This window comes from Streptomyces zhaozhouensis, assembly GCF_900230195.1.
Taxonomy (GTDB): Bacteria; Actinomycetota; Actinomycetes; order Streptomycetales; family Streptomycetaceae; genus Streptomyces; species Streptomyces zhaozhouensis.
Map to the genome: position 1 here is coordinate 229,460 of NZ_OCNE01000005.1, position 56,964 is coordinate 286,423.

The 56,964-nt window shown below is 73.4% G+C and carries 52 protein-coding genes (2 of these 52 only partly in view); 22 read left to right on the plus strand and 30 right to left on the minus strand.

Annotated elements, in window-relative coordinates; genetic code table 11:
* From CRP51_RS10680 to CRP51_RS10690, 3 genes are all read right to left on the minus strand, one after another.
* Positions 1–701, minus strand: the 5' portion of a protein-coding gene (locus tag CRP51_RS10680) for an SAM-dependent methyltransferase (protein WP_097230910.1). Its footprint begins 112 nt before the window's first position; 701 of the gene's 813 nt are visible here — the first part of the coding sequence; it begins with the start codon at positions 699–701; its stop codon lies beyond the left edge, outside the window.
* Positions 702–935: 234 nt separating this feature from the next.
* A complete protein-coding gene (locus tag CRP51_RS10685) occupies positions 936–2,006 on the minus strand; it encodes an ATP-dependent DNA ligase (protein WP_097230839.1) in 1,071 nt (356 codons plus the stop codon).
* Positions 2,007–2,093: 87 nt separating this feature from the next.
* Positions 2,094–2,456, minus strand: coding sequence for a PH domain-containing protein (locus CRP51_RS10690; RefSeq protein ID WP_097230840.1), 363 nt, complete (start codon positions 2,454–2,456; stop codon positions 2,094–2,096).
* 127 nt (positions 2,457–2,583) lie between these two features.
* Here CRP51_RS10690 and ligD point away from each other — a divergent pair, with 127 nt between their 5' ends.
* Entirely contained in the window at positions 2,584–3,603 is a 1,020-nt protein-coding gene (ligD, locus tag CRP51_RS10695; RefSeq protein ID WP_097230841.1) for a non-homologous end-joining DNA ligase, read from the plus strand.
* Positions 3,604–3,613: 10 nt separating this feature from the next.
* On the opposite strand, the gene CRP51_RS10700 is transcribed toward ligD, so the two are convergent.
* The 3 genes from CRP51_RS10700 to CRP51_RS10710 all read right to left on the minus strand — a co-directional run bounded on the left by CRP51_RS10700 (position 3,614) and on the right by CRP51_RS10710 (position 7,070).
* Positions 3,614–4,429, minus strand: a complete 816-nt coding sequence (locus CRP51_RS10700; RefSeq protein WP_097230842.1) for an SAM-dependent methyltransferase — start codon at positions 4,427–4,429, stop codon at positions 3,614–3,616.
* A gap of 129 nt (positions 4,430–4,558) precedes the next feature.
* Positions 4,559–5,539 (minus strand): hydroxyacid dehydrogenase, encoded by a 981-nt coding sequence (locus CRP51_RS10705; protein WP_097230843.1) that lies wholly within the window; start codon positions 5,537–5,539, stop codon positions 4,559–4,561.
* A gap of 379 nt (positions 5,540–5,918) precedes the next feature.
* On the minus strand, positions 5,919–7,070 hold the full coding sequence (locus CRP51_RS10710) for an 8-amino-7-oxononanoate synthase (RefSeq protein WP_170970507.1): 1,152 nt from the start codon (positions 7,068–7,070) through the stop codon (positions 5,919–5,921).
* A 215-nt stretch (positions 7,071–7,285) separates the two neighbouring features.
* On the opposite strand from CRP51_RS10710, the gene bioB reads away from it, so the two are divergent.
* The 4 genes from bioB to CRP51_RS10730 are packed head-to-tail and all read left to right on the plus strand — an operon-like array spanning position 7,286 to position 11,398.
* A complete protein-coding gene (gene bioB / locus CRP51_RS10715; RefSeq protein ID WP_097230844.1) occupies positions 7,286–8,347 on the plus strand; it encodes a biotin synthase BioB in 1,062 nt (353 codons plus the stop codon).
* A gap of 12 nt (positions 8,348–8,359) precedes the next feature.
* The gene (locus CRP51_RS10720; protein ID WP_245880499.1) at positions 8,360–9,676 is read left to right on the plus strand and encodes an adenosylmethionine--8-amino-7-oxononanoate transaminase; all 1,317 of its coding nucleotides are present in this window, start codon (positions 8,360–8,362) and stop codon (positions 9,674–9,676) included.
* A gap of 4 nt (positions 9,677–9,680) precedes the next feature.
* A complete protein-coding gene (gene bioD / locus CRP51_RS10725) occupies positions 9,681–10,421 on the plus strand; it encodes a dethiobiotin synthase (RefSeq protein WP_245880500.1) in 741 nt (246 codons plus the stop codon).
* Positions 10,421–11,398 carry a phosphotransferase gene (locus tag CRP51_RS10730; protein WP_097230845.1) on the plus strand — a complete coding sequence of 326 codons (978 nt, stop codon included), beginning with the start codon at positions 10,421–10,423 and terminating at the stop codon, positions 11,396–11,398. Before bioD ends, CRP51_RS10730 begins: the two co-directional genes overlap by 1 nt.
* Before the next feature lie 55 nt (positions 11,399–11,453).
* Here CRP51_RS10730 and CRP51_RS10735 read toward each other — a convergent pair whose 3' ends face one another.
* Positions 11,454–12,413 carry an extracellular catalytic domain type 1 short-chain-length polyhydroxyalkanoate depolymerase gene (locus CRP51_RS10735; RefSeq protein WP_097230846.1) on the minus strand — a complete coding sequence of 320 codons (960 nt, stop codon included), beginning with the start codon at positions 12,411–12,413 and terminating at the stop codon, positions 11,454–11,456.
* Positions 12,414–12,440: 27 nt separating this feature from the next.
* Between CRP51_RS10735 and CRP51_RS10740 the strand changes: the two genes are divergently transcribed.
* On the plus strand, positions 12,441–13,574 hold the full coding sequence (locus CRP51_RS10740) for a PucR family transcriptional regulator (RefSeq protein WP_097230847.1): 1,134 nt from the start codon (positions 12,441–12,443) through the stop codon (positions 13,572–13,574).
* A 7-nt stretch (positions 13,575–13,581) separates the two neighbouring features.
* On the opposite strand, the gene CRP51_RS10745 is transcribed toward CRP51_RS10740, so the two are convergent.
* A complete protein-coding gene (locus CRP51_RS10745; RefSeq protein WP_097230848.1) occupies positions 13,582–14,529 on the minus strand; it encodes an alpha/beta hydrolase in 948 nt (315 codons plus the stop codon).
* A gap of 536 nt (positions 14,530–15,065) precedes the next feature.
* Between CRP51_RS10745 and CRP51_RS10750 the strand changes: the two genes are divergently transcribed.
* The 9 genes from CRP51_RS10750 to CRP51_RS10785 all read left to right on the plus strand — a co-directional run bounded on the left by CRP51_RS10750 (position 15,066) and on the right by CRP51_RS10785 (position 24,697).
* Positions 15,066–16,082 (plus strand): LacI family DNA-binding transcriptional regulator, encoded by a 1,017-nt coding sequence (locus CRP51_RS10750; protein WP_097230849.1) that lies wholly within the window; start codon positions 15,066–15,068, stop codon positions 16,080–16,082.
* 82 nt (positions 16,083–16,164) lie between these two features.
* Entirely contained in the window at positions 16,165–17,403 is a 1,239-nt protein-coding gene (locus tag CRP51_RS10755; RefSeq protein WP_097230850.1) for a sugar ABC transporter substrate-binding protein, read from the plus strand.
* Positions 17,400–18,323 (plus strand): carbohydrate ABC transporter permease, encoded by a 924-nt coding sequence (locus tag CRP51_RS10760; RefSeq protein ID WP_097230851.1) that lies wholly within the window; start codon positions 17,400–17,402, stop codon positions 18,321–18,323. Before CRP51_RS10755 ends, CRP51_RS10760 begins: the two co-directional genes overlap by 4 nt.
* Positions 18,324–18,330: 7 nt before the next feature.
* Entirely contained in the window at positions 18,331–19,158 is an 828-nt protein-coding gene (locus tag CRP51_RS10765; protein ID WP_097230914.1) for a carbohydrate ABC transporter permease, read from the plus strand.
* Positions 19,159–19,258: 100 nt separating this feature from the next.
* Positions 19,259–20,710, plus strand: a complete 1,452-nt coding sequence (locus CRP51_RS10770; protein ID WP_097230852.1) for a GH1 family beta-glucosidase — start codon at positions 19,259–19,261, stop codon at positions 20,708–20,710.
* A 15-nt stretch (positions 20,711–20,725) separates the two neighbouring features.
* Positions 20,726–23,005 carry an alpha-xylosidase gene (gene yicI / locus CRP51_RS10775; RefSeq protein WP_097230853.1) on the plus strand — a complete coding sequence of 760 codons (2,280 nt, stop codon included), beginning with the start codon at positions 20,726–20,728 and terminating at the stop codon, positions 23,003–23,005.
* A gap of 467 nt (positions 23,006–23,472) precedes the next feature.
* Positions 23,473–23,640 carry a hypothetical protein gene (locus tag CRP51_RS28795; RefSeq protein ID WP_170970508.1) on the plus strand — a complete coding sequence of 56 codons (168 nt, stop codon included), beginning with the start codon at positions 23,473–23,475 and terminating at the stop codon, positions 23,638–23,640.
* Positions 23,641–23,692: 52 nt separating this feature from the next.
* Positions 23,693–24,325 carry an HhH-GDP family DNA glycosylase gene (locus tag CRP51_RS10780; protein WP_097230854.1) on the plus strand — a complete coding sequence of 211 codons (633 nt, stop codon included), beginning with the start codon at positions 23,693–23,695 and terminating at the stop codon, positions 24,323–24,325.
* Positions 24,326–24,355: 30 nt separating this feature from the next.
* Positions 24,356–24,697, plus strand: a complete 342-nt coding sequence (locus CRP51_RS10785; protein ID WP_097230855.1) for a DUF3140 domain-containing protein — start codon at positions 24,356–24,358, stop codon at positions 24,695–24,697.
* A gap of 47 nt (positions 24,698–24,744) precedes the next feature.
* Here CRP51_RS10785 and CRP51_RS10790 read toward each other — a convergent pair whose 3' ends face one another.
* Positions 24,745–25,932, minus strand: coding sequence for an MBL fold metallo-hydrolase (locus CRP51_RS10790; protein ID WP_439333146.1), 1,188 nt, complete (start codon positions 25,930–25,932; stop codon positions 24,745–24,747).
* Positions 25,933–26,074: 142 nt separating this feature from the next.
* On the opposite strand from CRP51_RS10790, the gene CRP51_RS10795 reads away from it, so the two are divergent.
* Positions 26,075–26,587 (plus strand): gluconokinase, encoded by a 513-nt coding sequence (locus tag CRP51_RS10795; protein ID WP_097230857.1) that lies wholly within the window; start codon positions 26,075–26,077, stop codon positions 26,585–26,587.
* A gap of 80 nt (positions 26,588–26,667) precedes the next feature.
* Here CRP51_RS10795 and CRP51_RS10800 read toward each other — a convergent pair whose 3' ends face one another.
* The 6 genes from CRP51_RS10800 to CRP51_RS10825 all read right to left on the minus strand — a co-directional run bounded on the left by CRP51_RS10800 (position 26,668) and on the right by CRP51_RS10825 (position 33,889).
* Positions 26,668–27,672, minus strand: coding sequence for a sugar phosphate isomerase/epimerase family protein (locus tag CRP51_RS10800; protein WP_097230858.1), 1,005 nt, complete (start codon positions 27,670–27,672; stop codon positions 26,668–26,670).
* 32 nt (positions 27,673–27,704) lie between these two features.
* Positions 27,705–28,868 carry a Gfo/Idh/MocA family protein gene (locus CRP51_RS10805; protein WP_097230859.1) on the minus strand — a complete coding sequence of 388 codons (1,164 nt, stop codon included), beginning with the start codon at positions 28,866–28,868 and terminating at the stop codon, positions 27,705–27,707.
* Positions 28,869–28,881: 13 nt separating this feature from the next.
* The gene (locus CRP51_RS10810) at positions 28,882–29,928 is read right to left on the minus strand and encodes a substrate-binding domain-containing protein (RefSeq protein ID WP_439333148.1); all 1,047 of its coding nucleotides are present in this window, start codon (positions 29,926–29,928) and stop codon (positions 28,882–28,884) included.
* Positions 29,929–29,988: 60 nt separating this feature from the next.
* A complete protein-coding gene (locus tag CRP51_RS10815; protein ID WP_439333149.1) occupies positions 29,989–30,939 on the minus strand; it encodes an ABC transporter permease in 951 nt (316 codons plus the stop codon).
* A 113-nt stretch (positions 30,940–31,052) separates the two neighbouring features.
* The gene (locus CRP51_RS10820) at positions 31,053–32,573 is read right to left on the minus strand and encodes a sugar ABC transporter ATP-binding protein (RefSeq protein ID WP_097230862.1); all 1,521 of its coding nucleotides are present in this window, start codon (positions 32,571–32,573) and stop codon (positions 31,053–31,055) included.
* A 128-nt stretch (positions 32,574–32,701) separates the two neighbouring features.
* Positions 32,702–33,889, minus strand: coding sequence for an ROK family transcriptional regulator (locus CRP51_RS10825; protein WP_097230863.1), 1,188 nt, complete (start codon positions 33,887–33,889; stop codon positions 32,702–32,704).
* A gap of 627 nt (positions 33,890–34,516) precedes the next feature.
* On the opposite strand from CRP51_RS10825, the gene CRP51_RS10830 reads away from it, so the two are divergent.
* From CRP51_RS10830 to CRP51_RS10845, 4 genes are all read left to right on the plus strand, one after another.
* A complete protein-coding gene (locus CRP51_RS10830) occupies positions 34,517–35,419 on the plus strand; it encodes a phosphatase PAP2 family protein (RefSeq protein ID WP_097230864.1) in 903 nt (300 codons plus the stop codon).
* 352 nt (positions 35,420–35,771) lie between these two features.
* Positions 35,772–36,983: a transglycosylase family protein gene (locus CRP51_RS10835; protein WP_097230865.1), complete on the plus strand. Its 1,212-nt coding sequence runs from the start codon at positions 35,772–35,774 to the stop codon at positions 36,981–36,983.
* A 324-nt stretch (positions 36,984–37,307) separates the two neighbouring features.
* Positions 37,308–38,120 (plus strand): SAM-dependent methyltransferase, encoded by an 813-nt coding sequence (locus CRP51_RS10840; RefSeq protein ID WP_097230866.1) that lies wholly within the window; start codon positions 37,308–37,310, stop codon positions 38,118–38,120.
* Positions 38,117–40,252, plus strand: a complete 2,136-nt coding sequence (locus tag CRP51_RS10845; RefSeq protein WP_245880501.1) for a putative bifunctional diguanylate cyclase/phosphodiesterase — start codon at positions 38,117–38,119, stop codon at positions 40,250–40,252. Before CRP51_RS10840 ends, CRP51_RS10845 begins: the two co-directional genes overlap by 4 nt.
* Here CRP51_RS10845 and CRP51_RS10850 read toward each other — a convergent pair.
* Positions 40,207–41,466 (minus strand): anhydro-N-acetylmuramic acid kinase, encoded by a 1,260-nt coding sequence (locus CRP51_RS10850; protein WP_245880502.1) that lies wholly within the window; start codon positions 41,464–41,466, stop codon positions 40,207–40,209. The two genes, CRP51_RS10845 and CRP51_RS10850, sit on opposite strands and share 46 nt — an antisense overlap.
* A 151-nt stretch (positions 41,467–41,617) precedes the next feature.
* Between CRP51_RS10850 and metG the strand changes: the two genes are divergently transcribed.
* Positions 41,618–43,357 carry a methionine--tRNA ligase gene (gene metG, locus CRP51_RS10855; protein ID WP_097230868.1) on the plus strand — a complete coding sequence of 580 codons (1,740 nt, stop codon included), beginning with the start codon at positions 41,618–41,620 and terminating at the stop codon, positions 43,355–43,357.
* Positions 43,358–43,385: 28 nt separating this feature from the next.
* Here the strand turns inward: metG and CRP51_RS10860 are convergent, their stop codons facing one another.
* From CRP51_RS10860 to CRP51_RS10880, 5 genes are all read right to left on the minus strand, one after another.
* The gene (locus CRP51_RS10860; protein ID WP_245880518.1) at positions 43,386–43,952 is read right to left on the minus strand and encodes a GTP-binding protein; all 567 of its coding nucleotides are present in this window, start codon (positions 43,950–43,952) and stop codon (positions 43,386–43,388) included.
* A 94-nt stretch (positions 43,953–44,046) separates the two neighbouring features.
* Complete coding sequence (locus CRP51_RS10865) at positions 44,047–44,433, minus strand: DUF742 domain-containing protein (protein WP_097230870.1); 387 nt, start codon at positions 44,431–44,433, stop codon at positions 44,047–44,049.
* Between the two features lie 9 nt (positions 44,434–44,442).
* Positions 44,443–44,871, minus strand: coding sequence for a roadblock/LC7 domain-containing protein (locus CRP51_RS10870; protein WP_097230871.1), 429 nt, complete (start codon positions 44,869–44,871; stop codon positions 44,443–44,445).
* A gap of 47 nt (positions 44,872–44,918) precedes the next feature.
* Positions 44,919–46,451, minus strand: a complete 1,533-nt coding sequence (locus CRP51_RS10875; RefSeq protein ID WP_097230872.1) for a sensor histidine kinase — start codon at positions 46,449–46,451, stop codon at positions 44,919–44,921.
* 149 nt (positions 46,452–46,600) lie between these two features.
* Entirely contained in the window at positions 46,601–47,281 is a 681-nt protein-coding gene (locus CRP51_RS10880; protein ID WP_097230873.1) for an alpha-ketoglutarate-dependent dioxygenase AlkB family protein, read from the minus strand.
* A gap of 99 nt (positions 47,282–47,380) precedes the next feature.
* Here CRP51_RS10880 and CRP51_RS10885 point away from each other — a divergent pair, with 99 nt between their 5' ends.
* A complete protein-coding gene (locus tag CRP51_RS10885) occupies positions 47,381–48,172 on the plus strand; it encodes a tyrosine-protein phosphatase (protein WP_245880503.1) in 792 nt (263 codons plus the stop codon).
* Between the two features lie 32 nt (positions 48,173–48,204).
* Here CRP51_RS10885 and CRP51_RS10890 read toward each other — a convergent pair whose 3' ends face one another.
* The 9 genes from CRP51_RS10890 to CRP51_RS10930 all read right to left on the minus strand — a co-directional run.
* Complete coding sequence (locus CRP51_RS10890) at positions 48,205–49,263, minus strand: polyprenyl synthetase family protein (protein ID WP_097230875.1); 1,059 nt, start codon at positions 49,261–49,263, stop codon at positions 48,205–48,207.
* Entirely contained in the window at positions 49,260–50,681 is a 1,422-nt protein-coding gene (hpnE, locus tag CRP51_RS10895) for a hydroxysqualene dehydroxylase HpnE (protein WP_097230876.1), read from the minus strand. Before hpnE ends, CRP51_RS10890 begins: the two co-directional genes overlap by 4 nt.
* A complete protein-coding gene (gene hpnD, locus CRP51_RS10900; protein WP_245880504.1) occupies positions 50,678–51,607 on the minus strand; it encodes a presqualene diphosphate synthase HpnD in 930 nt (309 codons plus the stop codon). The genes hpnE and hpnD overlap by 4 nt, the downstream gene beginning before the upstream one ends.
* Positions 51,608–51,618: 11 nt before the next feature.
* Positions 51,619–52,524, minus strand: a complete 906-nt coding sequence (hpnC, locus tag CRP51_RS10905; RefSeq protein WP_097230877.1) for a squalene synthase HpnC — start codon at positions 52,522–52,524, stop codon at positions 51,619–51,621.
* Positions 52,525–52,688: 164 nt separating this feature from the next.
* Entirely contained in the window at positions 52,689–53,489 is an 801-nt protein-coding gene (locus tag CRP51_RS10910; protein ID WP_245880505.1) for an ABC transporter ATP-binding protein, read from the minus strand.
* Positions 53,482–54,396: an ABC transporter permease gene (locus CRP51_RS10915; protein WP_097230878.1), complete on the minus strand. Its 915-nt coding sequence runs from the start codon at positions 54,394–54,396 to the stop codon at positions 53,482–53,484. Before CRP51_RS10915 ends, CRP51_RS10910 begins: the two co-directional genes overlap by 8 nt.
* An 87-nt stretch (positions 54,397–54,483) precedes the next feature.
* Positions 54,484–55,329 carry a glycosyltransferase family 2 protein gene (locus CRP51_RS10920; protein ID WP_097230918.1) on the minus strand — a complete coding sequence of 282 codons (846 nt, stop codon included), beginning with the start codon at positions 55,327–55,329 and terminating at the stop codon, positions 54,484–54,486.
* A gap of 53 nt (positions 55,330–55,382) precedes the next feature.
* A complete protein-coding gene (locus tag CRP51_RS10925; protein WP_097230879.1) occupies positions 55,383–56,168 on the minus strand; it encodes a CDP-alcohol phosphatidyltransferase family protein in 786 nt (261 codons plus the stop codon).
* Positions 56,146–56,964: the 3' portion of an iron-containing alcohol dehydrogenase family protein gene (locus tag CRP51_RS10930; protein ID WP_097230880.1), read on the minus strand. Its footprint extends 243 nt past the window's final position; only the last 819 of its 1,062 coding nucleotides appear in the window; its start codon lies beyond the right edge, outside the window — the gene reads right to left on this strand; the stop codon is at positions 56,146–56,148. The genes CRP51_RS10925 and CRP51_RS10930 overlap by 23 nt, the downstream gene beginning before the upstream one ends.

Genomic DNA, 56,964 nt, shown 5'->3' on the forward strand with positions numbered 1-56,964 from the left:
CAGAGGGGGCAGGAGACCAGGCCGGGATCGATCAGCTCCAGCCCGTCGAAGAAGCCCACGATCTGCTCGTGGCCGCGCAGGTGGTAGGGGACGGCGCCGGTCCTGTTGTAGCGGCTCTGCGCCTCGGCGAAGGCGGGGCGGCCCGTGACGGCGTCGTTGAGCGACAGCCGGCTGCCGGGGGCCAGCGCGTCCAACAGCGTGCGGACGATGGCGCGGGCCCGCGCGTAGTCGTCGACATGGCCGAGGACGCCGCTGAGAATCAGCCCCACGGGACGTCCCAGGTCCAGCCGTTGGTTGACGGCGGCCAGCACGGTGTCGGGTTCGCGCAGGTCGGCGTGGACGTAGTCGGTGGCTCCCCCGGGGCCGCTGGCCATCAGGGCGCGGGCGTGGGCCAGGACCAGCGGGTCGTTGTCGACATAGACGATCCGCGCGTCGGGGCGGCAGCGCTGGGCGATCTGGTGGGTGTTCTCCGCCGTGGGCAAGCCGGTGCCGATGTCGACGAACTGCCGGATGCCCCCCTCGACGGCGAGGTGGTGGACGGTGCGGCCGAGGAACTGCCGGGAGGCGCGGGCGACCTGGCGCACCTCGGGGAAGGTCCGGCAGTAGTCCTCCCCCGCGCTCCGGTCCACGGCGTAGTGGTCGCGGCCGCCCAGCCAGTAGTTCCAGATCCGCGCGGAGTGCGGCACCGTCGTGTCGATCATGGTCGCCTCTTCGGTCACGGCGCGGTTCTCCTGGTGGTGCACGGTGCTGGTGAGCGGGCGGGGACGGAGGGGGAAACGGGCCCGCGACCGAGCGGGGGCGCGGGGCGGACGACGGGGGACGACAGCACCGCATCATAGAGGCGCTGTGTCGACGCGTCGACAAATAGGCCCCGCCGGCGCGCTGTTGGGCGCGCGGGCGGCCGGCCGCGCGCCCGGGTCGGCGCCCCTGGGCCGTCAGTCGTCCCGCGTGGTCAGCACCCGCTCCAGGTCGTAGCCGACGGGCTCCTCCAACTGCGCGTAGGTGCACTCCTCGGGGAGCCGGTCGGGGCGCCAGCGGCGGAACCTGGTGGTGTGCCGGAACCGGTCACCCTGCATGTGGTCGTAGGCGACCTCGCAGACGCGCTCGGGGCGCAGCGGCAGCCAGCTGAGGTCCTTCCCCGCGCTCCACCTGCTGGGTCCGCCCGGCATCCGGTCCCGCTCGTGCGCCGCCTCCCGGGCCCAGTCGGCCCAGGGATGGCCCTCGGCGGAGTCCATCAGCAGCGGCGTCAGCTCCTCCATCAGCTCGGCGCGCCGCCTGGCGGTGAACGAGGCGCTGACGCCGACGTGTTGCAGCCGGCCCTCGGCGTCGTAGAGGCCCAGCAGCAGCGAGCCGACGACCGGGCCGCTCTTGTGGTGGCGCAGTCCCGCCAGCACGCAGTCGGCGGTCCGCTCGTGCTTGACCTTGACCATGGTCCGCTCGTTGGGCGTGTAGGGCTGGTCGAGGCGCTTGGCGACGACCCCGTCGAGGCCGGCGCCCTCGTACCGCTCGTACCACTCCCTGGCGACGGCGAGGTCGGTGGTGGCGGGGGCGAGGAAGAGCGGCGGGCCGGCGCCGGCCACGGTCTCCACCAGCAGCCGGCGGCGCTCGGCCAGCGGCTCCCGCAGCAGCGACCGCTCTCCCAGGGCCAGCAGGTCGAACGCGACGAACCCCGAGGGGTGCCGCTCCGCGAGCGTCCGCACCCGGGAGTCGGCCGGGTGGATGCGCTCCAGCAGGGCGTCGAAGTCCAGCCGGCCGTCGCGGGCGATCACGATCTCGCCGTCCAGCACGCAGCGCGGCGGCAGCCGCTCCGGCAGCCCCTCGGCCAGCTCGGGGAAGTACCGGGTGAGCGGCTTGGTGGAACGACTGTGGATCTCGATCTCGGGGCCGTCCCTGAAGACGAGGGCCCGGAAGCCGTCCCACTTCGCCTCGTAGTGCAGTCCGGAGGGGATGCGCGCGGCCGGCTTGGCGAGCATGGGCTTGACGGGGGGCATCACGGGCAGCTCCATGCTGCCGATGCTCCCCGCCCACCGGCGCGCGCCGCCCGCGATGCGCCGCCGTTCGGGGACGCGGGCGCCCCGGGCAGGACAGGACCCTCAGGACACGTACTGCGTGAGTATCGCCTGCACCTCGTAGATGTCGACGCCCTTGGTGAAGGTCTTCTCCAGCGGCGTCGGGTTGCTGGAGATCCAGATCTTCAGCTCGGCGTCCAGGTCGAAGTGGCCCGCCGTCTCGACCGCGAAGTGCGAGATGCTGCGGTACGGGATCGAGTGGTACTCGACCTTCTTGCCCGTCAGCCCCTGCTTGTCGATCATGATCAGGCGGCGGTCGGTGAAGAGCATCGTGTCGCGGATCAACAGGAACGCCGCCTGCACCCGCTCCCCCTGCCCGAGCAGCCGACCGTACTCCTGGTGCGCCTGCCCCGGGTCGATCGCGTGCGCGTTGCCGAACAGTGCCATAAGTGGCCCCCCACCGTGCGAAGTTACCTGCTTGGCACTGTACCCCGCCGCACTGACGGGCAGCAGGGGGCGCCGGACGGCCCCGCCCGGACTGCGCTTCCGGGCCCCGGCCCCTACCGTGGGAACCATGGCTGAGGCGACGGAGGTCACGGTCGGCGGACGCGCGGTGCGCGTGTCGAACCCGGGGAAGGTGTACTTCCCGGAGCGCGGCTTCACCAAGCTGGACGTGGTGGAGTACTACCGCTCCGTCGCCGAGGGCGCCCTCCGCGCGCTGCGGGACCGGCCCACCACGCTCCAGCGCTTCCCCGACGGGATCGACGGCGAGTCGTTCTTCCAGAAGCGGGCCCCCCGCAACATCCCCGACTGGATCCCCACCGGCCGCATCTCGTTCCCCAGCGGCCGGCACGCCGACGAGATCGCGCCGAGCGAGCCGGCGGCCGTGGTGTGGGCGGCCAACCTGGGCTGTCTGACCTTCCACCCCTGGCCGGTGCGCAGAGCCGACACCGAGCACCCCGACGAACTGCGGATCGACCTCGACCCGCAGCCCGGCACCGACTACGCCGACGCGGCCCGGGTCGCCCTGGAACTGCGGGAGCTGCTGGACGAGTTGGGGCTGACCGGCTGGCCGAAGACCTCCGGCGGGCGGGGAATCCACGTCTTCGTGCCGCTCGTTCCCGAGTGGTCCTTCCCGCAGGCGCGCCGGGCCGCGATCGCGCTCGGCCGGGAGCTGGAGCGGCGGGCGCCCGGCCGGGTCACCACCGCGTGGTGGAAGGAGGAGCGCGGCGAACGGATCTTCGTCGACTACAACCAGATGGCCAGGGACCGCACCGTCGCCAGCGCCTACTCGGTCAGGCCGCGCCGCGAGGCCACGGTCTCGGCGCCGCTGACCTGGGACGAGGTGCCCCACGCCCGCCCCGAGGACTTCGACCTGGTCTCCATGCCGGGGCGGTTCGAGGAGGTCGGCGACCTGCACGCGGAGATGGCCGACCGGCCGTGCCGGCTGGAGCGGGTGCTGGAGCTGGCCGAACGCGACGAGCGCGACCACGGCCTGGGCGACCTGCCCTACCCGCCCGACCACCCCAAGGCCGAGGGCGAGCCCACCCGCGTCCAGCCGAGCCGCGCCCGCGGAAAGCCCAGGCGCTCCTGACGGGCCCGGCTCACGGCTTGCGCGCGACCCCGCCGGCCTGGCCGACGTCCTGGGGCCCCTGGCCCGCCGCCGGGTCGGGCCGCCAGCGCGGCACCGGGACCACACCGGGCTCGGCCAGTTCCAGGCCGTCGAAGTAGGCCCGGATCTCGTCCATGGTCCGCAGCCGGTACGGGACGGCGCCCGAGGCGTTGTACTCGGCCTGGGCCGAGCAGTAGGTGGGGTCGGTGTCGGTGCCCTCGTTGATCGACACGTGGCTGCCGGGCGCGAGCGGGGCCGTCAGCCGGCGCACGAGCGCACACGCCTCCTCGTGGGTGGCGACGTGCCCGAGGATGCCGCTGAGGATGAGGCCGACCGGCTGCCCGAGGTCGAGGTGCGCGGCGGCGGCCTCGACGATGCGCTCGGGGTCGTGCAGGTCGGCCTCCAGATAGGCGGTGTGCCCCTCGGGGGTCGAGGTCAGCAGCGCGTTGGCGTGCATCAGGATCAACGGGTCGTTGTCGACGTAGGCGATCCTGGCCTCGGGATTGACCCGTTGGGCGACCTGGTGGGTGTTGTCGACCGTGGGCAGCCCGGTGCCGATGTCGAGGAACTGCGCGACCTCGGCGTCGCGGACCATGTACCGGATCGACCGGACGAGGAACTGCCGGGAGCCGCGTGCGATGTCCACGATGCCGGGGAACGCCTCCCGGTACTGGTCGCCGGCGATCCGGTCCACCTCGTAGTTGTCGCTGCCGCCCAGCCAGTAGTTCCAGATCCGCGCCGAGTGCGGCACGGAGGTGTCGATCTTGGAAACCGGCACGGGACGGGGGGTCGAGCCGTCGTCAGTCACGGGCGCCTCTCCTGCGGTGCGGCGGGTCTGCCACGCCCCAACGTAACCGTCCGGGCGGGCCGACCGGGCCAGGCTCACCACACGCGTGGGCTCCCCCGGGCCGGCCGGCCGTGGCGCACGGGTACCGGTTCAGGCGATGCGGCCCAGCTCCTCGGCGTGCACCGGATGGGCCAGCGGCTCCCCGGCCACGTGGCGGGCCAGCTCCTCCAGCACCACGTCGGCCAGCCGGTGCAGCTCGGTGCCCTGGGCGCCGGCCAGGTGCGGGGTGAGCCAGACGTTCTCCAGCGACCACAGCGGCGAGTCGGCGGCCGGCGGCTCGGGCTCGGTCACGTCGAGCACGGCGGTGAGCCGGCCGCTGACCAGCTCCGGCTCCAGCGCGGCATGGTCGATCAGCGCGCCCCGCGCGGTGTTCACGAGCACCGCGCCGTCGCGCATCAGGGACAGCCGGGAGGCGTCCAGCATGTGGCGGGTCTCGGCGATCGAGGGGGCGTGCAGGCTGACGAGGTCACTGGTGGCCAGCAACTCGTCGAGCGGCAACGGGACGGCGCCCAGCGCGGCGGCGTCCGCCGGGTCGAGATAGGGGTCGGCGATGACGACCTCCAGGTCGAAGGGGCGCAGCGCCTCGGCGACCAGCCGGCCGATGCGCGAGGCGCCGACCAGGCCGACGCGGCGCCGGTGGTTGCCGACCCCGGGGAACCGGCGCAGCAGGTCGACGCGGCCCCGCTCCTCGCGGAACGTGGTCATGGCGGCCGGCACGCCCTTCAGGGTCAGCAGGATCATCGCCAGCGTGTACTCGGCGACGGGCTGCGCGTTGGCCTGCGCGGCGGTGGAGACCTTCACCCCGCGGTCCCAGCAGGCGGGCGACAGATGGCCCTTGACCGTTCCCGCGGAGTGCAGCACGGCACGCAGCCCGGGGGCGGCGGCCAGCGCCTCCTCGTCGACGACGGGGCTGCCCCAGCCGGTGATCAGCACCTCGATCTCGGCGAGCCGCGCGCGGGCGTCCGGCGAGGTGAACTCGGTGAGCACCCGGCCGTCCCCGAGGTCGGCCAGCTCCCGCAGTCGGGACCACTGGGACGGGGTGAAGAGGCGGTCCGGGAGATCGGGGATCATGGCAAGGGCGACCTGGGGCAGTCGGGACTGCACTAGCTCCTCCGGAGGTGGGGCTGCTGTTGCGGGGCGGAGGTAAGCGATTACCGAGCCCCGTGCATGGTATGCGAAGGCCCCCGCGGGGCTTTCGGGGAGGCGACCACGTCCGCCGGCCCCCGGTGGACGGTCGCCCGCGAACGACCACCGCCCGGGGCCACACCCCGACACCGTCGACCACCCCCCGGCGGACGGTTGCCCGCGCAGTTCCCCGCGCCCCTTCTCGCCCGGTGGGCGGCTTGGGGGCGCGGGGAACTGCGCGAACACCCCGTGGCGGGCCGCGGACGACCACCCACTCGCCAGACGCGGGACCGCCGTCGCCCCACGGCGCCGGGGACCCGCCCCGTCAGGGGCGCGTCGCGGTCACCGTAGTCACGGCGTGGTCGAGCTCGGCCGGGGTGAGGTCGGCGCGGGCGGTGAGGCGGAGGCGGGAGACGCCGTCGGGGACGGACGGCGGGCGGAAGCAGCCGACGCGCAGGCCCCGTTCCCGGCAGTCCTCGGCCCACGCGACGGCCGTCTCCGGCGAGGGGGCGCGGACGGAGAGCACGGCGGCGTCCGGAGCGGGGGCGGTCAGCCCGGCCGTGGTGAGCCGGTCGTGCAGGGTCCGTGCCGTGGCCAGGGCGCGCGCCGCCAGGGCGGGCTCGGCACGCAGCAGCCGCAGCGCGGCGAGGGCGGCGGCGACGGCGGGCGGGGCCAGGCCGGTGTCGAAAATCATCGTCCGCGCGGTCTCCACCAGCTGCCGGATCACCCGCGCCGGTCCGAGCACCGCGCCGCCCTGGCTGCCGAGCGCCTTGGACAGGGTCACGGTCGCCACCACGTCCGGCGCCCCGGCGAGCCCGGCGGCGGCGACGGCGCCCCGCCCGCCGGGTCCGACGACGCCCAGCCCGTGCGCGTCGTCGACCAGCAGCGCCGCCCCGTGGGCGCGGCAGGTCTCGGCCCACGCGGCCAGCGGCGCCGCGTCACCGTCGACGGAGAACACCCCGTCGGTCACGCCCCACGCCGGCCCCCGGTGGCCGGCGAGTACCTCGGCGACGGCCTCGGGCGCCGCGTGCGGCACCACGGTCGTGGCGGCGCGGGAGAGCCGGCAGCCGTCGATCAACGAGGCGTGGTTGCCGGCGTCCGAGACCAGCAGGGTGCCGGCGGGGGCGAGCGCGGTGAGGGCGGCCAGGTTGGCGGCGTAGCCGGAGGAGAAGACGAGCGCCGCCTCGAAGCCGCAGAACGCGGCCAGTTCGGCCTCCAGCAGGGCGTGCGCCTCGGTGGTCCCGGTGACCAGTCGGGAGCCGGTGGCGCCGGCGCCCCAGCGGCGGGCCGCCTCGGCGGCCGCGCCGGTCACCTCGGGGTGGCGGGTCAGGCCGAGGTAGTCGTTGCCGGCCAGGTCCAGTGCGCGCGCGTCGGCGGGGCGGGGGCGCAGCCGACGGGTGAGGCCCGCCTTGGCGCGCCGCCTCGCGGCCTCGTCGAGCCAGTCCAGCACCCGCTCCGGGCGCGGGTGCGCGCTCACGCCGGCCGCGTCATGTCGCGCGTCCGGTCGGCGCGTCCCACCGTTCCCCGCAACGCCGTCCCCCCTCGTTCGCGTTGTTGAGTCCACATAACTCCGGTCCACGTTAGTGTCCCGGCGGGGTCGCGCAACATGGAGAGATGGACAGACGGGGGCCAAGTCCTCTTGTGGGGTTCCGCCTTGGACCTGGGGCTCCGGGTGCGTCAGGATCGAGAGCCATGGACCTCTTGGACCGGCTGGTCGACAAGGGGCTGCGCGGCGCGCGGCCCACCCGCGAGGAGGCGCTGGCCGTGTTGGCCACCTCCGACGACGAGCTGCTGGACGTGGTGGCCGCCGCCGGCCGGGTGCGCCGGCACTGGTTCGGCCGGCGGGTGAAGCTCAACTACCTGGTGAACCTCAAGTCCGGCCGCTGTCCCGAGGACTGCTTCTACTGCTCGCAGCGGCTGGGTTCGAAGGCCGAGGTGCTGAAGTACACCTGGCTGCGCCCCGAGGAGGCGGCCGAGGCGGCCAGCGCCGGGGTGGCGGGCGGCGCCAAGCGGGTCTGCCTGGTCGCCAGCGGCCGAGGGCCGACCGACCGGGACGTGGACCGGGTGTCGCGGACCATCGAGGCGGTGCGCGACAAGCATCCCGAGGTGGAGGTCTGCGCCTGTCTTGGACTGCTCTCCGACGGGCAGGCCGCGCGGCTGCGCGAGGCCGGGGCGGACGCCTACAACCACAATCTCAACACCTCCGAGGCCACCTACGGCGACATCTGCACCACCCACGGGTACGAGGACCGGGTGGCCACGGTGCGGGAGGCGCGGTCGGCGGGGCTGTCGGCGTGCTCCGGGCTGATCGCGGGGATGGGCGAGAGCGACGGCGACCTGGTGGACGTGGTCTTCGCGCTGCGCGACCTGGACCCGGACTCGGTGCCGGTCAACTTCCTGATGCCGTTCGACGGCACCCCGTTGGAGGGGACGTGGGAACTGACGCCGGCGCGGGCGCTGCGCATCCTGGCGATGGTGCGGTTCGTCTGTCCGGACGTGGAGGTGCGGCTGGCCGGCGGACGGGAGACGCATCTGCGGTCGCTCCAGCCGTTGGCGCTGCACGTGGCCAACTCGATCTTCCTCGGCGACTATCTGACCAGTGAGGGGCAGGCCGGCCAGGAGGACCTGGCGATGATCGCCGACGCCGGGTTCGAGGTGGAGGGCGCGGAGACCGACACGTTGCCCGACCACCGCGACGGGCTGGTGACGGTGCGCCGACGCGGTGTCGGCACGGACCTGCCGCCCAACGCCTGAGGAGTTCACGCTGTGTTGACGCCTGGCCACCTGGTGTGTACCCCCGCCGATCTGCTGGCGCTGGACCGGGAGCACGTGTGGCACCCCTACGGGCCGATGCCGGCCGCCAGCAGTCCGCTGCTGGTCGAGTCGGCGCGTGGGGTGCGGCTGCGGCTTGCGGAACCCGCCTTCGGCCAGCGGGAGTTGGTCGACGGGATGGCGTCGTGGTGGTCGGCGGTGCACGGGTACCGGCACCCGGTGCTGGACGCGGCGGCCAACGAGCAGCTGGGGCGGATGAGTCATGTGATGTTCGGGGGGCTGACCCATCGGCCCGCAGTCGAACTCGCCACCCGGCTCGCCGAGGTGACGCCCGGTCAGCTCCGTCACGTCTTTCTGGCCGACTCGGGTTCCGTGGCCGTCGAGGTGGCGCTCAAGATGTGCCTCCAGTACTGGGCCTCGCTCGGCAGGCCCGCGAAGCGGCGGGTGTTGACCTGGCGCGGCGGCTACCACGGCGACACCTGGCACGCCATGTCGGTGTGCGATCCGGAGGGCGGGATGCACCGGCTGTGGTCGGGGGCGCTGCCCCGGCAGGTCTTCGCCGACGCGCCGCCACCCGGCTTCGACGCCGCGCCGGACGCGGCCTATGTCGAGGGGCTGCGGACGCTGGTCGCCGCGCACGCGGGGGAGTTGGCGGCCGTGGTGGTGGAGCCCGTGGTGCAGGGGGCGGGCGGGATGGCCTTCCACTCCCCCGCCTATCTGCGGGCGCTGCGCGAGGTCTGCGACGAGCACGGCGTGCTGCTGGTCTTCGACGAGATCGCCACCGGTTTCGGCCGCACCGGACGGCTCTTCGCCGCCGAGCACGCGGGCGTGGTGCCCGATGTGCTGTGTCTCGGCAAGGCGTTGACGGGCGGGTACCTGACGTTGGCGGCGACGCTGTGCACGCCCCGGGTGGCCGAGGGCATCTCCCGGGGCGAGGTGCCGGTGCTCGCCCACGGTCCGACCTACATGGGCAACCCGTTGGCCTGCGCCGTCGCGCTGGCCTCCGTCGACCTGCTGCTGGCGGGCGACTGGGCGGGCGACGTGGCGCGGATCGAGCGCGGGCTGCGCGAGGGGCTCGCGCCGGCGGCCGGGCTGCCGGGGGTGCGCGAGGTGCGGGTGCTGGGCGCGATCGGCGTGGTGCAGTTGGACCACGGGGTCGACATGGCGGCCGCCACGGAGGCGGCGGTGCGCGCGGGGGTGTGGCTGCGCCCGTTCCGCGACCTGATATACACCATGCCGCCCTACGTGACCGAGGACGCCGACGTGGCGCGGATCTGCGCCGCCGCGGTGGCCGCCGCGCGGGCCGGGTGAGACCGTGGCGATACGCGGCGAACGGCCCTCCTCCGGGCGGGTGCTGGTGGTCAGCGGCACCGGGACCGAGGTGGGCAAGACGGTGGTGACGGCGGCCGTGGCGGCGGCGGCGCTGGGCGCGGGGCGACGGGTCGCCGTGCTCAAGCCGGCGCAGACCGGGCTGGCGCCCGACGAGCCCGGCGACGCGGCCGAAGCGGCCCGGCTCGCGGGCCCGTTGACCGCGCGGGAGTTGGCGCGCTTCCCCGAGCCGTTGGCCCCGGCGACGGCCGCCGCCAGGTGCGGGCTGCCTCCGGTGGGGCCGGCGGAGGTGGCCAAGGCCGCCGACGAGCTGGCCGAGGAGCACGACCTGGTGCTGGTCGAGGGCGCCGGCGGGCTGCTGGTCAGGTTCGACGAGACGGGCTCCACGCTGGCCGAGGCGGCCGAGCTGCTGGGCGCGCCGGTGCTGGTGGTGGCGGCCGCCGGCCTGGGCACCCTCAACGTGACGGCGCTGACCACCGAGGCGCTGGCCGCCCGGGGCCTCACGCTGGCCGGGGTGGTGATCGGCAGCTGGCCGGCCGCGCCCGACCTCGCGGCCCGCTGCAACGTGGCCGACCTGCCGAGGGTGGCCGGCGGCCCGCTGCTCGGCGCGGTCCCGGCCGGCGCCGGCGCGCTGCCGCCGGCCGACTTCCGCCGGCGGGCGGCCGACTGGCTGGCCCCGGTGTTAAACGGTCGCTGGCGGCCCGCCTCGCTGGCTACCGTGCCCTGATGCACGAACCACCACCAGAACTGGACACCTCCGCGCTGACCGCCCTGCTGCGGGAGCGCTGGGGTCTGGCGCCGGCCTCCCTGGAGCACGCGCCGGTCGGCTTCGGCGGCTACCACTGGACGGCCGTCGAGGAGAGCGGACGGCGGTGGTTCGTCACCGCCTGGGATCTCGCCGCCGGGCAGGCGCGGCTGCCGACGCTGACGGCGGCCCTGGACGCCACGGCCACGCTGGCCGCCCGGATCGACGGCGTCGTGGGGCCGGCCCCCGACCGCGAGGGGGTGACGACGCGCACGCTCGGCACCCGCTACGCGGTCGCCGTCTTCCCCTGGGCGACGGGCGCGGGCGGCGCCCACGGCGAGAGGTACTCACCGGCTCAACGCCGGGCGCTGCTGGGCCTGTTGGCCTCGGTTCACGGTTCGTCCCGGCTCGTTCCCGACGCCCCGTGCCTCGCCCCAGAACTGCCAGGACGCGCGGCGCTCGAACGGGCGTTGGACGAGCTGTCGACGCCCTGGACCGGGGGACCCTACGCCGAACCGGCGCGCGCGGCGCTGAGGGAACGTCATCCCGACGCCGTGCGCGCGACGTTGGCCCACTTCGACGCGTTGCTCGCCCGCACGCGGGCGGAGGGCGTGCCGTCGGTGCTCACCCACGGGGAGCCGCACCCCGGCAACGTGCTGTGGACCGAGGGGCGCCCCGCGCTGATCGACTGGGACACGGTCAGACTCGCCCCGGCCGAGCGGGACCTGTGGCAGGTCACGGAGGACCCCGCCGAGCTGGCCGCCTACACCGAGGCCGGCGGCGGCCCGGTCTCCCCCACGGCGCTGCGGCTCTACCGGCTGCGCTGGGACCTGGACGAGATCACCCTCTACCTGGCCCAGTTCCGCGCCCCGCACGACGGGGGCAGGGACAGCGCGGTGGCGTTCGACGGGCTCGTCGAGTCCCTGGACCGGGCGCTGGCGGAACGGGAACACGGCTGACCGGTACCCCCGGGCGGGGCGCGACGTGCCGCTCGCCCGGGGGAGCGTTCCGGGGCTACCCGTCGAGCCCGAAGAAGCGGATGGTCTCGGCGGCCATCCCGGACGCCGGCAGGTCGTGGCCGACGCCGGCGAGGCTGACCGCCTCCACCGGCGCGCGTTCACCCGCGTCGCCGTAGCGGGTCCTGGTCCAGTTCGGCTGCGGGCTGTCGGTGAGGGCCGGCGTCTGGCCCACGCCCAGCACGTCGGTCCACTGCTTGACCTCCTCGGCGAGGTTGTTGTGGTGCAGTATCGCGTCCTCCGTGCCGTGCCATAGCTGCATCCGGGGGCGTTCCCCGGCGTACCCCGGGTGGGCGGCGCGCGCGAGGTCGCCCCACTCCCCCGGGCTGCGGCTGATCTGTCCGTTGGCGCACTGGCTGTTCCACTCCGAGCCGTCGGTGGTCGCGAAGCAGCCGAACGGCACCCCCATGTAGGCCGCGCCGGCCCGGAACACGTCCGGGTAGTTGCCGAGCAGCACGTTGGTCATCATCGCCCCGGACGAGGCACCGGCGACGAACACCCGTTGGGGATCCGCCCCGTGATGCGACGTCACATACTCGACCATGGACCGGATGCCGACCGGGTCGCTGCCGCCTCCCCTGGTCAGTGCCTGCGGCGAGGAGACGTCGAAGCACTGACCGGAGCGGGTCGCGGACGGGTAGACGACGAGGAAGCCGTGCCGGTCGGCGAGCGAGGCGAACTCGGTGCCGGCGTGGAAGGCGGGCCCCGAGCCCGTGCAGTAGTGCACGGCCACCAACACCGCCGGGTTCGCCGGGGCGTTGTCCGGGACGTAGAGATGCATCCGCAGCCCGCTCGGGTTCTCCCCGAAGTCCGCGATCTCGGTCAGCTCGGCCGCCCGCGCCGGTGGCGCCGCGACCAACAACGTGGCCAGCAGAGGGAGTACGGCCGTCAGCAGCGCCCGCACGACGGCGCGCCGCCGACGGGTTCCGGTGGGGGGTGACGCGACTCTGGTGAACATGATTCCGCCCTTTCTAGACTGCGGATCGTGAAGGGTCTGTTACAGCGGTTGAGCGCACTCGACGCCGACGCGGCCGCCGCCGTCCGGGTCATCGCCCACTACCAGGCGCTGTTACACGCCGGCCCGGTCGATCCGGCGGTGCTGACACGTGCGACGGCGGGGCTGCTGGGCTGCCCGGCCGGGATGGAGCCGGCCGACGGCGGGCGGCTGCGGTTCGGCCCCGACGGCAGGGCGCTGCCAGGGGCGGCCGGGCGGGCGTCGGGGCAGATGGAGCTGCGCCCCTCCGGGCGGGTCTGGCTCGAACGGGCGGGCGGCGCGGGCCCGTTGGACGCGTTGGCGCTGGAGTGGATGGCCCTCGCCGCACGGGTGTCGGGCCCTTCCGAAACTCTCGCCTCGCCGAGGGCCGCCGATCCGGCCCTGGTGGAACGGGTACTTTCGACGCGGGACGACGCACGTGAACGCGCCCACGCCATGCGGCGGTTGGGGCTGCGACCCGATGTTCCGCTGCGAGCGCTGGCCCTGGCCGCGGGCCCCGGCGACGACCCCGGGGTCGTGGCGGTGACGCTGCTGGCCCGCTGCGGCCTGGCGACACCGGCGCGGGTGGCCACGGTCGGAGCGTTGGCCGCCGCGCTCCTCCAGCCGGGGGCGTCGGACCACGGGGGGTCACCGGCCCCCGCGCTACGCGCGGCCCTGACCGGGCGCGGCGGGGAGGGGGCCGTCCGCTGCGGCGTGGGCGACGCGGTGCCGCCGGAGTCGGCCGCCGAGTCCTGGGCGCGGGCCACCACGGCGCTGCGCTTCGCCGATGCCGGGGGCCCGGACGAACAGGTCGTCGACCACACCACGCTGGGCCCGTTGACGCTGCTGGCCGAGGTCCCGTGGGAACGGCTGCGCGCCGAGCCCGGGGTGCGCGCGCTGACCGCACTGGCCGAACGGGACGGCGGGCGTGGGGCGTTGGCGGCGCTCTCCGCGTACTGCCGCACCGGCTCGCTGCGCCGGGCCGCCGCTTCCCTCCATCTGCACCACAGCTCGGTGGCCGGCCGGCTTGCCGCGGCCGAGGCGGCCCTGGGCTGGCGGCTGCACCAGCCGGACGGGTTACTCAGGGCCCAACTCGCTTTGTGGGCCTGGCGCTTGCACAACCGGGGACCGTTCGCCCCGGGGTGAGGCGCCGTCATGTCGCCAGCCCCGCGCGGAGGGCGGCCAGCGCGTCCGCGTTGATCCGCCGCGCCACGCCCGAGTGGGCGACGGCGGCGCAGCCGTGGAACGTGCCCGGGTAGAGCCGCACCTCGGTCGGGACCCCCGCCGCGCGCAGCGCCTCGGCGAACGCCACCCCCTCGTCGCGCAGCGGGTCGAACTCCATCACGGCGACGAACGTCGGCGGCAGCCCCGCGAGTCGGCGGGCCCGCGCGGGCGCCGCGTACCCGGGCACGTGCGCCCCGCCGCGCACGCCAGGCCCCAGGTACGCCTCCCAACTCAGGTGCGCGTTACGGCGGTTCCACACCGGTGTGTCGGTGAAGACCCGTGCGCTGCCGGTGGCGAGCCGGTCGTCCAACGCCGGGCTGTGCAGGTGGAGATGGCACGGCATCGGCTCGCCGAGATCGCGCAGGAGCAACGCCGCCCCGGCGGCCAGCCCCGCCCCCGCGCTGTCCCCCCACAGCGCGATCCGCCCCGGGTCGACGCCCAGCGCGGCGGCGTGCTCCCCCAGCCAGAGAAACCCGGCGTACACGTCGTCAAGCGGCGCGGGATAGCGGTGCTCGGGCGCCAGCCGGTAGTCGACGGCGACGACCACGGCCGCCAGCTCCCGGGCGAGGCGGAGACTGAACTCGTGGTCCACGTCCGGCGAACCGAGGACGAAGCCCCCGCCGTGCACGCCGTACACGGCCGGCAGCGGACCCCGTCGGCCCTCCGGGGTGTAGACGCGCAGCGGCACCTTCGGATCGCCCGCCGCGCGGCCCGGGGCCAGCACCTCGCGCACCGCGACGCCCCGGGTGTCGACGCCCGCCGTCGCCGCCGCCAGCTCGGCTGCCTGGGCGGCTCGCGCGGCGGCCAGATCCGAGAGGTCCACGTCGGCCAACAGCGCGAGTGCGGCGGCCAGTTCGGGGTCGAGGGGGTAACCCACGCGGCACGCTCCTCCGCTCTCACCGGCGGCGCCGTGCCGCCACCCCGGGAACATCCCACGCCGGCGCGTCACCCCGAAAGCAGACGGGCGTCGGAGAAACCGCGCCCAGGGGCCAGACAAACGTGCGCACCGCAGGTCAGGCAGGGTGCCGGTGGGGTGAGACGAGGCCGGGCCGACCCGGCGACCGAAACGGTCCACCGGAAATTCTCGGATGGCTACCGGAAGCCTTGACGCCCCCGGAGACGGTTCCTACGTTCACCGCAGTCGCACCGGCACCGAGCCCGAGGGGAGGACACACCGCCGTCGAGAGCCGGCCGGGCCGGCCCCGCGTGGGACGGAGCGCGCACCGCGCCCCACAGCCCCCTCCACGCGCTCGGGCCGGCCCGGCCCACCCGGGTGGATCCGATCGCTCCGATCCCTTGTGCGAGGCCCGACGGATGTCTACGATTCCGGACGAACGTCAGTCGAATCGATTCGACTGGGTTCGATCCGCATCGATCGCGACGTCGCGATCCAGCCGTTCGAGAGGGGCGCCGATGGTCACCATCAAGGACGTCGCCCGGCACGCCGGAGTGGCGCCCAGCACCGTCTCCTACGTGCTCAGCGGCTCCCGCAAGATCTCCGACGAGACCCGCGCCGCCGTGCGCGCCGCCATCGACGAGCTGGGTTACCACCCCCGCGCCTCGGCGCGCACGCTGCGGCGCGCGCGGAGCGAGGTGCTGGTGCTGGCGGTGCCCCGTGAGCCGGGGAAGTACCGGGCGGTCGACGGCCGGTTCGCCATCGACATCGGCGACACCGCCCGGGAGCTCGGCTACGACCTGCTGCTGATGACCGACCCCGACGGGGTGCGCGGGCTGACCCGGGTGGCCCGCAGCGGGCTGGCCGACGGCGCGGTGCTGATGGCGGTGCGCGAGCGTGACCCGCGCGTCGCCGCGCTGCGGAAGCACGGCTTCCCCGCGGCGCTGGTCGGGCACGGCGACGAGAGCGAGGGGGACGACCCCCCGTGGGTCGACCTGGACTGGGCGGCCGCGGCCGGCCTCGCGGTGCGGGAGGCGGTGGCGGTCGGCCACCGCAGGATCGCCTACTGGGCCTCGGCCGACCACGAGTTCGCGGCGCGGAACGGCTACGCGCTGCGCGGCCTGGCCGGCGCGGAGGCCGCGGCCCGCGCGTCGGGCGCCGAGCTGGTGGTGCGGCGTTCGACGGTCGACCCGGAGGCGCTGCGCGCGCGGCTGGCCGAGGTGCTCACCGCGCGCCCCCGCCCGACCGCGCTGCTGGTCCAGCACCTGATCCCGCTGCCACTGCTGCTTGAGGAGATCGCCGCGCTGGGGCTGCGGGTGCCGGACGACCTCGCCGTGGTGCTGGTCGGCAGCCTGCCGGACGAGGCGGTGCCCCGGATGCTGCCGCGCATCGAGCTGCCGGTGGGGCGGATGGCCCAGGCCGCCGTGCGGCTGGTGGTGGACGCCGTCGAGGGCGCCGAACGGACGGCCGGCGACCACGAGTTGATCGCGCCCCGGATGGCGGACGGACCACCGGTCGCGGCACCGGACGGGTGAGATGACCCCCACGAACCCCCACGAAGGGGCGCGCCGGGAACGACGCGTCCGAGGAGCGAACGGACCTGCGAACGAGAGACTGATGCCAGCTAGCAACGCATGGACCCGCCGGTCGGCGGCGGCCGTCGGGCTGACGGCGGCCACCCTCGCCGCCGGGCTCACCGGCTGCGCCGCCGAACCCGACCCGGACACGGTGACGGTGCTCAACTCGGCGACCGACACGGCCGAACACGAGGCCAACCAGGACTTCTTCGACCGCTGCGCCGAGCCCCTGGGGCTGCGGGTGGAGCAGATCAGCGTGCCGGCCGACCAGGTGGCGTCCAAGGCGCTGCGGATGGCGTCGTCCGACTCGCTGACCGACATCCTGGAGTTGGACGGCTCCGAGCTGCCGCAGTTCGCCGAGACGGACGGCCTGCGGCCGATCGGGGAAGTAGGCGTGGAGACGGAGGGGCTCTCGGACAGCTCGGTCTCGCTGGGCTCTTTCGAGGACACCCAGTACGGGGTGGCTCGCTCGGTCAACTCCCTGGCGCTGATCTACAACACCGAGCTGCTGGCCGAGGCCGGCCTTGAGCCGCCCACGACCTGGGACGAACTCCGTACTGCTGCTGCGGAGTTGACGCGGGGCGACACCTACGGGATGGCGTTCAGCGCCAGCCCGGACGCGGACGGTGTCTACCAGTTCCTGCCGTTCTTCTGGTCGGCGGGCGGCGACGAGTCGCGACTGGCCGAGGGCGAGGGCGGCGCGTCGGCGCTGGCGCTCTGGAAGGAGCTGGTCGACTCCGGCTCCGCCTCGCGCTCGGTGGTCAACTGGAACCAGCAGGATGTCAACGACCAGTTTGTCTCGGGCCGCGCGGCGATGATGATCAACGGCCCCTGGCAGGTCCCGGTCCTGGACGCACAGGACGACGTGGACTGGGCGGTGGCGTCGATCCCGGTGCCCGAGGCGGGCGTCGACCCGCTGCCGCCGATCGGCGGCACGGTGATGACCGTGCCGAAGAACGACGACCGGGAACGGGAGCGCAACGCGGGCCGGGTGCTCAACTGCCTCAACTCGCGGGAGAACCAGCTGGCCTGGGGCGAGCGGGTGAACAACGTGCCGACCCGGGCCGAGGCCGCGGCCGCCTACCGGGAGCAGAACCCGAAGCTGGCGCCGTTCGCCGACCTGGTGGAGACCGCGCGCTCGCGCACGGCGGTGGTCGGCACTCGGTGGCCGGTGGTCGGCGACGCGCTGGCCGGCGCGTTCCAGTCCGTGTTGACCGGACGCTCCTCCCCCGAGGACGCGCTGCGGAACGCCCAGCGGCAGGCGGGTGAGGACGGATGAGCGCGACGACCGAGCGGACCCGGGCGCGGAGCCCGCGCGTGCGGGCGCTGTACCGCTGGCTGTTCGTGCTGCCGGCCGTGCTCTACATGCTGGCGTTCTTCGGCTATCCGCTGGTTCGGAACGTGCTGATGAGCTTCCAGGAGTTCACTCCGCGCACGTACTTCACCGGTGAGTCCCCGTTCAACGGACTGGACAACTGGCGGGCGGTCTTCGAAGACCCGCTGTTGAAGGACGCGTTCTGGCAGACGATGGTCTTCACCGTCGGCTCGCTGGTCGGCCAGTTCACCCTCGGGATGGCGCTCGCGGTCTTCTTCTCCCGGCGGTTCCGGCTCTCCGGCCTGGTAAGGGCGGTGCTGCTGCTGCCGTGGCTGGTCCCGATGGTGGTCTCGGCGGTGGTCTGGCGACGGATCATGGACGAGGACCACGGGGTGCTCAACAGCTTCCTTGAGACGGTGGGCCTGAGCTCCGACGGGGTGCCGTGGCTGTCCAGTCCGAGCGTCGCGCTGCTCTCGGTGATCCTGGTCAACATCTGGATCGGCATCCCGTTCAACATGGTGATCCTGTACGGCGGTCTCCAGGAGATCCCCGAGGAGCTGTACGAGGCGGCGGCGCTGGACGGCGCGGGACCGTGGCGGACGTTCTGGCGGATCACGCTGCCGATGCTGCGCCCGGTGGTCACCGTGGTACTGGTTCTGGGCTTCATGTCCACCGTGAAGATCCTGGACCTGGTGCTGGCGCTGACCGGCGGCGGGCCGGCCGACTCGACCCAGACCCTGGGCACGCTCACCTACCAGCTCTCCTTCCTGCGCCTGGACTTCGGTCAGGGCGCGGTGGTGGGCAACATCCTGATCGTGATCAGCGCGGTCTTTGCCGTGCTCTATCTGCGCGCCAACCGGGCCGACCAGGGCTCGGGGAGGTGAGGTGACGATGCGACAGCGGACAAGCCGTTCCCCGGTGGCCCGTTGGGGCAGCACGGTGGTGGCACTGCTGGTACTGGCCGTGATGCTCTTCCCCGTGTACTGGATGGTCTCGACGGCCCTCCAGCCGCACTCCTCGATCGCCTCGGCCGACCTGATCCCGACCTCGCCGAGCCTGGACAACTTCCGCACCGCGCTGGACAGCCAGGGTGGTTCGCTGGTCACCAGCCTGGTGGTCGCGCTGGGCGCCGTGGTGGTCTGTCTGGCGCTGGCGGCGCCGGCGGCCTACGGACTGGCGCAGTTCGGGCTGCGCGGCGGGCGGTCGATCGTCTTCGGCACGCTGATCACCCAGATGGTGCCGGGGATCGTGGTGGCCAACGCGCTCTACAGCGCCTACGCGGAGCTTGGACTGGTCAACTCCTATCTGGGGCTGATCCTGGCGGACGCCTCGCTGGGGCTGCCGTTCGCGATCGTGCTGCTGCGGGCGTTCATGGTCTCCATCCCCTCGGAGGTGGTGGAGGCGGCGATGGTGGACGGCGCCAACCGGTTCACCGCGTTCGTGCGGATCGTGCTCCCGATGAGCCGGAACGCGTTGATCACCTCGGGGCTCTTCGCCTTCCTCTTCGCGTGGGCGGACTTCGTCTTCGCGCTGACCCTCAACACGACGGACGACGTCCAGCCGGTCACCCTCGGGCTTTACCAGTTCATCGGGGCCCATGTGAGCGACTGGGGAGCGGTGATGGCCACCGCGGTGCTGTCCGCCATCCCGGCGGCGATCCTGCTGGTCGTCGCGCAGAGGTACATCGCCGCCGGGATCGCCGGCGGCTCCATCAAGTAGACGGGCCCCCCGGGGCCGATCAGCCCACCGGGGCGGGCGCTTGGCCCGCCCCGGTGCGACCACGAGTGGAACCACGATCCTGACGAGGGCCGAGAGCACTATGAGCACGACTGGTTCATCCGATTCCTCCCCCCGCCCCACCGACGACTTCCCCGAGTTCCCCGCCGGCTTCGCCTTCGGGGCCGCCACGGCGAGCTACCAGGTCGAGGGCGCCCACGACGTCGGCGGGCGGGGCCCTTCGATCTGGGACACGTACTGCCGCACCCCCGGCAAGGTCGCCGGCGGGGCGACCGGCGACGTGGCCTGCGACCACTACCACCGCTACCGGGAGGACGTGGCGCTGCTGCGCGACCTGGGCGTGGACGACTACCGGTTCTCGATCGCCTGGCCGCGGGTGCAGCCCACGGGCTCGGGCCCGGCCAACGCGGAGGGGCTGGCGTTCTACGACCGGCTCGTCGACGAGCTGCTGGAGGCGGGGGTGCGCCCGGCGGCCACGCTCTACCACTGGGACCTGCCGCAGGCGCTGGAGGACCTGGGCGGCTGGCGGGTGCGGGAGACCGCGGAGCGGTTCGCCGAGTACACGGCGCTGGTCGCCGACCGGCTGGGCGACCGGGTCACGCGCTGGATCACCCTCAACGAGCCGTTCTGCGCCTCGTTCGTCGGCTACGCGATCGGCCGGCACGCCCCCGGGGCCAAAGAGGGCAGGGGCGCGCTCGCCGCGGCCCACCACCTGCTGGTCGGCCACGGGCTCGCGGTGCGGGCGCTGCGCGCGGCCGGCGAGAGCGAGGTGGGGATCACCCTCAACCCGGACCGGCTGCTGCCGGCCACCGACTCGGCGGCCGACCTGGCGGCGGCGTGCCGGGCCGACACCCTGCACAACGCGGTCTGGTTCGACCCGATCTTCGCCGGGCGCTACCCGGAGCACGAGCGGGAGACCTGGGGTGAGCTGGCCGACGGCTCCTACCGGCGGGAGGGCGATCTGGAACTGATCGGCGCCCCGCTGGACTTCGTCGGCGTCAACTACTACCGACCGATCACCGTGGCCGACGCCCCGCGCCGCGAGGCCGACCCGGCGCTTCGGACGGCGGTGGACATCGGCGTCCAGGAGAGCTGGCGGGAGGACGTCCGGCACACCACCATGGGCTGGCCCGTGGTGCCCGAGGCGTTCACCGAGCTGCTGGTGGAACTCGACCGGCGGTATCCGGACCTGCCGCCGCTGTACATCACCGAGAACGGCTCGGCCGAGGCGGACACCGTCGCGGAGGACGGGCAGGTGCACGACGCCGACCGGGTCGCCTATCTGCGGGACCACCTGGGGGCGTTGGCCGAGGCGGTGCGCGCGGGCGTGGACGTCCGCGGCTACTACGTCTGGTCGCTCCTGGACAACTTCGAGTGGGCGTTCGGCTACGACAAGCGCTTCGGCATCGTGCGGGTGGACTACGACACCCTCGAACGCCTGCCCAAGGACAGCTACCACTGGTACCGGTCCATGATCGGTCACCACCGGCAGCGGCACGACCGGCCCTCGACGGCCGACCGACGACAGGACTAGGGAGAACCGAGCACCGTGAAGTTCACCGACGGCTACTGGCTGATGAGAGAAGGGGTGGCGGCCTCCTTTGCCACCTGGGTCGCCGACGCCCGGGTGGAGAAGGACCGGCTCACCCTGTGGGGCGCCACCGACCGGCGGAGGGGACGCGGCGCGACGCTGAACAGTCCCCTGATGACGGTGGAGTGCTTCTCCCCCGCCGAGGGGGTGATCGGCGTGCGTTCCACCCACCACGGCGGGCTGCGCGACCGGGGACCGCACTTCGGTCTGAACCCCGAGGAGGGCCACGCGGCGAAGACCCGCGCCGACGGCTCCACGCTGGAGTTGACCAGTGGTCCGCTGTCCCTGCGGGTGGACACCGAGGAGCCGTGGCGGCTCGACTTCCTGGCCGAGGGGCGCGTGCTCACCTCGGCCGGCAAGCGCGGCACCGGCTTCGCCACCTCGGGGGGCGAGCACCACAGCCTGACGCAACTGTCCCTGGGCGTAGGCGAGTTGGTCTACGGTCTGGGCGAACGCTTCACTCCGTTCGTCAAGAACGGCCAGACGGTCGACGTCTGGCAGGCCGACGGCGGCACGGCCAGTGAGCAGGCTTACAAGAACGTTCCCTTCTACCTGACCAACCGCGGCTACGGCGTCTTCGTCAACCACCCGGGGCACGTCTCCTACGAGATCGCCTCGGAGGCCGTCGGCAAGGTCCAGTTCAGCGTCGAGGACCAGTCGGTCGAGTACTACGTGGTCTACGGTCCGACGCCGAAGGAGATCCTGGAGCGCTATACCGCGCTGACCGGACGGCCCGCGCTGCCGCCGGCGTGGTCGTTCGGGCTCTGGTTGTCCACTTCCTTTACCACTGACTACGACGAGCAGACGGTCAGCAGCTTCGTGCGCGGCATGGCCGAGCGCGAGATCCCGTTGAGCGTCTTCCACTTCGACTGCTTCTGGATGCGGGCTTACCAGTGGTGCGACTTCACCTGGGACCCCGCGGTCTTCCCCGATCCCGAGGGGATGCTGACCCGGCTGAAGGAACGCGGGCTGCGGGTCACGGTGTGGATCAACCCCTACATCGGGCAGAAGTCCCCGCTCTTCGAGGAGGGCAAGCGCCTGGGCCACCTGGTCCGCACCCCCGAGGGCGACGTCTGGCAGTGGGACATGTGGCAGGCGGGCATGGCACTGGTGGACTTCACCAGTCCGCCGGCCAGGGAGTGGTACGCGGAGAAGCTGCGGGCGCTGCTGCGGCAGGGCGTGGACGGCTTCAAGACGGACTTCGGCGAGCGGGTGCCGACGGACGTGGTCTGGGCCGACGGCTCCGACCCGGCGCGGATGCACAACTACTACGCGCAGCTCTACAACGAGACCGTCTTCCAGGTGCTGCGGGAGGAGCGCGGCGAGGGCGAGGCCGTGGTCTTCGCCCGCTCGGCGACCACCGGCGGGCAGCAGTTCCCCGTCCACTGGGGCGGTGACTGCGAGTCCACCTTCGAGGCGATGGCCGAGTCGTTGCGCGGCGGCCTCTCGCTCGGCCTCGGCGGCTTCGGCTTCTGGAGCCACGACATCGGCGGTTTCGAGGGCGTCCCGACGCCGGCGGTCTTCAAGCGGTGGGTGCAGTTCGGCCTGCTCTCCTCGCACAGCCGGCTGCACGGCTCGTACTCCTACCGCGTGCCGTGGGAGTACGACGAGGAGGCGGTCGACGTCACCCGGGACTTCACCCGGCTGAAGAACCGGCTGGCGCCCTATCTGCTGCGCGCCGCCGAGCAGGCCGGGGAGCGGGGCACGCCGATGATGCGGGCCATGCTCCTGGAGTTCCCGGAGGACCCGTCCACCCACACGCTGGACCGGCAGTACATGCTGGGCGAGAACCTGCTGGTCGCGCCGGTCTTCAGCGAGGACGGCGAGATCGAGTACTACGTGCCGGAGGGCGACTGGACCCACCTGCTGACCGGCGAACGGGTCTCCGGACCCGGCTGGCGGCGGGAACGGTACGGCTTCGACAGCCTGCCGCTGCTGGCCAGGCCGGGGTCGGTCATCCCGTTCGGGGCGCACGACGACAGCCCGGAGTACGACTGGGCCGACGCCGTGACCCTGCGGGTGCACGCCCCCGAGGACGGTACCGAGGTCGTCACCCGGGTGCCGGCCCCCGGGGACAACCAGGCGGCCGTCTTCCGCACGGTGCGCAGCGGCGACACGCTGACCGTCACGGCGGAGGGCGCGCGTGGCCGCTGGTCGGTCGTGCTGGCCGGGGCCGACGGCTACGGCGAGCCGGTGGCGGTCGCCGAGGGCGCCGACACGGTCACCTTGCCGGTGTAGCGGCTGGCCCTGCCGGCCGGGTCGGAACGACCACCCGCCTGGCCGGTGCGGACCGTGGTCGCCCGCCACCCGCCAGGAACGCACCGCGCGGTTCCCCGCGCCCCCAAGCCGCCCACCGACGGTGAAGGGCCGCGGGGAACCGCGCGAGCGACCCCACACCGGGCCGCGGACCACCACCCACCCAGACCGGCAGGGTCAGTAGTCGTCTGCGGCCCGCCACCCATGCACCGCGCAGTTCCCCGCGCCCCCAAACAGGCCGCCACCTGCCGAACGTGAACCCGCACCCGACCCGACCACGCCCACCACACAGGGGCGCGGGGAACTGCGCGAGCAACCACACACCCGGGCTCACGCCGACAACCCACCGCCACCGCCCCACCACCGTCGTCGCTCCGCCCCCACCCTCCGTGAGGGGCACGTTTGAGCCGGACTCGACCGGGAACCCGCCGTTGTCGAGGTGATAAGACATGCCGGAAACGAGCCGGACGATCGCGAACACGCCCGCTCACCCCACCCACGAGCCCCCCGGTCACCAAGAGTGGCGGCCGGTGCTTGAGGGCCGCGCGGCCGAGCGCGCCCTCGGCTCCGTGCCCGAACGGGCCGTCTTCGGAGAGCAGCTGCCGGAGACCGACTGACCCGTGGGGCGACGCGGAGCGCGGGCCCCACCGCGGTGGGAGGAGACGCGGGATGACCGCACAGACGAAACGTACGGCGCGGGCGCTGCTCGACCGCTGCGGCCAGACCTACGCGGCGCAGGCCGGCATCCGGCTGCGGGACACCCCGGCGCCGCTCTACCAGACGCTGGTCCTCGCCCATCTGCTGTCGGCCAGGATCAAGGCCGACGTGGCGGTGGCGGCGGCCCGCGCGCTCTTCGACGCGGGGATGCGCACGCCGCGCGCCATGGCGGACGCCGACTGGCAGCGGCGGGTCGACGCCCTCGGCGAGGGGCACTACCGCCGCTACGACGAACGGACGGCCACCCAGCTCGGTGACGGGGCCCGGCTGCTGCTCGACCGCTACGGCGGCGACGTGCGGCGGATACGCGCGGACGCGCCGTCCCGGCTGCGGGAGTACCCCGGCATCGGCCCGATGGGCGTGGACATCTTCCTGCGCGAGGTGCAGGCGGTCTGGCCCGAGTTCGCCCCCTACGTCGACGACAGGACCAAGGAGGGCGCCGGCCGGATCGGGCTGCCCCGCTCGCCGAAGGCCCTGTCCGGATTGGTACGGCGCGCCGATGTCGCCCGACTCACCGCCGGGCTTGTCCGGGTATCCCTGGACAAGAGGTTGGCCAGGGACGTGACCGACCTGGCCCGCGCCTGAACCGCGCACGACTGGTCCTGGAGGCGGGAGATGACCGACGCCGAGGCTTTCGAGATGGACGCGCTGTGGGCGGACTTCCACCGCGCGGTGAACATGACCTCGCAGGAGCTGGCCGCCTGGCTGCGGGTGAGCGGCGCGGGCGAGGAGGCCGAGCGACTGCCGGAGCGCGCCGGTCCCGAACGGGGCCGCGGTGTCCTCGCCATCCTGCGGAAACGCCAGATGGACCTCACCGAGTCCGACATCGACCTGATGCGCGAGGTCGTGGACACCGTCAACAACGAACGGGCGGCCGGCCCCCGGGAGGACCGGCCCGAGCCCGACTGGCGTTACCAGCTGATGTCGCTGGGCCACGACCCGCTGCGCGCCGGCTGACCCACGTCGGCCGGTGCCGGACCGGTCCGTTCAACCGCCCTTTCCGGTCATCCGTCCGCCGGCCGCGGCCCCAGCCGGGCCCGGCCGGCCCGCGCGGCGCGCGCCGGCCGGGCGACCGCCCGCCACCACGGGTCGGCGGGCGGCGGCGCGGCCGGCTCCACGGAGCCCCCCGGCCGGGGCGCCGCGACCGGCACGCCCGCCTTCTCGGCGGCGGCGAGCGTCAGCTCCACCGGCTCGTCCCAGGAGTGCGGGCCCAGGTTGAACGTCCCCCAGTGCACCGGCATCAGCAGCCCGGCCTCCCCCTCGCCCGCCAGGTCGAGGTGGGCGCGGACGCCCTGCTCCGGCGTCATGTGGATGTCGGGCCAGAACCGCTCGCTGTACGCGCCTATCTGGATCATCGTCGCGTCGAACGGGCCGTGCTCCCGCCCGGTCTCGGCGAAGCCGGGGAAGTAGCCGGTGTCCCCGCTGTGGTAGATCCGGTGCTCGGGCCCCGCGACCACCCAGGACGCCCAGAGCGTCTGCCAGCGGTCGAGCAGGCCCCGGCCGCAGAAGTGCTGGCCGGGGGCGGCCGTCAGCGTCAGCGCGCCGACGCGGGTCGACTCGTGCCAGTCCAGCTCGGCTATCCGCTCGGCCGGCACGCCCCAGTGCTCCAGGTGCGCGCCGACCCCCAGCGGCACGGCGAAGACCGCGTCCCCGGCGACCAGCGCGCGCACCGTCGCCATGTCGAGGTGGTCGTAGTGGTCGTGCGAGATCACGACCGCGTCCACCTCGCCCAGCTCGGAGGGCAGGATCGGCAGCGGGTGCAGCCGCTTGGGGCCGGCGAAGCCGAACGGGGAGCAGCGTTCGCCGAAGACCGGGTCGAAGAGCACCCGGTGGCCGTCGATCTCGGCGAGCACACTGGCGTGGCCCAGCCAGGTCAGCCGCAGCCCGGAGGCGGGCGGCCCCGCGTCGTCGCCCAGCCACGCCGGCCTGGCCAGCGGCGGCTGGCGCAGCGGCGTGCGCCGGCCGCGGGCGTCGTCCCCGGCCATCGCCCGCAGCACGGCGGGGGCGTCACGGAGGCCGGTCATGCGGATCGGCCGGTCGTTGCGGAAGGCGCCGTCGCGGTACTGCGGCGAGCGGCGGATCCGCGCCAACCGCTCCCCGGTCGGCCGGGCGCCGAACGAGGCGGGGCGGAGCCGCGCCAACGCGCCGCCGAGGGACGCGCGGCGGGCGGGGGGCGTGCGGGGCTGGGACAACGCGACCTCCGGAACGCGGGTACCCGGAACGGGTATGTCCGTCAGCGTAGTTGATCGCTCGGACATTCCCCGGAGGGGTCCGTTCCGCCCGCCGGTCGGACGGTGTTTGCCGTGCGTCCCGGAGGCGGGCGATAGTGGGGGCATGACTGTAACCACCGTGGTCGTGATGGGTGTGTCGGGTGTGGGGAAGACCACGGTGGCGCGGCCGTTGGCCGAGCGCCTGGGGGTGCCGTTCGCGGAGGCCGACGAGTTCCACTCGCCGGAGAACATCGCCAAGATGTCGGCCGGCACCCCGCTCACCGACGAGGACCGCCGGCCCTGGCTCGAGTCGATCGGCGACTGGCTGCGGGAGCGCCGCCGCACCGGCGAGGGCGGCGTGGTGACCTGCTCGGCGTTGAAGCGCTCCTATCGCGACCTGCTGCGCGCCGGGGCCGAGGGCGAGGTCTTCTTCCTGCATCTGTCGGGCTCGCCGGAGCTGGTGGGCGAGCGGATGGCGCGCCGCACCGACCACTTCATGCCGCCGTCGCTGCTGCGCAGCCAGTTGGCGACGCTGGAGCCGCTGGGCCCGGACGAGCACGGGGTGGTGCTGGACGTCTCCCCCGGCGCCGACCGGCTGGTCGAGGAGGCGGCGCGGGCCGTCGGCCGGGAGGGCTGAGCCGCCGGGCGAACGATGACGCCCGCGCGGCGGCCCCGGGTGCAGCGGGGCGCGCCACGCGGGCGGACGGTCGCCTCGCGTCAGTCGCCGCCCCCGAAGGCGGCGTCGAACGAGGCGGTGGGCGGGGGATAGTCGTAGGCGCGCAGCCGCGCGAGCGCCTCGGGCGCGCCGGCCAGCCGGTCCATCCCGGCGTCCTCCCACTCCACGGAGATGGGGCCCTGGTAGTCGATGGCCCGCAGCAGCCGGAAGACGTCCTCCCAGGCCACGTCGCCGTGCCCGGCGGAGACGAAGTCCCAGCCGCGGCGCGGGTCGCCCCACGGCAGGTGCGAGCCGAGGCGGCCGTTGCGGCCGTCGAGCCGGCGGCGGGCCTCCTTGCAGTCGACGTGGTAGATCCGGTCCCGGAAGTCGTAGAGGAAGCCGGCCGGGTCGAGGTCCTGCCAGACGAAGTGGCTGGGGTCGAAGTTCAGGCCGAAGGCCGGCCGGTGGTCGACCGCTTCGAGGGCCTGCTTGGTCGTCCAGTAGTCATAGGCGATCTCGCCCGGGTGCACCTCGTGCGCGAACCGGACGCCCTCGGCGTCGAAGACGTCGAGGATCGGGTTCCAGCGGGTGGCGAAGTCCTCGTAGCCACGCTCGATCATCCCGGGCGGGACCGGCGGGAACATGGCGACCAGGTGCCAGATCGAGGAACCGGTGAAACCGATCACGGTGTTGACGCCGAACTTGGCCGCCGCCCGCGCGGTGTCCTTGATCTCCTCGGCGGCGCGGGTGCGCACGCCCTCGGGGTCCCCGTCGCCGAAGATGCGGGCCGGCAGGATGCCCTCGTGGCGCTCGTCGATGATGAGGTCGCAGACGGCCTGGCCCACCAGGTGGTTGGAGATGGCCCAGCACTCCAGGCCGTACTTCTCCAGCAGCGCCTTGCGGCCGGCCACGTAGTCGGGCTCGCTGAGGGCGCGGTCCACCTCGAAGTGGTCGCCCCAGCAGGCCAGTTCGAGACCGTCGTAGCCGAAGTCACGGGCCAGGCGGCAGACCTCCTCCAGCGGGAGGTCGGCCCACTGGCCGGTGAACAGGGTGAACTTACGGGACATGGGGTGCGTCTCCTTCCGTTGGGCGGCGGCGCTCACTCGGCAGCCGGGACGGGGGTGTGCACGGCGTTCTTCTCCGCGCTCTCCTCGATGGCGGCGAGCACCCGCTGCACCTGGAGGCCGTCGGCGAACGACGGCCTGGGCTGGGTACCGTCGGCGATCGCCTGCACCAGGTCCCTCGCCTGGTGGGCGAAGGTGTGCTCGTAGCCGAGCCCGTGGCCCGGGGGCCACCAGCCCTCAAGGAACGGGTGGTCCGGCTCGGTCACCAGGATCCGCCGGAAACCGCCCTCGCTGGCCGGCTGGTCGTTGTCGTAGAACTCCAGCTCGTTCAGCCGCTCCAGGTCGAACGCCAACGAGCCACGGGAGCCGTTGAGTTCGACGCGCAGCGCGTTCTTGCGGCCGGTGGCGAACCGGCTGACCTCGAAGGAAGCCAGCGCCCCCGAGGTCAGCCGGCCGCTGAAGAGAGCGGCGTCGTCGACCGTGACCTGGCCGAACCCGCTGCCGTCCGGCAGCTCCCGCTCCTTGACGAAGGTCTCGGTGTGCGCCGAGACACCGGTGATCAGCTCGCCGGTGAGGTGCTGCGTCAGGTCGACGACGTGCGCGCCGAGGTCGCCGAGCGCGCCGGAGCCGGCCAGCTCCTTGCGGAGCCGCCAGACCAGCTTCAGCTCGGGGTCGGCGCCCCAGTCCTGGAGGTAGACGGCGCGGACGTGGCGCAGCGCGCCGATCCGCCCGTCGGCCACCAGCTTGCGCGCGAGGGCCAGCGCCGGCACGCGCCGGTAGTTGAAGCCGACCATCGCCAACTGGCCGCGCTCGCGCGCCGCCTCGGCGGCGGCGACCATGGCCTCGGCCTCGGCGACCGTATTGGCCAGCGGCTTCTCGCACAGCACGTGCTTGCCGGCCTCCAGCGCGGCGATGGCGATCTCCGCGTGGCTGTCGCCGGGTGAGCAGATGTCGACGAGTTGGACGTCGTCCCTGGCGATCAGCGCGCGCCAGTCGGTCTCGGTGGCGGCCCAGCCCAACTTGTCGGCCGCCGCGGTGGCCTTCGCCCGGTCACGGCCGCACACCGCGGCCATGACCGGCGAGAGGGGGAGGTCGAAGGCACGCCCGACGGAGCGCCACCCCTGGGAGTGCGCGGCGCCCATGAAGGCGTAGCCGACCATGCCCACACCGAGTGTCGGGCTTGTGGAGGGGTTTGGCATGGAGAGATCCCTGTCAGTTGAAACCGGTCGGCAGGTACTGCTCGACGTTGTCCTTGGTCACGACGGCCGAGTAGAGCTGGATGAAGGACGGGATCTCGAACTCGGCGAGCCCGCCGATCCCCTTCGCCTGGGCGCAGGCCCTCGCCAGGTCGATCGCCGAGGCGGCCATCGTGGGCGGGTAGAGCACCGTGGCCTTGAGCACGGTGTTGTCGGCCTGGATGGCCTCCATCACGTGCTGGGAACCGGCGCCGCCCACCATGAAGAACTCGTCGCGGCCGGCCTGGTCGATGGCGCGCTCGGCGCCCACGCCCTGGTCGTCGTCGTGGTTCCACAGGGCGTCGAACTCGGGAACGGCCTGGAGCAGACCGGACATGACGTCCTGGCCCGACTCGACGGTGAACTCCGCCGCCTGGCGGGCGACCTTCTCGATGTTCGGGTAGTTCGCGAGCGCGTCGTCGAAGCCCTGGGTGCGCTGCACGGTGAGTTCGAGGTTGTCCGGGCCCGAGAGTTCGACGACCCTCGCCCCCTCCACGTCCTTGAGCTGCTCGCCGATGTAGTGGCCGGCGTTCAACCCCATACCGTAGTTGTCGCCGCCGACCCAGCAGCGGTACGCCTGGGGTGTGTCGAAGACGCGGTCGAGGTTGATCACCGGGATGCCGGCGTTCATCGCGGAGAGCGCGACCTGGGTCAGCGAACGGCCGTCGGCCGGGAGGATCACCAGGACGTCGACCTGGCTGTTGATCAGGCTCTCTATCTGGCCGATCTGCTGCGCCGTGTCGTTGGAGCCCTCGGTGATCTCCAGGGTGACGTCGTCGTACTCCTCGGCGCGGCTCCTGGCGTGCTCGTTGATCGCGCTGAGCCAGCCGTGGTCGGCCTGGGGGCCGGCGAAGCCGATGGTGACGTCCGGGCCCGACTCCTCGTTGGAGGCGGCCTGGTTCCGCTCCGAGCCGCCGCTGTCGTCGTCGTTGCTCTCGTTGCTCGTACAGCCGGCGAGGAAGACCCCCGCGCCGGCGGCGGCTCCGCCGAAGAGGAGGCCTCTGCGGCCCAGTCCTGAGGGCATGTTCATGAGGAGGAACCTTCCATGGTCAAAAAACGCGGTCAGTCAGAGTGGTGCGGGTGCCTAGGTGGTGTGACTGGCGGATCGACGCTGGAGCAGCACGGCGGCCACGACGATGGCGCCGGTGGCGATCTGCTGGAAGGCGCTCTCCAGGTTGTTCAGCACGAAGAGGTTGGTGATCAGCGTGAAGACGAGGACACCGAGCACGGAGCCGATGATGGTGCCGCGACCGCCGGTGAGGAGGGTTCCGCCGATGATGGCGGCGGCGATGGAGTTCAGCTCGTAGAGGTTGCCGTTGGTGTTCTGGCCGGAGCCGGAGAGCACGACGAGCATGAACGCGGCGATGCCGCAGCAGAGTCCGGACAGGGCGTAGATCATCAGCCGCTGGCGCTTGACCGCGATGCCGGCGAGCCGGGCCGCCTCGGCGTTGCCGCCGATGGCCACGGTGCGGCGCCCGAAGGTGGTGCGGTTGAGCAGCACCCAGCCGAGGGCGGTGATCACGGCGAAGATGATGACCAGCGGGGGGATGCCGAGGATGTAGGAGTCGCGCCGGCCGAGGTCGAGCACCGAGTCGACGGTGACCATCTGGGTGGAGCCGCCGGTGATCTCCAGGGAGAGGCCGCGCGCCGAGACCATCATGGCGAGGGTGGCGACGAAGGGCACCATCGGTCCGTAGGCGATCAGCACGCCGTTGACCAGGCCGCAGCCGACGCCGACCGCCAGGGCGCAGAAGATCATGCCGCCCATGCCGAACTCCTGGGTGGCGACCGTGGTGCACCACACCGAGGCGAGGGCGACGATGGCGCCGACGGAGAGGTCGATGCCCCCGCCGATCATCACGAAGGTCATGCCGACGGTGACGACACCGATCACGGAAGCCTGGGTGAGCACCAGTTGGAGATTGTTGGTGTCCAGGAACTGATCGCCCGCGGTGATCGCGCCGATCACGCAGAGGATGGCCAGCACGCCGAGCAGCGACAGCGTGTGCAGGTCGAAGAGCTTGCCGAGGACCAGCCTCGGCCCCTGTCCGGGCCCCTTGTCTCCGGTGGCGGCCGCCGGGGGCGGGCCCGGTGGCGCCGGCTTGTCGAGCGAGGCGGTCGCGGACGGTTCTGGGGTGGCGCCAGTGGTCACGCCTGGCTCCCTTCCATGACGAGGTCGAGAACCCGGTGCTCGTCGAGCTCCCGGGCCGGTGCGGTGTGCACCACCTGGCCCTCCCGCAGCACCAGCACCCGGTCGGCGAGCCCGAGGACCTCGGGTATCTCGCTGGAGACCAGCAGGACGGCGACGCCGTCGTCGGCCAGGCGGCGGATCAGGGTGTACAACTCGGCCCGGGCGCCGACGTCCACCCCTCGGGTGGGCTCGTCGAGCAGCAGGACCTTGCAGCGGCGGAGCAGCCAGCGGGCCAGCACGGCCTTCTGCTGGTTGCCGCCGGAGAGGGTGCGGATCGCCGCGTCCGGGTTGTCCGGCCGCAGCGACAGCTCCTTGATGTTGCTGTGCGCGGCATCGCGTTCGCCGGAGCGGTCCAGCCAGCCGCCCCGGGAGAAGCGGGGCAGCGAGGAGATCGAGACGTTGCGGGTCACGGACTCCAACATGAACAGCGCCTGCGCCTTGCGCTCCTCGGGGGCGAGCCCGAGGCCGGCGCGGACCGCGGAGATGACGCTGCCGGGGCGCAGCCGCTTGCCCTCGACGCGGACCGTTCCGCCGGTGGGGGTCCTGGCGCCGTAGAGGGTCTCCAGGATCTCGGAGCGGCCGGAGCCGACGAGGCCGGCCAGGCCGACGATCTCGCCGGGCCGGATCTCCAGGTCCAGCGGGTCGAACTCCCCGGCGCGGGTGAGCGCTTCGGCGACGAGCACCGGCTCGTCCGCCGCGGAGTCGAACGGTGCGGCGCGCCGCGGGAAGGAGTACTCGACGTCGCGGCCGGTCATCAGGGCGACGATGTCCTTGGTCGCGGTCTCCTTGGCCGGCAGGCCCCGGGCGACGGCGCGGCCGTCCTTGAGCACGGTGACCCGGTCGCCGATGCGGCGGATCTCCTCCAGCCGGTGCGAGATGTAGACGACGGCCACGTTGTCGGCGGTCAGGTTCTCCACGATGCGGAAGAGGTTGCCGACCTCGTCGGGGTCGAGCACGGCCGACGGCTCGTCCATCACGATGAGCCTGGTGTCGTGGGACAGTGCCCTGGCCATGCTGACGATCTGCTGGCCTGCGGAGGAGAGGTCGCCGACGATGGTGTCGGGGTGGATCTCCGGGTGGCCGAGCCTGGCCAGCAGTTCTGAGGTGCGGGTCCTGGCCTCGCCGCGGCGCACGAAGCCGGCGGTCGCCCTCTCGTGGCCCAGGTGCACGTTCTCGGCGACCGAGAGGTGGAGCACCAGGTCGAGTTCCTGGTAGATGGTCGAGATGCCCAGGCGCATCGCCGAGACCGGGTTGGAGAGGGCGACCCGCTCGCCCTGCCAGGTGATCTCGCCGGTGTCCGGCTGGTGGGCGCCGGCGACGACCTTGATCAGGGTGGACTTGCCCGCGCCGTTCTGGCCCAGCAGGCAGTGCACCTCGCCCGGCAGCACCTCCAGGTCCACACCGTCCAGGGCGCGGACCCCGGGGAAGGACTTGGTGATGCCGGAGAGGGTGAGTATCGGTGGTGGCGCGCTTGCCATGCTGGTCTCCTGGGCAACGGTGCCGGTGCGCGGACATGCGGGGGTAGGGCTGCGGCGGTGCCGGTGGTGCGCCGGCCGTCACGGGCCGGCCGGGCCCGCGGTGCGGCCCGGGGGTGGGTCGGTACGGCTCAGGTCGGGGTGTAGCTGAACAGGTGGTCGCTGATCAGGCGGGCGGCGCCGGTCACCCCGGCGACGGGCCCGAGTTCGCCGAGGACGATGGGCAGGTTCCCGGTGGCCAGCGGCAGGGACTGCCGGTAGACCTGGGTGCGGATGCTGGCGAGCAGGGTGTGGCCGAGGCCGGTCACCCCGCCGCCGATCACCACGAGCGCGGGGTTGAAGAAGCTGACCAGGGCCGCGATCACCTGTCCGGTGCGCGCGCCGCCCTGGCGGATGAGATCGAGCGAGGCGACGTCGCCCGCGGCGGCGGCCCCGGCCACGTCGGACGCGGTCAGCGCGCCGGCCGCCTCCAGCCGCGAGGCCAGCTCGACGGAACGGCCGTCCCTGGCCGCCTGTTCGGCGTCCCTGGCGAGCGCGGCGCCGCCGAAGTACGCCTCCAGGCAGCCCCGGTTGCCGCAGGGGCACTGCCGCCCGTCGGCCTCGACCTGGATGTGTCCGATGTCGCCCGCGCTGCCGGTGGCACCGCGGTGCACCTTGCCGTCGGCCACGACGCCGCAGCCGATGCCGGTGCCGATCTTGACGCAGATGAAGTCCTGGACGGAGTGGGCGACTCCGGCGTGCCGCTCGCCCAGCGCCATCAGGTTCACGTCGTTGTCGACCATGATCGGGCAGCCGAGCTCCTGGCTGAGCACCTCGCGGACGGGGAACCCGTCCCAGCCGGGCATGATCGGGGGCGCGACCGGCACGCCGTCGGGGAAGCGCACCGGGCCGGGAACGCCGATCCCGGCACCGTCGAAGTGCTCGGCCAGGCCCGCGTTCCGCAGCTTCTCCGCCATGGACAGGACCTGCTCGAAGACCGCGACGGGCCCCTCGCGGACGTCCATCCGCTCGGTGAGGTGGCCGAGGATCTCCAACTCGGGCCCGGTGACGGCCACATCGAGGGACGTGGCGCCGATGTCCACGCCCAGGAACCGCAGTTCCGGCGCGAGCCGCACGTTGTGCGAGCGGCGTCCGCCCCGGGAGGCGGCGAAACCGTCGCCGACCACGAGTCCCGTCTGGAGCAGTCGGTCGATCTCCACGGCCAGCTTGGAACGCGACAGCTCGATCTGGTCGCCGAGCTGCGCCCTGGAACTGGGGCCCGCGTCCCGCAGCAGCCGAAGCAGCCGCGCCTGGTGCGCGTTCGCGGGCCGAGCCGTCATGCGCCTCACGCTGCCCCTCCCGCCACCGTCGGCATCGATCCCCGACACGAGGTCCGTACCGGGCTTGCCGAGGGAATGTAGCAGCGTGAAGGCGGGCAGGGAAGAAGTTCTGCATGAATCGCTGAAACTTCTTCCTCGTTGAGGACAAAGCCTCGCGAGCCACCCCTCTGACCTGCGAAGTCCCCCGCCCCCCGCACGTCGCCCCGCAGCCGCCCCTCGCCGCGTTCCGTTTTCCCCTCCCCCGCGCCCTCCCGGGTCGGCGCCCGGACGGGCGCCACCGGGACGAACGGGCACTCAGCCGGGCGTGAGCGGCCCTTCGCGCGCCCGAACCACCCGAACGGTGGCGGGCGCGTCGACGCGTTGAGGAGCGCGGGGGCGCGCGACGGGGCTTCCGCTTGACGCGGACCCGGTCGTGAACGCCCGGTGTGCCCGGCGTGCGGCCCTGGTGTGCTCCGGTCACCCGGGGGCATCCGAGAGGGGGAGCGCCGTAAACTCACGGAGGGGGAACCGAGGACCAACGGGGGAGACGGAGCCGGGTTCCCTCGCGCCGCGCCAGTCCGCGACCACCTCCTGCATTCGGGAACACTGCCTATGCCTCGTACCGGAACGTCCCAGCTGCTCCGCGGAATGCGGCGGCCCCAGAGACCCGAGCAGAGCCGGCGCCCGCCGCTGGTCCGGGAGCTGCTGCTCGTCGGCGCCCTCTACTTCGCGTACAAGCTGGGCAGACGCGTGGCCAACGGGCAGTTCGACGACGCCTACGCGAACGCCGAACGCGTCTGGGACCTGGAGCGCGCGCTCTTCCTGCCCAGCGAGGCATGGGTGCAGGACATGGTGCTGCACAGCGAAGCGCTGATCCGCTTCATCAACGTCTACTACGCGACCGTGCACTTTCCGGCGACGGTGGCGTTCCTGATCTGGATGTACTGGCGGCGTCCCGGCTTCTACGTCTGGATCCGCTGGGTGATCACCTGGCTGACGGCCGGCGGCCTGGTGCTGCACCTGCTGGTGCCGCTCGCCCCGCCCCGGCTCTTCGACCGGGTGGACATGATAGACACCGGCATCGTCTACGGCCCCGCGGTCTACGACGAACCGGACCCGGACTCGATGGCCAACCAGTTCGCGGCCATGCCCTCCCTTCACGTGGGCTGGTCGGTGCTGGTCGCGGTCGGGTTGATCGTCGCCACCCGCAGCCGGTGGCGCTGGCTGTGGCTGGCGCATCCGCTGATCACGGTCACCGCCGTGGTGGCCACCGCGCACCACTACTGGATGGACGGCCTGGTGGCCTGCGCCATCCTCGGCGCGGTGGTCTACTTCCTGCGCCCGCCGCGTCGCACGCCGCTCCCGGTGGAGCCCGAGGCGGCCGGCCGCCGGGGGGTGAGCGCCGACGGCAGCCCGACGGCCACCGTCCCGACCACCGAGGTCACCGACGCCCACACGGCACCCGAGGTCGGCGCCGCGCGTCCCGGGCTGGCCAAGGAGAGACAGGAGTTGACCGGTCCGGATACGGAGCTGACCCCCAGGGACGGCTGAACGGACCGGGTGGGACCACCAGGTGGCGGGCGCCTCGGGGCGCCCGCCCCTTCGTTTTCCCCCGGAGGACGCCCGGAGAGCCGGGCCGGAAACGCCCGCTCGCCCCCACCACTTTGATCATTCCATCGTTGTTTATCGCTCAGAATCCGACGGTCAACGCAACGTTCAACGAGGGTCCCGACAAAACTCGACCAGTACCGGACGAGACCGTTCCTCGTACCGGCCCACACGTCACGTTCCGCTTTCACTCCCTTGCCCACGGCATTGTCGCGCCATATCGTGGTGCCCAACTTCCGTGTCCCAGAGGAGAACTGACGCGGATCACGGGTTTTCTCCGGGGAGGGGACGAGGAATGTCCGGACGTGGCCGCCACCGCCGCTATCGGCCGAGCGCGGTCTCCCGCGCCTCACTGACCGTGACGGCGGGCGGAGCAGGGTTGGCCCTTCCGCTGGTGAGCGCCAGCGGCGCCTCCGCGGCCCCCGTCGAGACCTGGGAGCTGGTCGCCGAGTGCGAGAGCAGCGGCGACTGGTCCATCGACACGGGCAACGGCTTCTTCGGCGGCCTCCAGTTCCAGCAGAGCACCTGGGAGGCGTACGGCGGCACGGAGTACGCGCCCCGCGCCGACCAGGCCACCAAGGACCAGCAGATAGCGGTGGCCGAGGCCGTGCTACGCGGGCAGGGCCCGCAGGCGTGGCCGACCTGCTCCGTCGAGGCCGGGCTGACCAGGGACGGCGCCGCGCCCGAGATCGACCCCGACGCCCGGCCGGCCGCCGAGAGCGAGCCGGCCGCGGAGGCGGCCGGCGACGTGCGCCCCGCCGCGGCGAGCGTCGAGGCCCCCGAGCGCTACGAGGTGATCAGCGGCGACACCCTCTCCGGCATCGCCGACCAGCACCGGGTCGCCGGCGGCTGGCGCTCGCTCTACGAGCTGAACCGCTCCACCGTCGGCGGGAACCCGGACCTAATCCTCCCCGGGCAGCGGCTCACCCTCCAGCCGGGCGAGGCCGCCGAGGACGCGGAGCCCGAGGTCCGGTCCGACGAGGTCCAGGGCGACCGCGCCGAGGAGCCGGCGCCCGAACCGGAACCCGAGCCCGAGCCGGAGCCAGAGCCCGAACCAGAGCCGGAGCCGGAGCCGGAACCCGAGCCGGAACCCGAACCCGCGGCCACCTTCCACTCCCCCGTCGACGCGGGCACCGGCACCGCCTACCGCGCCTCCGGCAGCTCCTGGTCCCAGGGCTACCACACCGGAGTCGACTTCCCCGTCTCCACCGGCACCACGGTGAAGTCCGTGACCGAGGGCCAGGTCGTCTCCGCCGGCTGGGCCGGGTCCTTCGGGTACGAGGTGATCGTCCGCCACCCCGACGGCAACTACAGCCAGTACGCCCATCTCTCGGCGATCTCGGTCTCCGACGGCCAGCCGGTCAGCGCCGGGCAGCGGCTGGGCCGCGCCGGCTCGACGGGGAACTCCTCGGGCCCGCACCTGCACTTCGAGATCCGCACCGGCGAGTCGTTCGGCACCGACATCGACCCGGTCGCCTATCTCCGGTCGAACGGGGTCAGCCTCTGAGGGGCCGGCGCGGCGGCGAGGGGTCGGGAGGGGTGGCACATCCGTTCCTCCCGGCAGGTTGGCCGAACTCGCCCCCGCGCGACACGAACTGACCGGCCGTGACCTCCCGGCTTTCGGAATCCCCCGGATCACGGTCGTCCGGAATGGCCTCGGGATTCACCGGGAAGAGGACCACGGTCGCGCCCGCCAATCGGGACAGATGCTCCACTAACCCCCCAGCAGGGGGAGGTTGCCCTTCCGTTTCCTTCCCTGAACTGGCACTCGGTCAGTAGTCTCGACCGTCGGGGCCAATGAGCGCGTATGCAGGGGACATTGGAGACGTCGATGGAACGACCCACCTGGGCGCCGCAGGGCATTGACCTGTCGGTGCCGAGCGTGTCGCGCGTGTACGACTATTACCTCGGGGGCTCGCACAATTTCGAGGTGGACCGGATCACCGCCCGCAGGGCCCTGGAGGCGTTCCCCGGCATCCCCAAGATCGTGCAGGCCAACCGCGCGTTCATGCGCCGTGCGGTGCGCTACGCCGTGGAGTGCGGTGTCACCCAGTTCCTCGACATCGGCTCCGGCATACCGACCTTCGGCAGCGTGCACGAGGTGGCCCGGCAGGCCGCGCCCGACGCCCGCGTGCTGTACGTGGACAACGACCCGGTCGCCGTCGCGCACAGCCGCGCGGTGCTCAGCGGGGTGCCGGGCACCGGCATCCTGACGGGCGACCTCCGCGAGCCGGAGGCCGTCCTCGCCAGCCGGGAGGCCCGCGAGCTGCTGGACCCGAGCAGGCCCACGGCGCTGCTGCTGGTCGCCGTGCTGCACTTCCTGGAGGACGAGGAGAAGCCGCACGAGCGGGTGGCGACCCTGCGCGACGCGTTGGCCCCCGGCAGCCTGCTGGTGCTCTCGCACGCCTCGGGCGACAACGGCCCGGTCACCGTGGAGCAGTGCGGCCGGGTCGCGGAGATCTACCGGGACGGCGGAAGCCGTCTGGTCATGCGGGCGGAGTCCGAGGTCGCGCGCTTCTTCGAGGGTTTCGAGCCGGTCGACCCGGGGCTCGTGCCGATAGGGCGGTGGCGCCCGGACGGACAGATCGAGGACGAGGATCCGATGGCGTTCAGCGGCATCGTCGGGGTGGGGCGCAAGGCGTGACCGAGACCGTTCCGACCCATCACCTTCCGCCGGACGGACTGCGGCGGTTCGCCACCATCTGGTGCCGCGCGCTCTACCCGGCCACCGCCACGTCCATGACCAAGCGCGAGTTCGAGGACCTGCTGGTCGCCCTGAGCGAGCGGCTGGCGATCGCGCTGCGCGCCCGGTCCTTCGACCCGAGCCCCGGCGTCTCCGTCGGCGAGGCGCTGGTCACCGCGCACTGCACCGCGCCCGAGGCGCTGACCCGCGCGCTCGGCGTGATCGACGCCTATCTGCTGCTCTACTGCGCCGACCCGGCCGTCCTCGGCCCGGACGAGGGCCGCAGCCGCTGCGCCAAGCTCCAGCACGCCATCGCCGCCGGCTTCGCCCGCGCGCTGCAGGAACGCACCCGCAGCGAGCAGGAGGCGCTGTCGGTCGCGGCACTCACCGCGCAGACGGAGATCGCCAACGCGCTCCACGAGAGCGAGACCCGCTTCCGCGCGGTCTTCCGCGACGCCGCGCTGGGCATCGCCATCGCCGGCATCGACGGGGAGATCATCGACACCAACGAGTCCTTCGCCCGCATGATGGGCAGCGCCTCGCCGCCGCGCCGGCGCAACGTCCTGGACTGGACCCACCCCGACGACTCCCCCGAGGTCTGGCGGCTCCAGCGCGAGCTGATGCGGGGCGAGCGCGAGCACTACCAGGTGGAGAAGCCCTACAGCCGCAGCGACGGCACGGTGCTGTGGACCAACCTCACGGTCTCCCTGCTGCGCGACGCCGAGGGCGAGCCGCGGTACATGCTGGTGATGGTGGAGGACGTCTCCGAGCGCCGGCTGCTGAACCTGCGGCTGCGTTACCAGGCGACCCACGACGCGCTGACCGACCTGCCCAACCGTTCGATGTTCTTCGAGCGGCTGGAGCAGGCGCTGGCCGCCGGCTCCTCGCAGAGCAGGGTCGGGCTGTGCTACCTGGACCTCGACGGCTTCAAGGCGGTCAACGACAGCCTCGGGCACGCGGTCGGCGACCAGTTGCTGATCGCGGTGGCCGAACGGCTCCAGCCGTGCGCCTCCGGGCCCGGCCAGATGCTGGCCCGGATCGGCGGCGACGAGTTCGTGGCGCTCTTCGTCGACCCGCCGACGGTGGACTCCGTGGCCGAACTGGCCCGCCGGGCGCTGGACGCGCTCGCCACCCCGGTGACCGTCGGCGACCGGGAGCTGATGGTGCGGGCGAGCATCGGCGTCGTCGAGGGCCCCACCCGCAACCTCACCTCGGCCGAGGTGCTGCGCAGCGCCGACATCACCATGTACCGGGCCAAGGCGGAGGGCGGCAACCGCTACGCGCTGGCCGACCCGGACTCCGACGCGCGCGCCATCAGCCGCCACCACCTCACCCACCACCTCCCGGCGGCGTTGAAGGGCTGCGAGTTCTTCATCGAGTACCAGCCGCTGGTGCGGATGGAGGACGGCAGCCTGGAGGGCGCCGAGGCGCTGGTCCGCTGGAGCCATCCGCGCCACGGGGTGCTGGGGCCCGACCGGTTCATCCCGCTGGCCGAACACACCGGCCTGATCGTGCCGTTGGGCCGCTGGGTGCTCCAGGAGGCGGTGCGCCAGGCCTGCCAGTGGCAGGTCCGCGGCATCGGCGGTCCGCGCCCGCTGCGGGTGAACGTCAACCTCTCCCCGCGCCAACTGCACCACCCCGAGCTGGTCGAGGACACCGTCGCGGTGCTGGAGGAGGCCGGGCTGCCGCCCAGCGCGCTGTGCCTGGAGGTGACCGAGACGGCGATGATAAGAGCCGACGAGAACGAGCTGCGGCCGCTGCGGGAGCTGGCGGAGCTGGGCGTGGGGATCGCGCTGGACGACTTCGGCACCGGCTACTCCAACCTCGCCAACCTGCGGCGGCTGCCGGCCAACACCCTCAAGCTGGACCGCTCGTTCACCCAGGGCCTCCAGCGCGACCCGGCCGACCCGGTGGACCTGAAGATCGTGGAGGGCATCGTCTCGCTCGCCCACGCGCTGCGGCTCTCGGTGACGGTGGAGGGCGTGGAGACCTCGACCCAGGCCGAGCAGCTCAGGGAGCTGGGCTGCGACTCGGCGCAGGGCTGGTTCTACGCGCGGCCCGGTCCCCCGGAGCGGCTGCCAGAGGCCGTCTGAGGCGGGGCGAGCACCAGCCGGCGCGGTGCCGCCGCCCTCGGCGGCGGCAGCCGCAGCGGCCCCGCGCCCGGGGTGAGGGAGCCGAGGACGGCGGCGGAGGCGGCGCCCGTGGCCGCCGGCAGGCTGCCGGGCAGCCCGTGGACGGTGAGGAAGCCCAGCAGCGCGAAGAGCAGCGCCTCCTTGGCCGAGGACGGCATTCCCTCGGCGTCCGTGGGCCGCACCTCGGTCGGCGCGGCGAGCGCCCGCACGCGGGCCATCAGCGTCGGGTTGCGCAGCCCGCCGCCCGAGACCAGCAGCTCGGTCAGGCCCAGCGTCCGGCAGGCGGCGGCGACCAGCTCCGCCGTCAACTCGGTGACGGTGGCGACCAGATCGTCCCCCGCCACCGCGCCGGGGGGCGTGAGGGAGGCGAGGTAGCCGCCGTGGAAGCGTTCCTTTCCCGTGGACTTGGGCGGCGGGAGCCGGTAGTAGGGCTCCCGCAGCAGCGCGGCCAGCAGCGGGCGGTCGACGCGGCCCCTGGCGGCCGCCGCGCCGTCCGTGTCCATCCGGCGGGCGCCGCCGCTGGTCTCGGCGACGGCGGCGTCGATCAGCGCGTTGGCCGGGCCGAGGTCGTAGGCGACGAGCCGGCCGGCGGCGTCCCTGGCGGTGATGTTGGCGATGCCGCCGAGGTTGAGCACGCCCCGGCCGGCGGCCTGGAGCAGCGTCTCCTCGGCGCCGCCGAGCAGCAGCGACGCGTCCAGCAGCGGCACCAGCGGAGCGCCGTGCCCGCCCCTGGCGATGTCCCTGGTGCGGAAGTCGGAGACCACGGGCAGCCCGGTGGCCTCGGCGATCCAGGCGGCGGCGCCCAGTTGCAGGGTGCCGCGCGCCCGGGGGCCCTCGACCCAGTGGAAGACGGTCTGCCCGTGCGAGGCGACCAGATCGGCCCGCCCGCCGGCCACCTCGGCCACCGCGCGGGCGGCCACCCGGCCGAAGAGGCGGCCCAGTTCGGTGTCCAGCCGGCAGACGTCCGCCAGCGTGGTCCCCGCCGGCGGCAGCGCCGCGACCAGCTCCGCGCGCAGCGGGGCCGGCAGCGGCTCGCTCACCGCGCCCAGCGGGCGCAGCACCACGCGCTCCCGCGCGCTCCCGGCGCCGGGCTCGGGGGCGGCCTCGGGGTCGCCCTCGAAGGCGAGTTCGGCGACGGCGGCGTCCACCGCGTCGTGCGAGGTCCCGCTGAGCATCCCCACCACGCGCCAGGGCCCGGTGGGCGGAAACGGCGTACGGTCGGCCGGTCGCGGCTCGGTAGGATGAACGCTGTCCATGGTGGTGTTTTGTCACCCTCCGTGACTCTTCATCGCCCGCTGATCACTCTCACCATTGGAGCATCCGAGGATGGCCCGACACCTCATCACCAGTGCGTTGCCCTACATCAACGGGATCAAGCACCTGGGGAACATGGTGGGCTCGATGCTCCCCGCCGACGTCTACTCCCGCTACCTGCGTCAGCGCGGCCACGAGGTGCTCTACATCTGCGCCACGGACGAGCACGGCACGCCGGCCGAGCTGGCCGCCAAGGCCGCCGGGCTGCCGGTCGAGGAGTTCTGCGCCCAGCAGCACGCGGTGCAGAAGGGCGTCTACGACGGTTTCGGGCTCGCCTTCGACTACTTCGGGCGCACCTCGTCCCCGCAGAACATCGAGATCACCCAGCACTTCGCGCGCCGCCTGGCCGAGCACGGCTTCATCGAGGAGCGCGCCACCCGGCAGGTCTTCTCGGTCGCCGACGACCGTTTCCTGCCCGACCGCTACATCGTCGGCACCTGTCCCTACTGCGGCTACGAGGCCGCCAGGGGCGACCAGTGCGAGAACTGCACCCGCGTGCTCGACCCGACGGACCTGCTCGAAGCCCGTTCGGCGGTCAGCGGCAGCACCGACCTGGAGGTGCGGGAGACCACGCACCTCTTCCTGCTCCAGTCCACGCTGGAGCCCGAGGTCGAGGCGTTCGTCGAGCGGCACGCGACGGAGTGGCCGACGCTGGCCTCCTCCATCGCCCGCAAGTGGCTGACCGAGGGGCTGCACGACCGGGCGATCACCAGGGACCTGGAGTGGGGCGTGCCGGTGCCCGCCGACGTGTGGCCCGAGCTGGCCGCCGAGGGCAAGGTGTTCTACGTCTGGTTCGACGCGCCGATCGGCTATGTCGGCGCCACCAAGGAGTGGGCCGACGCGGCGCCCGAGGGCGAGGAGCGCGACTGGCGCTCCTGGTGGTTCGAGGCCGACGACGTCCGGCACACGGAGTTCATGGCCAAGGACAACGTCCCCTTCCACACGGTGATGTTCCCCGCCACGCTGCTGGGCACCAGGGAGCCGTGGAAGCAGGTCGACTACGTCAAGGCGCTCAACTGGCTGACGTACTACGGCGGCAAGTTCTCCACCTCGCAGAACCGCGGCATCTTCACCGACCAGGCGCTGGAGCTGCTGCCGGCCGACTACTGGCGCTACTTCCTGATGGCGGCGGCGCCCGAGTCCGACGACTCGGCGTTCTCCTGGGAGCTGTTCTCCTCGGTGGTCAACAAGGACCTCGCCGACACCCTGGGGAACTTCGTCAACCGCGTGCTGTCCTTCTCCCGCAAGCGTTTCGGCGACGCGGTGCCCGCGGGGCACGGGCCGGGTGAGGCGGAGCGCGCGCTGGGCGAGGAGATCGCGGGGCTGCTGGCCGAGTACGAACGGCAGTTGGAGGCGCTCCAGTTCCGCAAGGCGGCGTTCGCGCTGCGCGCGCTGTGGAGCGCGGGCAACGTCTACCTGGAGGCGAAGGCCCCCTGGAAGGAGATCAAGGCGGACCCGGAGGCCGCGGCGCTGACGCTGCGCACCGCGATCAACCTGATCCATCTGTACGCGGTGGTCTCCGAGCCCTTCGTCCCGTTCACCGCCGCCGCGCTGCGCGAGGTCTTCTCCCCCGAGGACCCGGCGGTGGCGGAGCGCCTGGCCGAGCGCTGGGTGGACGCCGAGGCCGCCGGCGCGCTGGACGCGGTGCCGGCGGGGACGCCGTTCACCGTGCCGGGCGTGCTCTTCGCCAAGCTGACCGACGAGGACCTGGAGGGCTTCCGGGAGCGCTTCGGCGGCGCCGAGGAGGAGTGAGGCGGCGGCCCGCCTCCGCCGGCCGGGGTCAGCCCCGCTCGGCGGAGGCGGGCGGGGCTGACCCCGCGCCGCCCTCCCTGGCCTCGATCAGGTGGCGCACCAGGGAGACCAGCACCCGGGTCGCCGAGGCCGCCTTGCGGGCGTCGCAGGCGACCACGGGCACCCGGGGGTCCAGGTCGAGGGCGACCCTGACCTCGTCGGCGGAGTAACGCACGGCGTGGTCGAACTCGTTGACCGCGACCACGAAGCCGAGCCCCCGTCGCTCGAAGAAGTCCACGGCGGGGAAGCAGTGTTCGAGCCGGCGGGTGTCGGCGAGCACCACCGCGCCCAGTGCGCCGTGGCACAGCTCGTCCCAGACGAACCAGAACCGTTCCTGCCCGGGGGTGCCGAAGAGGTACAGGACGTGCTGGTTGTCCAGGGTGATCCGGCCGAAGTCCATCGCCACCGTGGTGGTCGCCTTGCGCTCGACGCCCTGGAGGCTGTCGGTGCCCGCGCTGAGCTGGGTCAGCAGCTCCTCGGTGCTCAGCGGCTCGATCTCGCTCACCGCCCCGACCAGCGTGGTCTTGCCGACCCCGAAGCCGCCGGCGACCAGGATCTTGGCCGTGGTGGGGAACGGGTCGGGTCCGTCGGCGCCCTCGGCGGCCGGGCGTTCCCCGCGGCCGTTGCCGCAGCGGTGGTCGGAGCCGTTCTCAGAGCCGTTCGCGGAGTCCACGCAGGACCGCCTCCAGCAGGTCTCGGTCAGTATGGGGCGCGCCGGGGGCCTCCGGCGCGTTGACGGTCACGGCGCCGCAGGCCAGCAGGTCGCTGACGAGGACCTTGGTGACGGCCGCCGGCAGCCGCACCTGGGCGGCGAGCTCGGCGACGGGGACCGGGCGCTGGCAGAGCGCGAGCAGTTGGCCGTGCTCGGGGCCCACCGTGCCGCGCCGCGCGGGGCGGCCGGTGGCCCGCACCAGGGTCATCAGGTCGAGGGCGGCGGCCGGGCGGGTCCGCCCGCCGCTCGCCGTGTAGGGCCGCACCAGGCGCCCGGCCGCCTCGTCGAGCCAGGCGCCGGTGCCCGCGTCGCGCAGCTGGTCCATGGCGGCGCCTCAACGCCCGACCGGCAGCCGCAGCGGGCTTTCCAGCACCGACCGCACGCTTCTGACCAGCAGGGTCATCTCGAAGCCGAGCACGGCGGCGTCGGCGTGGCGGTCGGCGAGCGCCGCCAGGCACGCCCCGTTGCCCGCCGCGCGGACGCTGAGCAGCGCCGCGTCCCACTCGACCACCACCTGGCGCACCGGTCCGCCGTCGGCGAACCGGGTGCCGGCGCCCCTGGCCAGCGCGTGCAGCCCGGAGGCGAGCGCGGCGAGCTGCTCGGCCGTCTCCCGGTCGAGTCCGTGGGCGGCCCTGACCGCGCCGTCGACGGTCAGCAGCAGCGCGCTGCGGGCGTGCGGAACCCGCTCCACCAGACCGGTCAACAGCCGGTCGAGCGCGGGTCGTTGGTCGCTGGGGGAATCGTTGGGGGAAGCGTTGTCCATCGCTGTCCGGTCTCCTCGGGCGGGTTGTCGGGGCGTGCGGGCGGCGGTCAGGTGCCGCGCGCCTCAGCCTCCTCGGCCAGGGTGGCGCCGCGCCGGAAGGCGGCCATCAGCCCCGGGTCGGGGGGCTCGACCTCCTTCTCCCGCTCGGGGCGCGGCGGCACGCCGTCCCGCAGCTGCGGCACCAGGTGCTGCTGGCGCACGCGCCGGGGCAGCGGCGGCCGGTGGTCGTGCCCGGCGCCCGGCGGCGGCAGATCGGGGGCGACGACGACCGGCGGCAACGGCACGGGCTCGGCGGCCTCGGCGGTGCCGGGCGCCGCGGGGAACCGCGCGGGCGTCAGCGGGGGGCCCAGGGCGCGCCCCGGGGTGAAGTGGCCCTCGGCCTCGTCGCCGAGCAGCTCGTGCGGCAGCACCAGGACCGCCTGCACCCCGCCGTAGATGTTGCTCTGGAGGCGCACGTCGATGCGGTGCCTGCGGGCGAGGGTGGCCACGACGAAGAGGCCGACCCTGCCGTCCTCCAGCAGCGCGGTGACGGGGTGGCGCTCGGTGCCGGCGAGCACCGCGTTCATCTGGCCCTGCTCGGCGGGCGTCATGCCGAGGCCGCGGTCCTCCACCTCGACGGCCAGCCCGGCCGTGACCCGCTCGACGCGGAGCAGGACCTGGGTGCCGGGGGCGGAGAACTCGGTGGCGTTCTCCACCAGTTCGGCCAGCAGATGGACGACGTCGGCGACCGCGTGGCCGCGCACCGTGCCCTCGACCGGGGGCACCAGCTTGACCCGGGAGTACTGCTCGACCTCGGCGACGCAGGAGCGCAGCACCTCGGACATCCGCACCGGGCGGCTCCACTGGCGGCGCGAGATGGCGCCGCCGAGCACGGCGAGGTTCTCCGCGTGGCGTCTGACGCGGGTGGCGAGGTGGTCGAGGTGGAAGAGCCCCTTCAGCAGCTCGGGGTCCTCCACCTCGTGCTCCAGCTCGTCGAGGTACTCGATCTGGCGGTGCACGAAGGACTGCATCCGGCGGGCCAGGTTGACGAAGACCTCGACGCGTTCGTCGGAGCCGACGCGCTCGTCGGCGAGCGCCACCGCCTGGGCGACGGCGCACTGGGCGGCGTGCCGGCTCGCGGCGATCTCGTGGCGCAGCAGTTCGAGCGGGGCCTCCCCCGGCTCGGTCGGCGCCGGCCCCTCGGGCGGTCTGACGCGTTCGCCGCGCTCCAACTGATCGAGCAGCGCCTGGAGTTCGACCCGGCCCCTGGCGGCCTGGCGGCGCAGGGCGTGGACCCGGCCGGCCTGCCGGGCGGCTTCGGAGCCGGCCAGCAGGGCCGCCCCCGCGAGCAGCGCGCAGGTCAGCAGCGCGCCCCCGGTGAGCGCCGGCCACAGCGCTCCCCCGGCGCCCGAGCCGTCCGCCGGCCGGCTCCGTAACACGTGGCCGACCACCAGCGCGGCGAGCGAGGCGACCGCGGCCGCCGGCAGGACCGCCAGCGCGAGCAGTCGGCGCCGGAACCCCGGCTCGCGGAGCGCCGAGACCCGGCCGGAGGGCCGGCCGTGGCGGGCGGTGCGGGCCACCTGGCGGAGCGGTACTGGCATGGGTGTCCTTATCGGCCGGTCATATCTGCCGAAGCAACGCTAGGCAGCAACAGGCGGGCGACCCGGCGCACTTCTGGCATTCGCCACCCCCCGCCAGCTCCCATCGGGTGAATCTGGCGAAGCGGCTTGACCGCGGTCCCCGCGCGGCGTCAACGCCCCTCGCCGAAACCCGAGACGCGGAGGGTCACGTTCAGCCTGCCCCGCACACCGAGCGCCGGGGGCCCGCTGCCCGGCAGGGTGCGCGGTACCCCGTGGTACGCCAGCCGCGCCGGCCCGCCGAAGACGAACGCGTCGCCGGAGCCGAGCGTCACATCCGTCCAGGGGCGGCCCCTGCCCTCCGCGTTCCCGAAGCGGAAGACGCAGGAGTCGCCCAGGCTGAACGAGACGACCGGGGCCGGGGAGCGCTCGTCGCCGTCCCGGTGCATCCCCATCCGGGCGCCGTCCGGATAGTGGTTGACCAGCGCGATGTCGTACGGCTCGGCCGGGGGCGCCTCCCCGGGCAGCGCCTCGGCCACCGCCGCCAGCGCCCACTCCCCCAGCCACGCGGGGAACGGCTTGACCGGGGCGCCGTCCCCGTCCACGGCCGTGCGGGAGTAGCCGTAGGGGTACCAGTGCCAGCCGAGGCTGAGCTGCCGGGCGGACATGGTGCCGTTCCCGACGCGGACCACCCGCAGCCCGGCCGGCGGCGCGGCCCACTCCCGGCAGGACTCCAGCAGCGCGCGCTGGCGCGTCTCGTCCAGCCAGTCGGGGAGGTGGACGGCACCGGGCGCGATCTCGCGCGCGGGGCGGGCGAACAGGTCGGACCGGTCGGGGGGTGGTCGCTCGCTCATGAGCCCATCATGCGGGCGCGGTCTGACATCGCGGCCGGCCCGTGCCGTAGGGTCGCCTGCGGTTCGGCCTCAGGGCGGGGCCGGCCGGGAGGAGGAGCGTTGACCGAGGTGCCGACGGAGCCGACGCTGGTGGCGGTGCGGAACTTCCGCGACGTGGGGGGCCTTCCCACCCGGGAGGGGCGCACGGTGCGCCGGGGCCGGCTGTTCCGCAGCGGACATCTGGCGCACGCGACCGACGAGGACCGGACCTTTCTGGGTTCGCTGGGGCTGCACACCGTCTTCGACTTCCGCAACGCGGCCGACCTGGTGCAGGACGGCCGCGACGTGGAGCTGCCCGGGGTGCGGAACGTGAACATACCGCTGGACGACCCCGCCGAGGGCGCCGCGTTCTGGGAACTGGTGCACAGCGGCGACCTGGCGCGGCTGCGGCGGGAGTTCGGCGCGGGCGGCGGCGACACGCGGATGCGGAACACCTACCGGACGATGGTCACCACCCGCACCGCGGAGCACGGCCGGGTGCTGGCCGCGCTCGCCGACGGTGACACCCCGGCCCTGCTGCACTGCGCGGCGGGCAAGGACCGGGCCGGGCTGGCCGTCGCCGTGGTGCTGATGGCACTGGGCGTGGAGCGCGAGACCATAGCCGAGGACTACCTCAAGTCCAACGTGGCGCACCGCCGCTACCGGGTGCGCCGGGAGGCGACGGCGGACGCGGCCCTGGAGGCCCAGGTGGCGGAGCTGCTGGCGCCGGTGTTCGACGCCAGGATCGAGTACCTGGCGACGGCCTTCGAGACCATCGACGCCGAGTGGGGCGGCACCGAGGGCTACCTGTCCCGGGGGCTGGGGCTCACCGGACCGGCCAGGGAACGGCTGCGCGCCGCGCTGCTGGAGTGACGTCCGGAGCGGGAACGGGCGCCCGCCGGGGCCTACTTGCTGCGCACCACCACGAAGTCGGCGAGCGCGGTGAGCCGGTCCCTGGTGTCCAGCGGCAGCGGAACGGCGTCCAGCGCGCCGATCGCCGTCTCGTACCGGCGCCTGGCCTCGTCGGCCGTCCACTGCCGGCCGCCCGCCTCCTCGATCAGCGCGGCCCTGGCGGCGAACTCCTCCTCGTCGAAGTCCTCGAACTCCTCGCGGCTCTTCTTCGCGTCGGCGGTGAGCAGCGCCGTCAGCCGCGCGGCGGCCGGCCCCTCGGCGGCCATGGCGGCGACCACGGGCAGCGACTTCTTGCGCTGCCTGAGGTCGCTCCAGGTGAGCTTGCCGGTGGAACGCGGGTCGCCCCAGATGCCCAGCAGGTCGTCCACGGCCTGGAACGCCAGTCCCAGATGGCGGCCGTAGGTGTCCAGCGCGTCGGCCAGGGCGTCGTCCGCGCCGCCGAGCACCGCGCCGATGGAGGCGGCGAACGCCAGCAGCGCGCCGGTCTTGTTGCCCTCCATGGTCAGGCACTCGTCGACCGAGACCCGTTCCCGGTGTTCGAAGGCGATGTCCTGGGCCTGGCCGTCGATCAGCTGGCGGCTGGCCGAGGCGAGCCGGCGGGCGCCGCGGGCGGCGATGGAGTCGTCACCGTCCAGGATGATCTCGCCGGCCAGCGCGAAGAGCGCGTCGCCGACGAGGATCGCCTGGGCGGGGCCGTGCACCTTCCAGACCGTGTCCCGGTGGCGGCGCTGCTCGTCGCCGTCCATCAGGTCGTCGTGGAGCAGCGAGAAGTTGTGCACCAGCTCCACGGCGACGGCGCCCGGCACGCCCACCTCGGGGGCGGCTCCGGCGGCCTCGGCCGACAGCAGCGCGAGCGCGGGGCGGACGGCCTTGCCGCTGTCGCCTTCGGCCGGCCGTCCTTCGGCGTCGATCCAGCCGAAGTGGTAGGCGCCCACGGTGTCCATGGGCGGGGCCAGCCTGGCGACCGCCTCGCGCAGCGCGGGAGTGGTCAACTCGCGGCTGCGCTCCAGCAGTTCGGCGACGGCATGGGGACGGGGGGCGGCCGGGTTCACGCGGACTCCTTAGCCGGTCGGTGGGGGGTGGACGCTCCCTGGACCGCCGCGCGCGCGGCCGTCAGGCCGCTGCGCACCGCGCTCTCCATGGTCGCTGGCCAGCCGGTGGCGGTCCACGCCCCGGCGAGGTAGAGGCCCTCGGCGCCGGTCACGGGACCGGGCCTGAGCCGGCCGACACCCGGGGTGGGCGCGAAGGTGGCCGTGCGCTCGCGGGTCACGAAGAAGTCGAGCAACCGCGCCTGGGCCGCCCTCGGCAGCAGTCGTTCCAGCTCGGGGACGTAGCGCTTGCGCAGCACCTCGGCCGGCTCCTGGATCTCCGCGCCGACCGCCGACTGGGAGAGCGCCAGGTACTGGCCGCCCCTGGCGGCCGGCAGCGTGTCCAGCCCCGAGGGCCCGGTGCGGTCGAAGACCCACTGGACGGGGCTGTTGACGGCGGCGAAGAACGGGCGGTCCAGGACCGGCCGGTCGTAGATCACGTGCACGTTGAGGATCGGCGCGGTGTCGATGGCCAGCAGCCGGTCGGCGTCGGGCAGCGCGCCCGGCGGCAGCAGCCGGTGCGCCGCCTGCTGCGGAACGGCGAGCACCACGGTCTCGGCCGCCAGCTCCTGGTCGGGCCGGTGCCCCTGGCCCGGCCGGCTGCTGACGCCCAGCCGCCAGCCGCCGCCCGGGGCGGCGCGCAGCGACCTGGCCCTGGTGGCCAGCAGCACCCGCACGCCGGCGCGGGCCAGCGCGGCGCGGGCCAGCTCGTCGTGGAGGGTGCCGAGCGGCACCCGCGGCAGGCCGATGTCGGCCGCGCCGTTGCCGCTGAGCAGCCCGGTGCGGAACACCTTGGCCGCCAGCGCCAACGAGGTGTCCTCGGCCCGCGCGTTGAGCGTCGCGACACCGATCAGGTCCCAGAGCGCGGCGACGGCGCCGGGGCTCTGCCCGGTCTCGCGCAGCCAGTCGGCGAACGAGCGGTCGTCCAGCGCCGGGTCGTCCGGGTCGAGCCGGCGCAGGCCCAACGCGGCGCGCGCGACGGAGGCGCGCTCGGCGAGCCCGAGGTGCGGATAGCGGGCCAGGCCGCCGGCGAGGTGCAGCGGGACGGGCAGCGCGTTGCGGGTGATCCGCCCGAGCCTGCGGCTGTCGGCGTCCAGCACCGGCACCTCAAGACGGCGCTGCACGGGCGCCAGCCGGGCGCCGCCGACGCGCTCCAGCAGGCCCCGGTAGGCGGAACAGCACCGCAGGTAGACGTGCTGGCCGTTGTCCACGGTCAGCTCGCCGACGGCCGACTCACGGCGGAAGGAGAACGCGAGGCCGCCCAGGCGCGGCCGGGTCTCGACCAGCGTGACCCGCCGGCCGCGTGCCGCCAGCACCAGGGCGGCCGTCGTGCCGGCGAGGCCGCCGCCGACCACGAGGGCGCGGCGGCGTTCGCCGCTCACCCGCGCTCCCGCAGCGCGGCCCTGCGGGCGTCGAGCCCGGCCAGGCCGCGGACGGCGACCAGCGCCTTCTGCGCGGTCGGCAGCGCGACGCGGCCGCGCAGCACGGCGTGCGGGTCGGCGGCGATGCGGTCCAGCAGACGGTGGTAGATGCCGGCCATGGCCGCGACGCAGGCGCCGGAACGGCGGTCCAGCATGGGCAGCAGCCGGAAGCCGTCGGCGAACAGCTCGCGGGCGCGCCGCACCTGGAAGCGGACCAGGCCCGGGAAGTCGGCGTCCTCGCGCGGCGGGTCGTGGTGGGCGCCGTCGGCGAGGCCGAACTTGCGCAGCTCCTCGTCGGGCAGGTAGCTGCGTCCGTTGCCGGCGTCCTCCCGGATGTCGCGGAGGATGTTGGTGAGTTGCAGGGCCAGTCCCAGGGTGTCGGCGTACTCCGGCGCCCGGTCGGCGTCCCGTACGCCCGGCACGGTACCGAAGACACCGAGGGAGAGGCGCCCCACCGCGCCGGCCACGCAGCGGCAGTAGGTGCGCAGTTCGTCCCAGGTCTCGTAGCGGCGGCCGTGGACGTCCATCAGCACGCCGTCGATCAGCTCGTCCAGCGCCTCCAGCGGGACCGGGTAGCGCCGGGCGGTGTCGGCGAGCGCCACGGCCACGGGGTCGGTGTCGTCCTCGGCGACCCGGTCGGTCCGCACCCGCTCCAGCAGCTCGCGGGTGGCGCCGAGACGTTCCTCCTTCCGCGCGGCGGGCAGCGTGCCGTCGCCGATGTCGTCGACGCGGCGGGAGAAGGCGTAGAGCGCGGAGAGCGCCCTGCGGCGCGGGGCGGTCAGCAGGCGGATGCCGTAGGCGAAGTTCTTCGCCTGGTGGCCGGTGACCGCCTCGCAGTACTGGTAGGCGGCGAGCACGGGCGCGGGCGCGGCGGGGCTCTTGGTCACGGGCTGGAGCCTCACGTTCCTCGTTGTCGCAGTGCGGTCGCCGCCTCGTACGCCAGGCGGGCCCGGCTCGCGCGGGGCGGGCCGGCCAACACGTCGTAGCCGGCCTGGGCGATGGCGTGTGCCGCAGCGTAACCCCCGCCGAGGAAACCCGCGAGCAGCAGCCTCAGCCGCCCGCTGACGCTTCCCACCAGGGGGGCTCCCTCGTCGAGCAGCCTACGTGCTCGCTCGGTCTGGTAGGCGACCAGGGTCCGGACGGAGGCGTTGGCGGTGGGCTGGGCCAGGTCGCGTTCCGTCACGCGGAATCGCCGCAGGGCGGTGGCCGGCAGGTAGACCCGGCCCCTGGCGAGGTCCTCGGCGACGTCCTGGAGGTGCTCGACCAGCTGGAGCGCGGTGCATATGGCGTCGGATCGGCGGATCCGCTCGGGCGTCGCGGTGCCGGTGACGGCGAGCACCAGGCGGCCGACGGGGTTGGCCGACAACTCGCAGTAGTCGAGGAGCTGGCTCTGGGTCTCGTAGCGGCGCACCCGCTGGTCGACGCGGTTGGCCTCGATGAGCGCGCGGAACGGCTCCGGGGTGAGGTCGGCGCGGCGGACGGTGGGAACCAGGCCGGCCAGCAGCGGGTGCCCGGGGCCGGGGCCGGTGGCGGCGAAGACCCGGTCGAGGTCGGCGGTCAGCGCGTCCAGCAGGGCCAGCCGGTCGTCGGAGCGGTCGCGGTCCACGCCCAGCAGCGTCGCGTCCGCCCCGCCGGGCGGCAGGTCGCCGTCGCCGATGTCGTCCACCAGGCGGGCGAAGCCGTAGACGGCCATCAGGTCGTCCCGCCAGGCGCGGGGCAGGAAGCGGGGGGCGACCGGGAAGTTCTCGTGGGCGGCCTTGGCCAGCGTCGCCGCCGCCGACCGGTCCCCGGCGGCGGTCACCACGCCGGTCCCGTCCTCACCATTGCCGTCATGCTCGTATTTCTACCTCGGGTCGCGGAGCCTTCCGTCTCCGGACACGCTACCCCGGCCGGCGAGGGGGCCGGCGCGGTGCGCCGGCGTGTGGCGGGCGGAGGCCGGGGCCGGGCCGGCCATCCGCCCGTCGCGGCCTACTTGTTGGTCTCCTCCTCGTAGGCCTTCAACACCTGCTCGGTGGGGCCGTCCATCATCAGCTCGCCCCGCTCCAGCCAGAGCACCCGGTCGCAAGTGTCCCGGATCGTCTTGTTGTTGTGGCTGACGAGGAAGACCGTGCCGGCCTCGGCGCGCAGCTCGCGGATGCGCTCCTCGGAACGGCGGCGGAACTTCTTGTCGCCGGTCGCCAGCGCCTCGTCGATCATCAGGACGTCGTGGTCCTTGGCCGCGGCGATGGAGAACCGCAGCCTGGCCTGCATCCCGGAGGAGTAGGTGCGCATGGGCAGGGTTATGAAGTCGCCCTTCTCCTGGATGCCGGAGAAGTCGACGATGCCCTCGTAGCGGTCGCGGATCTGTTGCCTGGTCATGCCCATCGCCAGGCCGCCCAGGATCACGTTCCGCTCGCCGGTCAGATCGTTCATCAGGGCCGCGTTGACGCCGAGGAGCGAGGGCTGGCCGTCCGTGTAGACCTTGCCGGTCTCCGGCGGCAGCAGGCCCGCGATGGCGCGCAACAGGGTCGACTTGCCCGAGCCGTTGGTGCCGATCAGGCCGATCGCCTCGCCGCGGTAGGCGACGAAGCTGACGCCCCGTACGGCGTGCACCTCGCGGACCCGGGCGTTGGGCTCGCGGCGGAGGATCCGGCGCAGCGCGGCCGTCGCGTTGCCGCGCTTGGCGGCGCCGTTGACGCGGTAGACGATGTGCAGGTCGTCGGCGATCACGGTGGGGACGCGGCCGTCGTCGACGACCTTGATGGGGGCGGGGATGTTCCAGTCAGCCACGGCCGTACCGCTCCTCCGCCTTCCAGAAGTACACGAAACCGCCGACGCCCACGACGACGGCCCAGCCGAGCGCCCACCACCAGGTGGTCATCGGGACGCTGTCATGGTAGTTGCCGTCGATCATCGCGTAGCGCACGAGGTCCATGTAGACGGCGGCGGGGTTGGCCGACAGGACGTCCGCCATCCACAGGGGCACGTCCTCCGCCTTCTGCACCATGTAGCGCAGCGGGAACATCACACCCGAGGCGTACATCCAGGTCCGCAGCACGAAGGGCATCAGCTGCACCAGGTCGGGGGTGGAGGAACCCAGCCTGGCCATGATCATCGCGAGACCGACGTTGAAGAGCAGCTGGAGCGCGAGCACCGGGATTACCAGAAACCAGCTCCAGCCGGGGAGGTGCCCGAAGCAGACCACGATGATCACCAACACGACCATCGAGTAGAGCAGTTGCTGGAGCTGTTGCAACGAGAAGGAGATCGGCAGCGAGGCCCGGGGGAAGTGCAGGGCGCGCACCAGCCCCAGGTTGCCGGAGATCGACTTGACCCCGGAGAGCACCGACTGCTGGGTGAAGGTGAAGATGAAGACGCCGATGACCAGGAACGGGATGTACTCCTGGTTGTCCATCCCGCCGCGCCCACCGATCAACATCCCGAAGATCAGGAAGTAGACGAAGGCGTTCAGCAGCGGGGTGAAGACCTGCCAGAGCTGGCCCAGCTTCGCCTGGCTGTACTGCGCCATGAGCTTCGCCTGCGAGAAGGCGAGGATGAAGTAACGACGACCCCAGAGCTGCCGCGCGTACTGCGGCAGCGAAGGTCGAGCGCCACTGACGGACAGACCATGACGGGCCGCGAGTTCTGCTAGGGGCACTTCGCGGGGGGACGCACTGTCGTGCGTGGTCTCACTCACCTTGGGAAACTTTCGTCCTCGCAGGGCAAAGGGCGGTAGGGGCCGCGCGAACGCTTCGGCCCCAGGATGGTCTCAGACCCGAGCTTGTCAGATAACAGGAGGTCGTCCCAGCCGGGTCAGCCGCCATACCGTACGCCAACGCATCGCCCTGCGTTGACCACACGGGGTACGCCAGCCCTCGGCGAAGCCGCCGAACCACGCCTTCAGCGCCGTCCAGGAGGGGCGCCTGACCAGGGTGAGCAGCATCCAGACGCCGAGATAGACGGGAATCAGGGGAATCGGCAGGTTCCTGCGGGCCAGCCAGACCCGGTTCCTGGCGACCATGCGGTGGTACATCGCGTGCCGGGAGGGCGCGGTGGTGGGGTGGTGCAGCAGCAGATCCGCGCGGTAGTCGATCGCCCAGCCCGCGTCGAGGGCGCGCCAGGCCAGGTCGGTCTCCTCGTGGGCGTAGAAGAAGTTGTCCGGGAGGCCGCCGACGTCGCGGAAGACGTCGGTGCGCACCGCGTTGGCGCCGCCGAGGAAGGTGGTGACCCGGGAGGAGCGCATCGGGTCGGAGGCGCGCAGCCGGGGGACGTGGCGGCGCTGGGTGACCCCGGTGTCGGGATCGGCGATCCGGAAGCTGACGATGCCCAGGCCGGGGTCCGCGGCGAACGCCTCTCGCACCAGGCGGACCGTTTCTTTGTCCGGAAGCAGCCCGTCGTCGTCCAAAAACAGCAGCACGTCGACGTCGGAGCCCGCGGGCCCGAACGCCTCGATGCCGACGTTCCTGCCTCCGGGAATGCCCAGGTTCTCCGGGAGTTCGACGCCGCGGACTCCCTCGGGGAGCGGGGGCAGCCCGGCGCCGTTGCCCACCACGACGACGTCGACGGCCTTGCCCTCCTGGGCCGCCACGGAGTCGAGCAGGGCGCGCAGCTCGGCCGGGCGGTCCCCCATCGTCAGCACCACGGCGCCGACGCCGAGGGACGCCGGGTCCGTCTCCGGGGCGCTCACCGCAGCCTGCTGGAGGCGAGGATGGAGACCAGGTGCAGCAGCGTCTGGAGCAGGGCGATCGCCGCCAGGAACGCCACCCCGAGCCGGGTGAAGAACAGCTCGCCGCCGATGGCGTCCGCCACCGCGACCACCAGGATCAGCAGCGACGCCTCGACGCCGCCGACCAGCCGGTGGAACTTGAGCGCGGCGGCCGCCCTGCGGGCCAGCGCCAGCCCGGAGGAACGCGGCGTGGCCGCCTCGTCCTTGACCGCGGGCAGCCCGCTGCGCGCCCTGGCGACGTCGACCAGGTCGGTCTCGGCCTTGATCAGGATGGCGCCGAGCGCGGCGAGCGCGCCGAGGAACGCCCAGAGCCAGTTGGCCGACTCCTCGTGCTGGCCGAAGAGGTCGGCCGCCCGCATCCCGAACCCGACGAGCAGCGCCGCCTCGGAGAGGTAGTGGCCGACCCGGTCGAGGTAGACGCCCGTGATCGAGGTCTGGCCGCGCCAGCGGGCGACCTCGCCGTCGACGCAGTCCAGCAGCAGGTACAGCTGTATCAGCAGGGCCGCCAGGACCGCGCCCGTCAGCCCGGGGATCAGCAGCGCGGCGCCGGCCGCCACCCCGGCGAGAACCATCAGATAGGTGAGCTGGTTGGGCGTGACCCGGGTGTTGACCAGGTGCCTGGTCCAGCGCAGGGAGATCTCCCGCATGTACAGCCGCCCGGCCCAGTGCTCACCGCTGCGGCGGTCCTTGACGCCGGCGGGGTGCACCACGGGTCGGAGTTCAGCTACCGATGGCTTTGACATAGTCCGCGTACGCGTCCCTGATTTCGTCGGTGGTCAGGTCGAGGTGTTCGAGGATGGTGTAGCGCCCGGGGCGGGTCTGCGGGGCGAACGCCACGGCGGTGACGAACTCCTCGGTGGAGAAGCCGATCTCGTCCGGCCGCACGGGCAGCCCGTGCCGCGCCAGCACCTCGGCGAAGAGCCCGCAGGAGTCCCCGTCGCCCCGCAGGTGCATGGCGAAGGCGGCGCCGAGGCCGACCTGCTCGCCGTGCGGGGCGGAGCGGCGCGGGTAGAGGATGTCCAGCGCGTGCGAGATCTCGTGGCAGGCGCCGGAGGACGGGCGGCTGTGCCCGGCGATGGACATGGCGATGCCGCCGAGCACCAGCGCCTCGGCCAGCACGGTCAGGAACTGGTCGTCGTCGCAGTCCCCCGGGTGCCGCAGGACGGCCTCGCCGGCCTGACGGGCGATGGCGGCGGCCAGCCCGTCGATCTGCTCGCCGGTCTCCCGGTGGGAGAGCTCCCAGTCGGCGATGGCCGAGATGTTGGAGACCGCGTCCCCGACGCCGGAGCGCACGTAGCGCCGGGGGGCGTCCCTGATGACCTCCAGGTCGACGACGAGCGCGATGGGCGCGGGCACCCCGTAGGAGCCGCGGCCCGCGTCGTTGTCCAGGGTGGAGATCGGGGAGCAGATGCCGTCGTGGGCGAGGTTGGTGGCGACCGCGACCATCGGCAGGCCGACGCGCGCCGAGGCGTACTTGGCGGCGTCGATGATCTTGCCGCCGCCGAGGCCCACCACGGCGTCGTAGTGGCCGGAACGCAT

Coding starts and splice junctions, on each gene's coding strand:
- CRP51_RS10685 (WP_097230839.1), bottom strand. CDS start 2,006: ATGGAGCTGCCCGTGATGCCCCCCGTCAAGCCCATGCTCGCCAAGCCG.
- CRP51_RS10690 (WP_097230840.1), bottom strand. CDS start 2,456: ATGGCACTGTTCGGCAACGCGCACGCGATCGACCCGGGGCAGGCGCAC.
- ligD (WP_097230841.1), top strand. CDS start 2,584: ATGGCTGAGGCGACGGAGGTCACGGTCGGCGGACGCGCGGTGCGCGTG.
- CRP51_RS10705 (WP_097230843.1), bottom strand. CDS start 5,539: ATGATCCCCGATCTCCCGGACCGCCTCTTCACCCCGTCCCAGTGGTCC.
- bioB (WP_097230844.1), top strand. CDS start 7,286: ATGGACCTCTTGGACCGGCTGGTCGACAAGGGGCTGCGCGGCGCGCGG.
- CRP51_RS10730 (WP_097230845.1), top strand. CDS start 10,421: ATGCACGAACCACCACCAGAACTGGACACCTCCGCGCTGACCGCCCTG.
- CRP51_RS10735 (WP_097230846.1), bottom strand. CDS start 12,413: ATGTTCACCAGAGTCGCGTCACCCCCCACCGGAACCCGTCGGCGGCGC.
- CRP51_RS10750 (WP_097230849.1), top strand. CDS start 15,066: ATGGTCACCATCAAGGACGTCGCCCGGCACGCCGGAGTGGCGCCCAGC.
- CRP51_RS10755 (WP_097230850.1), top strand. CDS start 16,165: ATGCCAGCTAGCAACGCATGGACCCGCCGGTCGGCGGCGGCCGTCGGG.
- CRP51_RS10760 (WP_097230851.1), top strand. CDS start 17,400: ATGAGCGCGACGACCGAGCGGACCCGGGCGCGGAGCCCGCGCGTGCGG.
- CRP51_RS10765 (WP_097230914.1), top strand. CDS start 18,331: ATGCGACAGCGGACAAGCCGTTCCCCGGTGGCCCGTTGGGGCAGCACG.
- CRP51_RS10770 (WP_097230852.1), top strand. CDS start 19,259: ATGAGCACGACTGGTTCATCCGATTCCTCCCCCCGCCCCACCGACGAC.
- CRP51_RS28795 (WP_170970508.1), top strand. CDS start 23,473: ATGCCGGAAACGAGCCGGACGATCGCGAACACGCCCGCTCACCCCACC.
- CRP51_RS10780 (WP_097230854.1), top strand. CDS start 23,693: ATGACCGCACAGACGAAACGTACGGCGCGGGCGCTGCTCGACCGCTGC.
- CRP51_RS10785 (WP_097230855.1), top strand. CDS start 24,356: ATGACCGACGCCGAGGCTTTCGAGATGGACGCGCTGTGGGCGGACTTC.
- CRP51_RS10795 (WP_097230857.1), top strand. CDS start 26,075: ATGACTGTAACCACCGTGGTCGTGATGGGTGTGTCGGGTGTGGGGAAG.
- CRP51_RS10800 (WP_097230858.1), bottom strand. CDS start 27,672: ATGTCCCGTAAGTTCACCCTGTTCACCGGCCAGTGGGCCGACCTCCCG.
- CRP51_RS10805 (WP_097230859.1), bottom strand. CDS start 28,868: ATGCCAAACCCCTCCACAAGCCCGACACTCGGTGTGGGCATGGTCGGC.
- CRP51_RS10810 (WP_439333148.1), bottom strand. CDS start 29,928: ATGCCCTCAGGACTGGGCCGCAGAGGCCTCCTCTTCGGCGGAGCCGCC.
- CRP51_RS10820 (WP_097230862.1), bottom strand. CDS start 32,573: ATGGCAAGCGCGCCACCACCGATACTCACCCTCTCCGGCATCACCAAG.
- CRP51_RS10825 (WP_097230863.1), bottom strand. CDS start 33,889: ATGACGGCTCGGCCCGCGAACGCGCACCAGGCGCGGCTGCTTCGGCTG.
- CRP51_RS10830 (WP_097230864.1), top strand. CDS start 34,517: ATGCGGCGGCCCCAGAGACCCGAGCAGAGCCGGCGCCCGCCGCTGGTC.
- CRP51_RS10835 (WP_097230865.1), top strand. CDS start 35,772: ATGTCCGGACGTGGCCGCCACCGCCGCTATCGGCCGAGCGCGGTCTCC.
- CRP51_RS10840 (WP_097230866.1), top strand. CDS start 37,308: ATGGAACGACCCACCTGGGCGCCGCAGGGCATTGACCTGTCGGTGCCG.
- CRP51_RS10850 (WP_245880502.1), bottom strand. CDS start 41,466: ATGCTCAGCGGGACCTCGCACGACGCGGTGGACGCCGCCGTCGCCGAA.
- metG (WP_097230868.1), top strand. CDS start 41,618: ATGGCCCGACACCTCATCACCAGTGCGTTGCCCTACATCAACGGGATC.
- CRP51_RS10865 (WP_097230870.1), bottom strand. CDS start 44,433: ATGGACCAGCTGCGCGACGCGGGCACCGGCGCCTGGCTCGACGAGGCG.
- CRP51_RS10870 (WP_097230871.1), bottom strand. CDS start 44,871: ATGGACAACGCTTCCCCCAACGATTCCCCCAGCGACCAACGACCCGCG.
- CRP51_RS10875 (WP_097230872.1), bottom strand. CDS start 46,451: ATGCCAGTACCGCTCCGCCAGGTGGCCCGCACCGCCCGCCACGGCCGG.
- CRP51_RS10880 (WP_097230873.1), bottom strand. CDS start 47,281: ATGAGCGAGCGACCACCCCCCGACCGGTCCGACCTGTTCGCCCGCCCC.
- CRP51_RS10920 (WP_097230918.1), bottom strand. CDS start 55,329: ATGGGGGACCGCCCGGCCGAGCTGCGCGCCCTGCTCGACTCCGTGGCG.
- CRP51_RS10925 (WP_097230879.1), bottom strand. CDS start 56,168: ATGTCAAAGCCATCGGTAGCTGAACTCCGACCCGTGGTGCACCCCGCC.